This window comes from Parapedobacter tibetensis (assembly GCF_024704835.1).
GTDB lineage: Bacteria > Bacteroidota > Bacteroidia > Sphingobacteriales > Sphingobacteriaceae > Parapedobacter > Parapedobacter tibetensis.
In genome coordinates this window covers 1-57,671 of the sequence record NZ_JAMXBE010000004.1, presented here as the reverse complement: position 1 = coordinate 57,671, position 57,671 = coordinate 1, and the positions used below count along the sequence as shown (strand labels likewise).

Genomic DNA, 57,671 nt, shown 5'->3' with positions numbered 1-57,671 from the left:
TTGGTTTTTGCCCAGTATCTGGTTGGCAATGGTGAGGATTTCCTGCGGACGGTCCATTTGCAAGTATGGTGTGTAACGTTCACTACCAATGGCAAATAAAAGTGGATGAACTCCAGCGGCATCAACCGCGTGGACAGCATGGAGCCCGTTGATTTCCTGTGGGATGGCAGATCCGGTTATTTCATGTATCAATGCTCCAAAACTGGTGTCTTCCTGCGGGGGGCGCCCCACTACGGTAAACGACCAAACCGGATCCTTACGGTGGTAAACCTTATGCACACGCATCAAAGGGAATGGATGTACTAAGCTATAATATCCCAAATGGTCGCCAAAGGGCCCCTCGGGTTTGTTTTCGTTGGGATAGACCATTCCGGTGATGACAAAATCGGCATCCGCCGAGATGCAAAACCCTTCTTCATCGTAAAAATACCGAAAGCGCCGATTACCAAGGGCGCCTGCAAAGGTAAGTTCGGATAACCCTTCAGGTAGCGGCATCACCGCTGATAATGCATGGGCAGGGGGGCCACCCACAAAAATGCTCACTTTCAATGGTTGGCCCAAAGCATTGGCTTTGCTCTGGTGTACCCCGATACCACGGTGGAGTTGGTAATGGAGCCCCACCTCCGTGTCTTGTATATAATCGTTTCCAGCCATTTGTATACGGTACATTCCTAAGTTGGCCTGCATCACACCTGGTTTGGATATATCCTCGGTGTAGACCTGGGGCATGGTCACGAACGGGCCACCATCCATCGGCCAATTGACAATCTGCGGTAATTGGCTGATGCGGGTCGTACCATGCAAAATAGGTGCCCCTCCCCTTTTTTTCCACGGTAGTGCGGATAAGGCTGTGGTAGCCACATGGGTATATCGGAATGGATTCCTGAGGGCTTTCATCGGGTCTGATTTTACATCCACCAGCACCTTGATTTTCTCGAGCGTGTCCCTAAACATAAACTGTGACCGTTCCAGTGTACCAAATAAGTTGGATACTGCCGGAAACGGAGTGCCTTTGACGTTTTCGAAGAGGAGCGCTGGGCCTTGGGCATCATAAACCCGCATATGTACAGCTGCCATCTCCAAATAAGGGTCAACCTCTTCCTTGATACGGATGAGGTGCCCATGTCGCTCTAAATCGTTAATACATTCGGAAAGGCTTTTATATCCCATAGCTGAGTTTTGTTAAGATGCGATCGACAAAAATAAACCTATTTTTTTTAAGATAAATGCACACCAACTCGTAGTGCTTTCAATCCATTGACACCTTGCAACTCTTGCAATTCCAATTTTTCCAGATCATCCAATAGCATGCCTTGATGTTGGAGTGCCGCAATATGCTTGCGGTAGTCTTTGATGGAATCTTCATGAAAATAAACCAAAGCAATTTTCCCCGGCTGTGTGAGCCGTTCGAATGTATTCTTTACCAGCACCTTGTCAATCCGCTTTTTAATGACATGGTAGCGTACATTGTAAGACCCCTCTACATCAAATCTACGCTCATCCACCCGGAAACTAATGTCAATATCTGAGGTGTTTATGAAGATCAATTGGGTGGTTTCGAGTGGTAGGGCGATACTGGGCTTTAGCGTTGATGTTGCTTGCGTGATGCTAGCCATCGCAGACAGTTGCATATATTGTATCTGGGTTAAGTGCGCCTTCTCGAATTTTTTTCCCGGTGTGATGGATTGCCCCACGTATATGTCATGCTCCACGCCATCAGTCCGGAACCTCTCGAAATAACTGGGATAGCACTGCTGAACTTCCTCGTTTAAAACATCCAAATGCCGCGATATGGTATTGGTGATTGCCATCAATGACGACTCAAACGCCCGTCGACGAGCATAGCAGAAACCCGACTGCTGGTCCGTGTCTGCTTCATACCGTTCGATAATCGCTTGGATTTTTTGGTTTTTAGGCTTTAATTTTCGGAACAAAATAGATATCTCCTCACTCAAGAAGTCTGTAATACCAAATTGAAAATGGTCCAACACATCCAGAGAAAGCTCGCTTTTCCAATAATTACATTTGCTTATCAGGGTGTCCAGATCGGGAAAATGGTGTACCACGCCGATTGCTTCCAATGTTTCCATCAATACCTGTAATTGGTTTTCCAAGTCCCCTATTATGGCCAAATTGCGTTCGAGCGTACTGTTTCGTACATCCACAGCTCCATATAACGGATATACGTTATTGAAATAAATATTACTTACACTTGCCGGAGTTTTCCCGATATCACTTTGGAAGAGGTATTCCCAAGCAGCCTGGTTAAACTTCCAATGCACGGAAGGCTGCAATCCCGTGAAACGGTCTTTAATGATTGCGTCCAGCTTATTGTCAAAATCGCTGATAAGGTTATAAGATAGCTGTGCCAGCAATGGCGTGGTCGCTCTCAGTTTCGGAAGGTTACTTTTGTCGATTCGATGGTCTTGTATCGTATGGATTTCCAGCAAGCCGACTACTTCGTTATTGAAGTACAGCGGCGCACAAGTATAGCAGCATATCGCAAGTTTAGCAATTTCTGCAATCAAGGAGGAAGGTGTGTCTGATGGTCCAAACGTCAAATTATAGGTAATGGGATATGGGTTTTCCAGGTATTCGTTCACCAGGGAAACCACTGTCCCATTAGCGTGGCCACTATTCAGCAGTTGGTTGAACAGGATGCTATCCTTAGTCAATTGGGGTTCAATGACGGGAATACCATTTACGCGCAATAATGGGGTCAAGCCAATGTGCAGATGTGGATTGCCTGTCAATATGCGCAAAGACTGTTCAAGCTCGGCTTGATATGCATATCGGTCGTCTTTCGTTCTGTTAATGATGATCCTTTTGATGTTTTCCATCACTTGCTCCTGACAGTTGTCGGTCATGGTGATGATGGAAAACCCCTCGATTTGGAAATTTTTTAGCGGAAGGAACGTCAAAATGTCTCGCCAATCTATTTGCTTCTGTACGTTTACCCCCCTCAGTCGCTCATAATTGAGGGGCGGCAGCTCACCTTTTGGCTTTACGTCTACAAATGTATAGTCTACGGATATGCTGTAATATTTGGGCAACCCGGTTTGCTCATCCATCGACGTGTATACCAGCGGTTCCATATTGGGAAGATGCACGTCATATAATCGCTCTAGGATTAGGCTATAAATGACTTGAATGCTCATATCGGCTCTGTCATTGCTCACTAAACATCCCATGCAGTTGTTTTCAGCATATTCTTTCTTCAGGAAGTCATAAAATGTATCTGTTCCATAGATTATTTTGCCGTGTACAGGATGCCCCAAACCCCATATGGCGGTCTGTTCGTCGTTAAAGAGGGGCACCAATAGGCAATACACATAATAGAGCTCCTTATTGAATTTTTCGAGGTTATTTTCAGCGATAGGCCCATATTTCTCCTGGGCTTTTAGAAATCTATCCAGTATAAACGCAAACATCTCTCGCTTGCCTTCATCGGGCTGCGCACATAATGCTTTTAAGTGGCTGATGAATTTATCAAAGGATAATTTACTATCCAGCTCGGAAAGGTAATCAGCCTTTTCATCAAATATGTTAAATAAACGTGTTTGCATAATTCACTTTGACTTTTAAAATAATACCTGCTGGTTAGAAACGGAAACCCATGCTAAAATAAGGATACCACCCTTCCTTTGAGTGCCCAGCGACGAGTTGCAATACGGCGATGTTTGCCGGCGTATAATAAATGCCCCCTCCTTTACCTTGGTGGATACGATTACTGTTGTACCCATTTGCCCAAACTTTGCCCACGTCATAAAATGCGATCATGCCCAATTGACCGGGCATGATGTAATTACCTACTTGTGCCACCTTCATCCGCAATTCGAGGTTGTTGTAAAAAAGATGTTCGCCCGCATACCTGAATTGCCTGAATCCCCTCAGATTACCTTGCCCCCCTAAAAACAGGGATTGATAAAACGTCGTGTTTCCATACGTTGTACCACCTCCTATACGATTGGCCACCACAATGGCATCTTGTGCAATACTTCCGTATACCGATAGTTCAGCCGTTGCCTGTACGAATGACTTGGCATGCCCGTTCAAGCCCGTATACCCCTTGACATTGGTCTGAAAATGGCCTCCACGGGTAGGTATTATCTTGCTGTTACGGTTGTCTTTGATGAAACCAAGCAATAGGCCGGCAAAAGATTTATCTTGATGTACGGTGAGACTATCGTAAGTATGTAATTGACCGGCTTGATTGACGAACCGACCCGCGTTATCCGATTGCCTAAATTGATAGAACTGCAAAGCCGGGCCCATACGTAGCGTGGTGGTGCTGTTGGGATGCCATTGTAGGGCGGGTTGAAACTCATATAGGCTAAACCTGGCCCGATAATACGCAGCGTCATAGGTATCCCGATCGTACTCGGAAGCGTTGCCAAGTCCGAAATAATTCTGCGTGCTTGGAACAAAAGCACGCGCTTCCATCACGATATCGGCCTTGCCAATAGCTTCTTTCCATTGCCCGTTGTACCTCGCCTTTATGGCTCCTGTGGCAAAGGAACTTGAAATCACAAACTCCTGGACATGGGTAAACGGAGTTTTCCTGAATCCACGCTGGTGGGTGTATTTGAATCCGGCGCCGAGCAATACGCCGTCGTCAGCGTTGTAACCGGCAGCTATCAATGGCAACCAAATGTTGTATAGGTTTACCGGTACAAAGGCTGTATTAGCGCTGTCGGTACGCAAATGTTTGCGGATATGCTTGGTGTCACCGGTAAAGGAGGAACGGATACCACGGTCATATATGTGCACGCGCTTGCTGGATGACTGTACATCATAGTGCTTATCGCCGGTACCGCCAATGATCCGCAACTTAATGGGCGATTTGGATGTATTGACCATCACACTGTCATGACCAGCAGCTAGGTATATACGAATTTCCTTGGTTAACCCTGGATCATAAATTTTTTCCATCAGCTTCCCTTTCACCTCGCTTTCTTTATTAATCTTCCGGATAGTCACCCGCAAGGCATTGCCGGGTGCATCTTCCACGATTACTTTTTCATGCTTATTGCTTACCTTGATGTCGACAATGCGGTTAATGAACCGATAGTGCTTGTCCATTTCCTTTGGTAGGTTATCTCGCCTTTGCTTTAAAACATTAAGCAGCTGGGCACGTCTGGTTTCATAGGTCGATTCGGGCAGTCGCTTTATACCTTCTTCCAAGATGCTATCGGTCATATCAGCTACGAAATCGTTCACGATTTCCGTCCATTCTTCGTAATTGAATTGGGTTTTAGGGTGTGCATTGAGGAAATGAGACTTGAGCATCGAGTAATTCACCCGCTTGATTTCAGGCGCGAATCCCTCCATCATGGGTAACGCAAAAGGCTTGGAGGCGATTTTCGGGAAAACACCTTCTGTGAGGCGAAGTGCCTGATCCCTGTCACGGGGGACCACCAGATAATCCCTGTCTTCGCCTTTCTTCCCTTTATTCACATCGCGCCAACGCCATTGGTCTTCATGCCTGTCCCAGTCGTTGACAAGCACGTCGAGTATCCGCGCCCGCAGGAACGTTTTTGCTTTATAGATGTCGTCGTTGTCGTTATAGATGTTGTGCATCATTTTGAGGGTGTTGTCGGAATCGCCCAAGGGCTCCCGTTCTTCGAGTAAGCAAAGTGTGTTGGCAAAAACTGCATTATACGCACCTAGCGCGCTATCAGGGGCAATGATGCCAATGACAGGATTAGTAGCGGGCACATTTACCGCATTAGCCAAAGGAGGTATCATCAATGCGGAATACGGGTGTTGGGCACTGTTGGCATCATCAAGGAAATCATGTGCCAGCGTATGGTGCAGTGCTTCCGGGAGCAGCGCTTCCGACCTTTTGTTTACACTCCTGATCACCCATTGTTTCCCCGAAGGGTCCTCCAGTCTAAGTGTAACAGATTGCATACCTCCACCACGTTTCAAGGGAGTGAGCCCACCGTGTATTTCGGATATGCGGATGACAGGGACTTTGGCCTCCGCCGCCCACTCCTTACGATAGTTCTCTCCGAAAAACGTGCGGCGAAAACTCCCCGCTTGCTCAAATTTCTCGTTGGCCTGTACCCACATACTGTCGGACCCTATCGTTTCGCCGTACACCGAATCGAGCAGCGGTTGGGGGTCTGTATAGGGCACGGTATACGAGAAAGCTTCGGTTATGCTATCATGAGCGTATGTATAATAGGTGATCCGGCTACTCCTGTCATTGAGGTAATCTAACGTTACAAACCCTTGCTTTGGATATGCAAACAATGAGTTTCGCCCTTTTTTTGCGTAGGAATCTTTTGCGCCAGAACCACTGACCACCTGAATGAAATCTCCATCTTTAATGAGCTGTAGCCCATGATCATGCCCGGAGAAATGGATGATGTTGTCGAAACTTTCGAATACCTCGCTCACATCGGCTATCATTTTTTTATAAATAGGATGTGGCATATCTTCCGGATTGAGGAGTACCGTTCTCCGAAGTAGCGGATATAACGACCCGATGGCGGGCAATGGGATATATAAGTTTTTTTTGGCGGCAGTGAGCGGGAAGACATGATGTTTCCAGGAGTAATACCCACCATGCACACCATAGGAACGGAAAGGATGATGGGAAGTCAATAGTATAGTCTTGTCATGATGCTTATAGCGCATTTCCTCCAACCGTTCGATTACCTGCCCTTCGGTTTCACATTCGCATTCAACCTGGTCACTGCTGCGCTCATGGGGGAAAACCCACCATTCACTGTCATAGGCAATCAAGACAAGGCTATCAGAAAGCACAATGTCAACGGGATCCGGACAACCATTTGGTGGCACCATCTTTAATAAGGAATCCTGTTGGTCCTCCAGATATTGCCATTGCGCCCTTATTTTGGCATACCCCTGCTTACCCATCCGGTCCCAATCATGATTGCCTGGGATGAAATAAACGGGTGCATTCTTAGCTCGCATGGGTTCGAATTGCGCCCTTAGGATTTCTTTTGTCCGCTGTTCTTCAGGGCTGCCCGGCAACCCCATTCCCCGGGGATAGATGTTGTCGCCAAGGAACATAACCGTTGTTTTACCGGGAATAATCAGTTCCGCTGCACGGGGAATGATAGCTTCCTGTTTGTGGTTGATTTCACCGGCGTCACCGATATAAATGACCCGTGCCCTGATGCTGTCCTGGGCGTTGGCTTTCATTACTAAAGCCGACAACAGCGCTACTACTAAAATAAATAGTGTTTTATCCACCGCGTTAGTCAATAAAATCATAACCGATGATCGCTACAAGAAACGCCAATACAGACGAAATCAATCCAAACATGAAGATACTGTATGCGAGTCGAAGAAGCTTGTATTTCCGTCCTAACACAACACCCTGTGAATATACATCCCTCGTCAGGGTACCATAGAGAAATTCACGATCTTCCATCACTTTTTTCATCCCTTCGTAGTATTCATCTAGCCCCATTTTATAAAAATTGCCGAAGAAAAGCAGGTTTACCTTTTTGTTTGTTACATCTTCGTCGTTAAATTTCCCATCGGGTATTTTAGGTCGTGTAGCGAGGATGGCCACCACCATGGTTGACAAACTTACAATCAGCAACATGAACGTAGGAATAGTCAGGTATACATTATTGTCAAGTTTGCGGAGCAGCAAGGCAATAACCACCGATAGGATAATGGAATTCACGGTTAAAAGGATATTGGCTTTATTGTCAGCCATATCGCTTAGTCGCTGGTTGTTGGTCGATGTAACCCTAAACATGGTTTCGATGCCTCGATCGGGCCGATCATTAGCTTCCTTTTTTTTCTTGCTGCCTTTGGGTACGTGCGGCTCCCCTTCGTTGTTATTTGTTAAGTTGTTCTCGTTTTCCTGTTCACGCAAAGCTGCCATGTTCTCCGCTTTCTTGTCATTCAATAATTGTTGAGCATATGTGGTGTGATAATGATGCGTGTTCATAAGTGACAAGGTACCTCGGCACCAATCGTCGTTAGTGAGGATCACGCCTGAAGTCGCTTTCTTTTCCTTTCTCATCAATTTGTTGCGATCAACAAAATGATCGCTTCCCAAGTGAAATAAATCGGCATCACAGACAATCGACTCTAAGAGATTCCCAGGTGTTTGGGGCAAGTGTGTCGCCATGATGCACTTCTTGATGGAATCGATGACATCCTTATCGATATCTCGCTGTCTGAGGAAACTTTCAGCTAAGTCGGCACTGCGTAATTCATGGCCTACGGCTCCACCAGAAAAATACCCTAAGTCATGAAAATAGGTAGCGATTATGACGATGAACCTTTCTTTTTCACCAAGCTTATAATGCTCCGCCATCTGCTGTGCAGCAGCCACTACGTCAAGGGTATGGGTCAAATCATGGAAACAATAGATGCTCGTATTCTTTCCTTCAAAATATTGTTTAACCCAAGTTGCCGCGTCATCAATTATTTTGTTGTAATCCATCCTATTTATTTTACATGGTCTAGTTCATAAGCGCATAAAGATACGGAGTTCTTACGCATAAAAAAACAACCCTACATGATCACGTAAAAAACATCGAAAATTCATGTATCTTTGTAGTTTTAAGCAATCAAGTAACCCATGTTCACAGGCATTATCGAAACATTAGGCACGATTACCAATCTCCAAAAAGAAGGTGCAAATCTCCACATCCAAGTCATATCAGCAATTTCTGATGAACTAAAAATAGACCAAAGTGTATCCCATAACGGCGTATGCCTCACTGTGGTGGCTAGATCCCCCGGTTGTCATACCGTCACGGCCATTGCAGAAACGCTTCAAAAAAGCAACTTGGAATCACTGTCCGTTGGATATCCAGTCAACCTGGAGCGCTGTACACGGGTTGGCGATCGTTTTGATGGGCATATCGTGCAGGGGCATGTCGACCAAATTGCCACTTGCATCAGCGTGGAAGATCAACAGGGTAGCTGGCTATATACCTTCCAGTATGACACCAATGCGGGCAACATCACGGTTGAAAAAGGTTCCATCACGGTTAATGGCATCAGCCTCACGGTGGTAGATTCCCAACTCGACCACTTTTCCGTAGCCATCATTCCCTATAGCTTTGAAAATACCAACCTCAAGCATGTGAAACCAGGTGATACCGTCAACCTCGAATTTGACATTATTGGTAAGTACGTGTCGCGGATAATGGAGCTCAGGAGGTAAGCGAAATGTCATGGGTGTCAAGTGCTATCTTAATCTTTTCAAGATTATCGAAATAAACATCCCAATAAAGCTGCTTTTCTACCCAACATCTGATCAACAGATTTACTGAGCTTTCCGTCAATTCGGCAACACGCACCTCTGGTGCCGGAGCAACCAATAGCCGCTTATCAGCCGCGAGCGCCTGTAGAATCACTCCCCTGGCCCGTTTGATGTCTGAGCCATTGGAGATGCTTATTTTATATTCCGCCCTTCGGTTTGTGATATTTGAATAATTGGTGATAACGGAATTGGCAAGGGGGCCATTGGGAGCAAACACTGCAATACCGTCAGCAGTACGCATCGTGGTATACAGAATATCTATTCTCTCCACCATACCCGAAGCTCCCCCAGCACTATCGACAAAGTCTCCAACCCTGAAAGGCCGGAACAGTAAAATCAGTACGCCACCCGCAAAATTGGCTAGGCTACCTTGCAGGGCTAGGCCGATGGAAAGACTTGCCGCCCCCAATACGGCGATAAACGATGTCGTGCGTATGCCGATCATTGATGCAGCAGACAGGATAAGCATCGTATACAGGATGAATTTGATGATACTGCCTACGAAATCCCGGAGCGACAGATCTACATTACGTCGCTCGAACCTGCGGCGAATAATTTTCATAATCATCCGGATGGACCAGCTTCCCAACACCAAAATGATAATGGCCAATACGATGCTCGGTATACTTGACAATACCGAGTCGATGATGTGTTCCAATGCCAATTGTATCTTATCCATAAATAAGCAGGTTACAAAAAAACTAGCGCAAAAGTACAAGACTTTTAGCAAGGGCGATGTAAAAATAGCCATTTCAAATAAATGAATAGCAACCCTTATTACAGATATCCATTATATTTGTCGATATATATATGTATATCAAACACCCCGATGTAATGATGGACTGGGAAGCGACAATCACGGCGTTCAAACAATACCTTCAATTGGAGCGAGCCATGTCTACCAATACCGTGGATGCTTACCTGAATGATGTGAGCAAATTGCAGCGGTATGCAGAACCGGACCATATCCGACCCATGGAAATCACGCCTAAGCATATCCAGGCTTTCCTTACCTGGATCAATAGCTTCGGAATATCAGCATATAGCCAAGCACGCATCCTTTCAGGCGTCAAAACATTTTATCTTTTCCTTAGTATTGAACATGGACTGCTGGAAAACCCAACGGCGCTTATCCAAGCTCCCCGTTTAGGGCGGAAAATCCCCGACGTACTTAATATCACCGAAATCGATGGCCTCATAGCGGCCATTGATCTTTCAGCGCCTGAAGGTATGCGCAACAAGGCCATACTCGAAATATTATACGGCTGTGGCCTCCGGGTCAGTGAATTGGTCGGACTCAAGATTTCCAACCTCTTTCTCGATGTGGAATTTATAAAAGTAGAAGGTAAAGGAAGCAAGGAACGCTTGGTGCCCATCGGAACACAAGCAGCGAAATACCTCCACATATACTTGGAAGAAGTGCGTGTACACCAAAAAATTAAGCCGGGGTATGAGGATTTTGTGTTTCTCAACCGGCGAGGTTCTCCCCTATCCCGTGTCATGGTATTCCTGATCATCAAGGAACTGGCAAAAAAAATGGGATTAAAAAAGAAAATAAGCCCGCACACCTTCCGGCATTCCTTTGCTAGCCATTTGGTAGAAGGCGGCGCCGATTTACGTGCCGTGCAGGAAATGCTAGGCCATGAAAGCATCACTACCACGGAAATTTATACCCATATAGATCGTGACTACCTGCGTTCAGTCATTATCCAATACCACCCACGATCGTAAGCTAACGGCGTTGCACGTCGTACCCATGCTTATGCTTACGGAAATGAAATTTTGTTGCGTTTAATCAGCAGAATTCCTCGCAGCTCTGCTGCGGGGCAAAAGTGGCAAGCAGATTATCTTTGCTACATGGGGCGATCATATCCACAGGCGACACAACAAGAGTTTGCTGCTGTCTCACATTGTAGTTACTATAAAGTACAGGCGTTCGGTATTAAGTTCGGGAGTCTCTCATAGTATAGGTTTGATATGTGGAGAAATAGCGGCAATATGAGGATTTATTTTATTGAGATAGGGTGTTCCGATGTTATCTCCCAAGGTTATAGTCCAGCGGATAAAAAGTATAACAGCGTAAGAGTTGTTCAGGATGCATCAGGAGATAGAACAGCAATTATCGGGTGGCCAATTTTGGACGGATGGCTATTATATCAACACAGTTGCTCAATATGCGAATGAAGAAATAAATAATAAAGAGATATGTTTCCAATCAAGGAAAAGGGGAAAAGAATAAATAAGCCGTGGTACAAAGGTCAACTACGTTTGTTTTGACGCCACGGGACACCTCGCAGCTCTGCTACGGAGTGAAACATTAAGTTTAAATAAAAATAACTTGCGAAGCTAAAATCTTTTGCCTAACATTGTTTCGCAACTTAGTTGTATTTATCGCCCCTTATTCAATTAAAAATTTAATCTTATGAAAAAGTTAAAACAGTTTTTTATTTTATTTGCATCGGTTCTATTTATAAGCAATTCAGCAAGTGCGCAAATCCCTTGGAGCGATATACCTTATTACAATCCATTACCCGGTGACCAAGTTGTCTATAAGGGAATCAAAAAGGTACAGAGGGGAGCAGATAACAAGTACTATGCGCTTTTGGAATTTGATTTCTTCTTTGACACAAATAATGGCCCCCAAGGTCAGAAGAAGGATATCAACGTTGTTGGCCCTTCCTACGTGGCATGGGGGTACAGTATAAACCCGGGGCCATATGCCTACACTACGATAGGGGTTCCCAGCGACGATGGTATACCAGTGGCGTATAAAGTGTTTAATAATAACAACACTCCCAACAATCGCACCCAGTTCATTTGGTTGCCATCCAACTCGGAAGATAATGAGTATGTACATTTTTCATCGAGGCTTCATACAATATATACGATTTCCCAGAGAAGGAAAAAGGACTGGTTAGGCCTTTATTGGATTCTTGAAACATATAATGTCAGGGAATATTCCGGTTATATCTCTGAATCTGTATTGAAATCGGCATTTTAATTAATTAATTTTCAAATTTGTTTAAGGGGGGTGACCAGGGAATTACCAAAATCTATTGTGATCTTGGTAATTTCCCTTTTTTTAAATAGTTGATAACTGTGCTTAGGATAACACATTATGTCCCCCGCTTTCCGTCCACAGCGATTTCCGCGCTTGCCCTGGCATTGATATGTTCCTTTCCCAGTAGTGCGCAAACAAAGCGGGAGAGAATTTATTATGGACATGTATTGGATTCAACATCATTATTGCCTTTGGATAACATAAATATTTCGCTGTTCAACGATGGAGATAGTACCAAATACTTGGCAGCACGAACAATTAAGAACGGCAGGTTTGAATTCAGCGTTGATGTTGACAGCTTCACCGCCATATCATTTACGCATATCGGCTATAGACCGCGGACTTTCCCCATAAACGAACCCGCTAAATCCGGAATCAGAGTTTACCTTGAAGTCCTTCTGAGTATGGAAAACCATGTGCTTGACTCTGTTTCCGTTACTCTCCCTAGGGCTTCTATGGAGCGCCGTGGCGACACAGTTATCTACGATGTGTCAGAGTTTAAATACGGTAAATACGATGATGCGGATATCATCCTTTTCCAGATACCGGGTGTTTACTTAAACCACGAAGGGGAATTGATCGCGCAAGGAACGGAAATAACCAAGATCACTGTTGATGGCAGTGATTTCTTTTTAACCGATCCCTTGAAGCTCATGAAAATAATTCCGGCGGAAGCAATAGACAAAGTGAAAATCGTCAATGCCAGAAGCCCGGAATCAGATTTCGCCGGCTTCGATGATGGCCTTCGTTATAAACAGATCGATATCGTAACCAAACCGGACAAACGAACAGGTTATTTTGGACAGGCGCGTAGCCAACTCGGGACCGAGGAATTGAAGGAGCTTGACGTGGAAGCCAACGCATTCAGGGAGAAGGACAGATACGCCTCCAATATTTCGCTGAATAACATAAGTAGGGGCTGGGGTAGCATGGGCAGTAACGAGGTTGGTACGATTGCGGATGCTGCAAAAAAACCTTATTTCGCCAACCTTGATCTTAATTACTCCAATGAAAGGGACAGGGACCTCAAATTTCTGTTAAGACTTGAAGTTAACAACAATGCGATTTACAATAGGTCGAATTCGGATGATTTAATCAGTGTGGAGGAATCAGGTATAAGGGAATTAAGACGAAGCGTCGATGGCAAGGATAATCTGAAAGGTTTCAAACTTACAAGCAAGCTTGAATACCGAAGCAATAAGCATTCCTTGATGGTTATCCCTGGTTTTGAGTTAAATACCAACAAGATGCAGGACGTGACATCACAGAGCATAATTGGACAAGACAATCATGTAAGAAATCTGCTTCTCAGCAACAACGGCAACTATTCCGTTTCAAGCCCGGTCATAAATGGGATGTATAGTTACAAGATCGATTCAGCAGGACGTAGCCTTTCGCTCACCTTCACTGCCCTAAACAACTTCAACAACAGCCGTAACAACAGCCTGTCCACCGAAAGCCAAAGCTCAGATAATGGGATATTAAATAGCAACAACTATGAGACTACTAGCAGCGACTTTTCTCGCCAGTATACCATGAACGTGCAATACAATGAACCACTGAATCAAGATATTTCATTACAAACAGTAATGTCTATCTCCACTAATCGGAATACCAATGAATTCAAGAATAGCATCTTCAATGCGATGGAAGCCGACGGGGAAAACTTAGGGACAGGGGACAATGTCCTCCTTGCCCACAACTATAGGACGCAGAACAGCAATAGTTCATTTGGATTCAGACTGGCGTATTCAAAACCCAAGATGAGAAGCGTTGTTGGCATGTACTACCAAAGATATTTACAGGCAAATACTGACGGATTAAACCCTGACGCGAAAGAAAGATTTACAACCAGCAATTACCTTCCATTTTTAAATATCTCGTTTGCACCCCGGCCCAATAATAGCCTGTCGTTAAACTACACGAAAAGTGTGGTACCACCAAGTCTGTTTCAGCTCCAAGAGGCAACCAGTATTCAAGACCCGCAAAGGATAGCTCTGGGAAATTCCCATTTAAAAAACGAAGTAAACCACCAGGTCCAAATATCCAACAATTATATCCTAGCAAAAAGTCAAAGCGCATTAAACACCATCATCAACTTAAATATCAATGAGAACAAGATAACAGATAGGATATCATACCTTGAAAGGGATACAATAATTAATGAGGTATCGCTCCAAAGAGGAGCAAGGATTTCACAGCCAGTAAACGTAAATGGATACATGTTCTTGAACGCCAACACGTCCTATACCAAATCATTATTCAATAACCGGGTAAACACCAACTTTAATCTGAATTTTAGTTCTATGCGCAACAAGTATTACGTTAATGAACAACCCAATAGACTGAAATCCAATTCAGTATCAAGCCAGCTGATAATGAATTTCTTTAGCTTAACATATCAATGCAGCTTTTCTTACCAATTAGGCTATCAACACATTGACAACTCGCTCGCCTCAAAAAATCTAAATGTCATTAAACAGGTTATCACCAATACCATGAGGTTAAAGGGTATAACACTTTTTGATATAAGTTCAAACTTGAGCTACTACGGTAACAAGTCTTCCGATTTCGGCTCTCAGGATGTACTGACTTGGAACATATCATTGACCAAATCGTTTCTTAAAGATGGTAAAGGCCTATTATCCTTCAGCATATATGATCTGTTCGATAACAACAATCAATATTCATACAACGTAAACACCGAATTGTCTTCCCTGAGGCATAACAATGTACTTGGTCGATTCTATATGTTTTCCTTGGCATATCAATTTAGGAGATTCGGTTTGTAAGAAGTTAATCAAAGGTCACATCGAAAACTGGATGGAGCATCCACAGCCGAGCGGTTTGGTCACTTTGACAAGACAACCTGAACCTCCAACCGGCGGGGAAAGCATGAGCACCATCAAAAGCAAGTATGAAAGCGAATAACTAACGAGCTCGTGCGGCCTGAGCACGGAAAGCCCCGCCACGACTAGTAGCAAAAATTAACTAATCAAAACCTGGCTATTATGTTCGTCAGCATTCAATCATCGCTCGGTATTTTTGCAATTCCATCCGAGGTCATAATAAGCTAACAGTTATTAGGTATTAGCCATGAACTAACTACCAACAACGCCAATATAAATGAAATTTTGTTGCATTTAATTTACGTTATAACACAACATTGTTGTATTTTTGCGCACTGTAAAGATGGCATAAGCAGAGCAAAGTGAGGATTATAACTAACATGCGAATACAAAAAGGGATACTTTTAATCATACTCTTCGTATATGTTTCCTTGGCATTCGCCCAAGATGAATCATGTACATTGACGCTTCGGGGAAGAGTTATCGATAACGATACCCAACTACCATTATCTGGGGTAACGATCAAAGTTAGCCCCGGCATCCACCAAACGATTTCAGATGGCCATGGTTATTTTCAGTTTTCACAGCTTTGTGAGGGTACGTCCTATACGGTAATGGCTAGCAGCATCGGTTTTGATAGCATAACTACAACGCTTACACTTGCTGGAAATGAAACATTGAACATCACGCTTAGCCATGGCCACATTAAGCTGCATGATGTTGATGTCGTTGGCCATCAACAGTCTGTTGTGACCACCAATCCATCCAAGGCCGTATCCCGAGAGGCGATAGCCGAAGCGCGTGGAGGAACATTGGCCGGAATATTCGATGCATTACCGGGGGTTAGCATGTTGCAAACCGGCAGTACGATTGCCAAGCCTGTCATCAATGGAATGTATGGCAATCGTATCCTCATCCTCAATAATGGCGTACGCCAAGAGGGTCAGCAATGGGGAAGCGAGCATGCACCGGAAATCGACCCTTTCATGGCCAAGGATTTCAAACTGATCAAAGGCGCAGAAGGTGTACGGTATGGTGCAGATGCCATTGGGGGAGTTATCCTGGTATCATCGCCTCCACTGCCTGTCGACCCGCACCTCTCGGGCGAAATCCATACCTTGTATAGCACCAATGGACAGATAGGTGTATTGTCTGGCATGTTGCAATCGGGGATCAACCGCATCAAGGGACTGAGTTGGCGCGTACAGGGCACAGCAAAACGCGGTGGTAATATACGGGCCGCGGATTATTACTTAGGTAATACCGGAGTGGGCGAATATAACTTTTCAGCCGCCTTACAGTACTCTCGGGCGACCACTTCGCTGGACGCATATTATAGCCGTTTCTACACCTCCTTGGGCATATTGACCAGTGCCCATATCGGCGATATCGATGATATTCAGGCCAGGGTTGACGCTGGCAGGCCATTGGAAAATTACGGATTCTCTTACCAGATCCAACCCCCTCGCCAGCGTGCGGTACACGATTTGGGTAAAATCAAATGGCACCAAGACCTGGCAAGTGGTGCATCCTTGGATATCCAATACGGCCTCCAACGCAACCACAGGCAAGAGTATGACATCCGCCGTGGCGATCGCGATGCTTTGCCGATGCTTGACATGGTATTGACCACCCAAACGCTCGATGCGAGCTACCATACGCCATCTTATGCGGGATGGACAACCCAGGTGGGCAGCAACCTCATGCTCCAAGTCAACAACAATGTTCCCGGCACGCTAAATACGCCAATAATACCTAATTACGACAGCTTCACCGCCGGTTTATTCGCTATTCAACGGTTGGTAAAAGACACCCATGAATGGGAAGCGGGGCTACGTTATGATTTCAGGACGTTTGATGCTGCTGGTTATGATAGCCAATTGGAATACTATGGCGGCTACCGGCAATTTCACAACCTCAGCGGTACCGTTGGAGGCGTTTTACATCTACACCCGGACTGGCAATTGCGTAGCAACATCGGCTTGGCATGGCGTGCACCCAATGCCAATGAACTCTATAGCAGTGGCCTGCACCAAGGGGCCGCTCTCTATGAAATCGGCGATCCAGACATGGAGAGCGAGCAAAGCTACAAATGGATGGTGAGTCCCTCCTATTCCGGCGAACGGTTTTCGTTTGATCTGGATGTGTATGCCCAATACATCCATCACTATATCTATGCACAGCCCTCGGCAGGTGAGTTCCTACAAAGTATACGGGGTACATTTCCCATATTCCGGTATGTGCAGACTAATGCCAGCTTCTGGGGCATTGATTTTGCCGGCCAATACCGTATGCCCGTAGGGCTTTCCTATCACCTCAACGCCTCCATTATCCGGGCCAAAGACACCGAACACAGCAGCTATTTGCCCTATATCCCGGCAGACCGGGCAGACCACCACCTGCGTTGGGAAATACCGCTTATGTCCAATAGTTTGCAACATACGTATGCAAAATTGGAGCAACGCATCGTGCTTCGCCAGACGCGGTATGAACCGGAATCGGATTATGCCGCCCCGCCACCTGCATACCAATTGTATGCGGTATACGCCGGCACCCAGCTATCATGGGGCGACCGGACATTGGACATCACCCTATCGGCGACGAATCTATTCAACAAGCAATACAAAGAGTATATGAATCGATTCAGGTATTTCAGCCATGATATCGGGCGGAACATGAGCATAAAGCTCGCTTATTCATTTTAATAACAATTTGAAATTTAACTATTTACTTACAACAAATTAAATTAAAGCTAACATCATGGAAAAATTAGTAAAACAGGTAGCATGGATGTTCTTGGCAATTGGGATAATCACATTTGCCTCGTGCAGTAAAGATGATCCCACCCCTGAACCACCCCAGGAAGAAGTAGCGAAAGCCAAATTGACGTTCGTGGAAGTGGAATGGCACGGCAGTCACCCTCATGACGTTGATAATCCTGAAACGGTGGAGATTGAATTTGATCGACAAATGTCGCCCGTGGGGAATGGACATGTCGATCTCGATGAAGGCAAAACCTATCGATTGATATTGACAGCCTACGATAGTGACGGTAATGAAGTACAGGATGAGTTTGTCGACGATGCTGATATCCACCAGGCCTTCCTATTAGGCGCCCCTGACGGCGTATTAGATTATACTTATGTTGACGCACAGGTTGGAGTAACCGGATACCTGCATGTACTGGAGGCCACTGAAACGGGTTTTACATTCAATTACGTACTGCGGCACCTTAATGTAGGCGTAAAAAGCAACATCACAGCAGCCGATTGGAACAATCCCAATTACACACAGTTTGGCGGTGCCAATGACCTCAATTTGAAATTTGATCTGCATATAGTGGAAGGTGATGGTCATGGTGATCATTAAATTGGTTAGTATGTAGTATATATAGCATGTTTCTATGCGAACTATATCGCATAGAAACATGCTAATAAGGTACAGGAATACTCCTGTGTGTTAGCTATGGCTAATATATTGTTAATAACAGGAAATAACGCTATCTTTGCGGCGCTGTCATCTTTGTATCGATACATTGCCGCAGCATACGGATGTCGTTAATTTATTCTGCATCCTTAAATTTAAATAGATTGTCATTTTCAAATTTAATGCTTTCTGAACCACTATTACGGGTACTGAAAGCTTCGGGATATAACACCCCAACACCTATTCAAGAACAGGCCATTCCATTAATTTTAAAACACCGCGATATATTAGGATGTGCGCAAACCGGTACCGGTAAAACCGCAGCATTCGCGCTCCCCATCATTCAGCTGTTGCATGAGTCAGACAACACGCATAGGGATAACAGGACCAATATCCGCGCGCTTATCTTATCTCCCACTAGGGAGCTGGCCATACAGATCGGCGAAAACATCGGAAACTATTCCAGCAATACGAAAATCCGCCACTCCGTCATTTTCGGAGGCGTTTCTACGCACCAACAAGCCAATGACATCCGGAAGCACCCCCATATACTGGTCGCTACACCCGGCAGGTTGTTAGATATGGTACAACAAGGCATCGTTTCACTCAGGCACATCGAGTTTTTTGTGCTGGACGAGGCTGATCGGATGCTTGACATGGGTTTTATAAACGATATCAAGAAAGTCCTTAAACTCATACCCGAGAAACGCCAGACCTTGTTGTTTTCGGCCACCATGCCCAAAGAGATTGCCTCACTTGCTGATACCTTATTGGACAATCCTGCAAAAGTAGAGGTAACTCCAGCATCTTCCACGGCCGAAAAAGTTGTGCAATCCATCTATCCAGTTGCCAAAATCGACAAGATCAAGTTGCTCACACACCTGATTCTCCATGGAGGAGCAAACCATGTATTGGTCTTTAGCAGAACAAAACATGGCGCCGATAAAGTGGTGAGAAAGCTAAAGCAAGCTAATATCGCTGCGGAAGCCATCCACGGCAACAAATCGCAGCAAGCCAGGCAGAAGGCACTTAACGGGTTCAAATCAGGAAAGGTGAGTGTACTCATCGCGACAGATATAGCCGCAAGAGGTATTGATGTGGAAGATTTACCGTTGGTTATCAATTACGACCTTCCCAACGAACCCGAAACCTACGTACACCGTATCGGACGGACCGGAAGGGCTGGATCAAGTGGAGAAGCGTGGTCATTCTGTGACTCGGAAGAGCGCGAATACCTCTGGCAAATCAATAAGCTCATCGGGCAGCAACTTCCATTGGTAACAAAACATCCCTTTATTGTGGGAGACTTGGAGTCATATGAACGGCCACCGGCAAAGACCCAGAAGTCATCAACTCCCAACAAAAACAACAATCATAAGAAGAACAATAAGTGGAATAGGCGAATCGCCGTCTGACGATAGTTGTTGTAAAGGATCCAAAATTCTTATTAAAATAAAAAGGCTGCCCTAATTTAGGGCAGCCTTCTGACAATATCTGAATAGGTCTTAAATTACCTTAACATTTACTGCGTTTAATCCTTTTTGACCTTGTTCCACGTCGTATGAAACGTCGTCATTTTCACGGATACGGTCTTTCAACCCTGATGAATGAACAAAAATCTCACGTCCACCTTCATTGGGGGTGATGAATCCGAAACCCTTGGTTTCATTGAAAAACTTTACTACTCCTTCTGGCATTGTATTAAATTATTAAATATGAATAAAGTGTAAAGGTATGCATATATTCCTGAATATCAATTAATTTTTTTAAATTAATCATTTTTGCTAAATCGACTACCGGATTATGACCTGCTCAAGCTGTATATTAACCTTAAATGGGATGCCAATGCTTGCACCATACTGCGGTGCTCTAAATAGACGACATCGAATTCTGCACAGGTCTCTTTCACGAGCTTGTTGATGGCCGGATAGTGCACGTGGCTTATCCGGGGGAAAAGGTGATGCTCTACTTGAAAATTGAGTCCGCCAAGTAACCATGAAATCGTTTTGCTTTTTGTTGCAAAATTAGCGGTGGTACTCAGTTGATGTACCATCCACTCCTGCTCGATTTTATGCGTGTCAGCATCTGGTTTCGGAAAATTGGTAGACTCTACCACATGCGCTAATTGGAAAACCACAGCGAGGCAAAAGCCACAAGCTGTACCTACAATCAGCCAACCGATTAAGGCCGGTAACCAGCCCAGCATCATTACGGGGACAGCGATATAAATTCCAATATAGCTCAACTTGGTTAACCAAAAGATAAAATGCTCCCTTATAGGCATCGGTTTCCGGTCGGCCTTGACGCCCATCCTTCCGGAGAAATACTTCTCGAAATCTTGATAAAGCACCCACGCAATATACGAAATGCCATATAGTACAAACCAATAGGTAAATTGGAAACGGTGAAACCATTTCCGGGGTTGGTCCGCATGCATCCGCATGAATTTGACATCAATATCATGGTCAAGACCATCCACGTTGGTAAACGTATGATGGCTGATGTTGTGTTTTTGCTTCCAAAAATAGATGGTACCACCCATCATATTCAACGAATAGGCCGATACCTTATTGAGCCATGAGTGTCGGGAAAAACTTTGGTGGCCACCCTCATGCATCACATTGAAACCTACAGTGGCCAGGTTGATCCCTAATAAGATACACAGCATCACAGCAATCCACACCGGCGGTGTAAAGAAAACCAAGCATACATAATTGGCAATGGCAAGCCCTGCCAGCAAGGCACTTTTGATATATAGCCTCCTGTTCCCTGTATTGGAAATGTTATTTGCCTTAAAATATCCGTTGACACGCTGCCGCAATGTACTGGAAAACGCTGAACCGCTGTTGTTAAAACTGATTTTTGACACTTTCTTTTTCTTCGATTAAGATGGGAAAGATAATCAATTAAAATTAATAACCTCTTGGTTTAATTCCTTTTAACAACATTTAACATCTTTTTCACATAAAAAATACCGGAAAATAATCATAGAAAAAATATATTACTTATAAGGAAAGTGAAGCTCGCGGTCCCAGACCCTATTGATCACTTGCTTTCCAGAAAATCCAACACGTGGTTGTTGTGTTCGGTGGCGTTCATCATCGCGCGGTATTTGAAGGCTACCCGCCCGTCAATCCCGACAACAAATGTCTCCCGACCGGTGAAAAACAACACATTTTTTACCCCGAAAGCCTTCAATACCTTATTTCCCGGATCGCTGAGCAGCGTAAACGGTATCCGATGGTTTTGGGCAAAAGACTGATGACTTTTTACGTCACCGGAATTGATGCCAATGACCATCGCTCCGGCATCGGTATACGCCTCAAAATCATCCCTGAATGCACAGGCTTGTTTGGTACATCCTGGGCTTTCATCTTTCGGATAAAAGTAAATGACCAGTTTTTTCTTGCCGATGTAATCCTTGATATCGAATTCATTTCCATCTTGGTCTTTTAAGACAAAATGGGGTACTTCATCACCGATTTCCAATGTGTTCATGTTATCCCTTGTTTTGTTTTCTGATTCTTGTGCGCAAGCCATTGCACCACTTATGAGCACGGCCATCGCCAGTACCATACGTCCTGTCACGTTATTCATACCATCCTCCTTGATTTATCCAGTCTTATCATGGCGCCAAAATCGAGTTCTAATGCCATGGCTTCTATGGTCATCACGATGCGTTTTGTTCGCGTAGGCTCCGTTTTGGCCCCGTTGATGTAATTGATGAAATAGTTACGATGCGATTTGGCTAATGCCATGAAGCGCCCCATCAAGTCGGCTTCGTCATCCAATAGGCATATTTCCAAGTCTTCGGGCATTTCAATCGTGAAGTCTTTGTCTTCTTCCAAACTGAGGGACAACATATCCCCCTCCCCTTTCTTCAACAATTTCCGCATCCTCCCATTGATGGGCAAGCTATAGTCTCCATCACCCGCGGGTGTCAGCGCCATGCCCGAAAATAGCTGACCATCGATTTTCCCCCGCACCCGGTAAACCTGCTTGTAACCGGGTTTTAGCTGGTGGGCGATCGCTTGGGGCACTTCCACATATGACCACCCCTGTGTGGCCCCTTTTCGATGATCTTTTACTATTTCAGCGTCGAAGTTTACCATCATATCGTAGGTATCAGTGTATCAATTGATATAAAAAACGGCATAACTTGCGTCTAGCGCAGGGAGCTCCGTTTTATCCTTGAATATGCCATATACCGCTGATCCGCTACCGCTCATCGCCGCAAATAGTGCTCCGTTTTCATACAACAAAGATTTTATGGCGCTTATTTCAGGATATTTAGTAAAGATTCCCGCCTCGAAATCATTGAAAATCGAATCTCGCCATGCTTCCACCGGTAGGGTTATCGCTGAAGCCAGCCCCTTTCCCTTTGGATCGGGTTTTACGGTACCATATGCATCTGCAGTGGAAACATGCACCGCTGGTTTAACCACCACCACATGGTAAGATGATAAGTCAACTTGCACATCCTCAAACAAATCACCGATTCCTGTTGCCAATACCGGGGTGTTCTTGATAAAGAACGCACAATCGGCCCCCAGCTGACGCGCATAGGTTGTTAATCGTAGTTCATCTAGCCCCAATTGAAATTTATCGTTAAGTACCTTCAATAAAAAAGCGGCGTCTGCAGAACCGCCGCCGAGCCCGGCACCGATGGGGATTACCTTATGCAGGTAGATGTGTACAGGAGGCAGGTCAAACTCACCTTGCAGCAATCGGTAAGCCCTTAGGCAGAGATTAGCTTGCCCATCATCGGGGATGGGCAATCCTGAAGGGATAAACTGGGTTGCCGCTGCCTCCACCACCTCCAGTACATCATAGACCTTCAAGGGGTAGAAAACCGTTTCAAGGTTATGGTATCCGTCGTCCCGGCGGCCGAGCACTTGTAACCCGATATTAATCTTAGCGTTTACGAACGTAATCATTTTGCGGGATTATAGAAAACTACGGCGTTCAGGCCACGATCCAGTGAGTTTGCGAATGAGGATGATTTGCCCGGTATGGTAAGCGTCATGGGCAATAAGATCAAAAAACTGGGCACCTATCGCGGTCTCCGGCATGGGCTTATCCAAGTCTGATTCATCAAGCTCCTTTAGTAGCTGGTATAGTTCCCGGTGGATGTCGAATAGTTTGGCAACGGCTTCCTGCCAATCGGCTTCCTGTTGGCCCACGACCACAAATGTATCATCATTCCCTCCGGGAAGCGGTGAATCAGGTTTTCCTTGTAAACGGCGCAACAAACGTTCCTTGAAATAGCTAACATGAACAACTGTTTCCCATATCGTATTGGCTGCCACGCCTTCCGGCCGCCAATTAGCAAGTTCAGCATCCACATCCTTGAGCGCATCGCGATATGGTGGATACCAGCCTTCGGTTTCTAAAGCCGACTGCCAGTATTGCATGAGTATTGATTTTCTATCCATGGTCTACAATAGTATATGGATTACAAATATAGCTTTTCGAGATGTTTGATTTAACTAAATGTTGTATCTTGCACAAAAGATGGTTGCTTCAACCATCCATCAATTCGTATGTTGTAAATAAAACTCCAATTAATGAACATTCCTATGAATACAGTAACACGTTTAAGCATGATTTGCTTGGGTTTTCTGGTCTCCTGCAATAGCGGCGGCCAAAAAGAAGGGGAACAATCCAATGACACCCTTTCGCAAGCAGATCCGCTATTAACTGTCGATCAAGAACAGAAATATTGTTTCCTACGGACCGAAGGAACGGAGCAACAGGATTCTTCATTCCTTCAATTGACGATCCGGAATGAAACGGTCAACGGGATTTATAACGTCATTCCACATGAAAAAGACGCGAGGCGCGGCACCGTATTAGGCAAGGCAGCTGGAGAAGTACTGGATTTGGTGTGGACCTTCACCCAAGAAGGCATGCAAGATACGCTGCGTGTGGTATTTAAGTTGCAAAATGGGACGCTGGTACGGAAACCGTTCTCCGTCGATACGTCGAATGGTCGGCAAGTCACGTTGGATAGTAGCGGATTTTTGGAAGCCTATGAAGCGGTGGATTGCGTTGAGGAACCCTAACGAAGCAGGCTATGCTGGCTTGCCGTGAAGATGTCTCGCCAGATCCTGTTGATTTCGGCCGAACTAATTGTGGCGGCCATGCCGCAGTGCGGAAATAATAATACAACCTGTTGGTGGCAAATGGCCACCAATGACCGGCTCAGGGCACTCACCGTACTCAACGAGCGGTCTGAAACCTTTCCGTTGTGCAGCAATTCAGCCCATGATGCATCAAGTGCGTCATAAAATGATTGCTTAATTTCCTTCAACTGTGTGTTGGCCGAAGTCACCAATCCAAGTGACTTCGTTGCTTCGATGCCCTTCTGGTTTTGGCTGATTAGTACGTCAGCACAAGCTATAAAATGACGTGCCATGCCTAGGGTATTCGCCGCTAAGGTTGCTTCGGCGAATTGTAAAAAAGGATATCGGTAAATAGGATGGTCTAAGGTGGCATGTTGGGGTGTTATCAAAAAAGCATGGGACTCGTCTACCCAAAGATTGTCCACCGCAAACGAATGGCTCGCTGTAGCCTTTAACCCAAACGCATTCCAGTCCTCAATGACCCGGACATCCGCTTTGGCAAAGAAAAAAGACTTGGTCAGGGGGTTGCCTTCTTTGTCGATTACTGTTTTTCCATCTTGTTCAATAACGCAATTGGCCGTAAAAAAGGTGTTATGGGGTGCGCCTGTCGCATAGCGCCATTTCCCGGTCACGTTATACCCCCCGTTTTCAACTATTGCCTTGCCCGAGGCTTGTCCGCTCCCTCCCAAACATACGGTGGTGTCTGAAAACATTGCCGGGGCGATCGACTGGCTGATGTAGCCAACAAACAGATTGGCCCCACTACACAAGGTGATTGTCCATCCCAAGCTGCCATCTATCCATGCCAGCTCTTCTTCCAAGCGCACACCTTCTGGAACGGTTAATTCCAAGCCACCGAAAGACTTGGGAACGAATAGTTTAAACCATTTGTTATCATAGATGATGGCCAGCTGTTCGTCTGTCAGTTTTCCTGCTACTTCTGCCCGTTCCGACTGTGCACGTAGCTTCTCGATTAATTGATCTGCTAAGAAAGGTTTGTCATCCATGTCTTTTGTTTTGCTATCCAATTTTACCGCCGGCTTCGTCATCTTGTAAGGGTAAATGCATTTACATCCTTTTCGTCATTGTGAGGCTCTGTTGGGCGGTGTGAGCCGAAGCAATCTAGATTGCTTCGCTCTATTTCACTTCCAAACGCTCTTGCTCGCAATGACGCAAGACAGTAATTTTTTAAACGTGTTTGCCCAAATCATCTTGCCGTGCAATGATGCGCCTCCATTCCATATACCCGAAAATAGCCACAACAAACAAAAATAAGGTTAATAAGGCATAGAGGTGAAGCCCTTTATACGCCAAAAGCGGAATAGCAAAGGCGTTGCTGATGTTGAGCAATATCCAATTTTCGATTTTACGTTTGGCCAATAGCCACATCCCGGCCCATGCCGTGGCGCTCACCCAAGCATCCCATGCGGGTACGGAGGAGTCTGTAAAGTAAACCAGTGCATAATAAAGGAGCGGGAAACCTGCGCCGACAATAAGTATGGTGATCAACCAATCCCGCTTTTCCGAATAGGTCGCGTTTACGGGCTTGTCATCTTTGCGTTTCAACCAATAGGCCCACCCGTAGATGCTCATGACAAGGTAATACACGTTCAGCAGCAACTCGGCATACAGCCCAGCTTCATACAATACATAAAGCGTAATCAATATGCTGGCAATTCCAAAAGGATAAAGCAGCACTTTATTGGCTTTGGCGAGCAATACTTGGACAACACCGCAGGCCACCCCTATCCAATGCAATAATGGGGTGTTGATTAATTGTCCCCCCAGCTCATGTATCCATTCGGTAATTTTCATGGCTTTTCAAAACAACACGTCAATCCGCGCCAGGCGTGCTCGTTGTGTTTGCCACGTTAGACTTGCTCAACTTGCTTTTCCAATTGTAGGATGGCTGCTGAGCGTTCGCGTGTTTCCTTGCACAACTGCTCGTCCTTCGCAATAGATAGGCCGTAAGAAGGAATCATTTCTTGCAATTTACTCAGGTATTGCGCCGTTTTTGCCCTTTCGGGGAAACAACGGGCCAACAGGTCGATCATGATGGATACCGATGTGGAAGCTCCCGGTGAGGCACCCAGCAAGGCCGCGATGGAACCATCGGCACTACTCACCACTTCCGTACCGAATTCGAGTATCCCACCGTGTTTCCCGTCTTTTTTGATGACCTGCACACGTTGTCCAGCAACCTCCAGTGTCCAATCTTCCATCCGGGCTGTGGGCACATACTCCTTTAATGCAGCCAAGCGGTCATCCGGGCTCTGCCGGACTTGGTTAATGAGGTATTTGGTCAGTGGGATATTATCCATACCTGCCGCCAACATCGGGCGTATGTTATTAAATTTGATGGAGGCGGGCAGGTCCATCCAAGAGCCATTCTTAAGGAATTTAGTCGAGAATCCGGCATATGGACCAAATAACAAGGCTGATTTCCCATCGATGACCCGGGTGTCGAGATGGGGTACCGACATCGGTGGTGATCCCACAGCCGCTTTACCATATACCTTGGCATGGTGTTTAGCGATGACTTCAGGATTGGTACATTTCAGCCATTGTCCACTGACGGGGAACCCACCGAAGCCATTGGCCTCGGGGATACCGGATTTTTCAAGGAGCAGTAACGACCCTCCGCCAGCCCCGATAAACACAAATTTGGCTGAAACGGTACGTTTCCGATCGGTAGTAAGGTTTTTGGTGGTCACTTCCCAACGGCCGCTGCTTGCCCGCTCGATATCACGCACTTCATGTGCCAACCGGAGTTTCACCTTATCTTTGCGGACAAGATGAAGGAAAAGCGCGCGTGTCAATGCACCGAAATTGACATCCGTTCCAATATCGATTTTGGTGGCGGCCAACTCTTCATTGGCACTGCGTCCTTCCATGACCAGCGGAATCCATCGTTGCAGTACCTCATGGTTCTCTGCGTACTCCATTCCCTGAAAAAGGTGGTGTTCCTGCATGGTTTCGTATCGTTTACGAAGGAACGAGACATTCTGCTTCCCGAAGACAAAGCTCATGTGGGGAACACTCCGGATGAAACTTTCTGGATGATCCACCAAGTTATTGGCGACCAAATACGACCAAAATTCCTTGGAAACCTCAAATGCTTCCGCAATTTTGATGGCTTTGCTGATATCCACCGATCCATCAGGTAGTTGTGGGGTGTAGTTCAACTCACAAAGCGCAGAATGGCCCGTGCCTGCATTGTTCCAAGCATCTGAACTTTCGGCCGCTACCTCGTCCAGCCTTTCAAAAATCTCGATACTAGCGCTGGGATGCAGCTCATTGATCAATGTGCCCAGGGTGGCACTCATGATGCCGGCGCCTATAAGAACGACATCCACCTCTTCGGCGGTCTTTTTACTTCTTTTACCCATTTTTTTCCAATTGCTGCAAAAATAATGACTGGAATCGGTTATTTCCTAATTATCACAATTAATTACAGAATTTTAACAATTTTGCAAAAAGAACATCTTAAGATTCTATTTCTGCAAATTACCGTAACCTATTACCAATATTAATCATGGCTAAAATCACGATAAAATAGCTACGGGGAAACCAGGCGACGGGTATCTGAATAGTATGATTGTGTGACTAACAAGGAAAAAATAAAAAAAATAAAAAAAATCTTGCTAAAACGTTTTTTGTTTGTAATTTAGCCGTTGCAAAACCAAACAATGATTTTTGGTGCCATTATCCAGTGGTAAATTCAAATTAAACACCAATGTGATAAATGACCGCTAAATCGAACAAAGTGACCTGTTAAAACTTAACCAAAATTAATTATGAAGAATCTGTTTACTTTTATTACTTAACCGCTCGAAATTATAACGGATACCATGTATCGCGTTTGTAATTCCCATTAGTTTATTTAATGCAATTAGCTTGCCTATTGGCGCCTTGATATGGCGTATTCATACGGCTGCTAATTAGCTACCTGATGTTATATTGGGTTATTTCACCATCCATTTTGTGGCCACTGGTCGTGGCGGCTATCATCATGGTATGTATGAAGACTCTCCTACTCGTAAACTATAACGACAGTAAATGTCTACAAAATAAATAGATATGCGCAATAAAAGAATGTCGCTGTTTTGTACCCTTCTAATACTCGGCGCGTGCCCATCATTTGGCTGTCCCAACCTGATTGCCGACAGCAAAAAAGGACCGCTGGTTGACACCATCAATGCGACCATTGAAAAAGATAGCCTCACCAACGATTCAGCAGTGGTGCAATTTCTGCCTATAGATCGTGACCGCTCGCTTTTCACAGACCGCAACCCACAATCCATTTCCCTGCCTTCTGAAGACATTGCGCACTACCCCGCTGTCTCACTCCAACAATATTTAAAGGATCAAGCTGTAGGGCTGTATATACAGGAAAGTTCAGGTGAGCCGGGCACCATTCAACCCATGTTCATCCGAGGGCTTCCCATGCCCATTCTTTCCCAAAAAGAAGTCTATCAATCGCAACCCCTGGTGGTGCTGGATGGCATTCCGCTGATCAGCGAACATCCTTTTGCTTATGATATTCAACAATATGATTTCAATCGCATTGGGCCGGCTACCAACCTATTGAGCAACATCGATATGAACAACATCGCGTCGGTGCAGGTATTGAAAGATTTGGCGGGTACCGCCATCTATGGACCATTGGGGGCTAACGGCGTCATTGCCATTACCACCAAGCAGCCCTCCCCCACACGCAAGATCAGTTTCAATTCGTATGTGGGCATAGCGCAGCGGCCGACGGTGACGACCATCAATGGGGCATACGAAAATAATTTCCGTAGGCAGTTTTACGACCGCTACACCGCCTCGGGACAATATTCCGCCGATGATACTTACCCCCTGTACCTCAGCGACTCCCTGAATACAGCCTACTACGGCTCTTCGAACTGGACGGACAACTACTACCAAAACGGATTGGTTTATTCGGCCGATGCCGATATTTCCGGTGGAGGTGACCGAGCGAATTTCCGGTTCGCCGTCGGACACATGCAAAACCGGGGCGTGGCCGATGAAACCGGTCTTAAACGCTATAGCGCCCTGTTCAACATCAATATGAAACCACTGGAATGGCTGTTGTTTTCAGCCATGATCAATGGCAACCGGGTGCAACGCGACCGAAACCGTACCCTGCGCGACCGCTTTGCAACCATGTCTTACATCCCGGATCTGGCTTCGCCGTTGTCGCCAAACAACGATATTTACCGGGGGTACCTCCAGCAGTTTGACAACAGCTTCGATAATAACGCCACGAACATTGTGGAGGGGCATGCCAAACTGGTATTTGATTTCAACCGTTTGAAGGTGACTTCCCGCGTGGCCGTCGATTATAACGAAGGCTATCGCGACCTGTTTTACCCGCGTACACTCATGGAAGAAAATAGCTATGCCTCCAATTACTACGGGTACAACCAGCGGCTGCTGTTTGACAATCACCTGTCGTATGATGTCGACCTCGGCGCCCAGCATACGCTTTACCTCGAAGCAGGCAGCACGCTGCAATGGGATGCATTCAAGTACAACTATGCATACGCCTATAAGGGCATCAATGACTTCATCAAGATTAACTTGCTGGAATCCGACCCCGATAACTTAGACTACCTGGTGCCGCAGGCGTTCCCCAGCCAATTGGTTTATAAGTTTCTAGATTATACCAAACAAAACCTCGTGTCATTCTATGGTCGCGGTTCATACAACTTCAACGATAAATACACGGCATCGCTACTGCTGAGGTCGGATGGTTCTTCCAATGCACAGCCTACCAGTAGGTGGTTGTTCGCGCCGGTGCTTTCGCTGGGCTGGAATATCAAAAATGACCTCATGGGTGATGATGCCACATTTTCCACATTTAATCTACGGGCCAGTGCTGGCAGGATGGGCCGTCTGAATGTGTTCGACAATTTTTCGCAAGGCCCTTCCTATTCCGCCCAGTTGAGTTATACCGGCAATGTCGTCGCCCCAGGCTACAACGGCTTCGGTGTGCTTGCGCGCCCGTACGAGTTCGGATGGTCTGGATATGGCATCCCTTGGGCATATACCGATCAGTTGAATATCGGCTTGGACATGGGCCTGGCCGACGAGCGCATCCGCATCAACCTCGATTGGTATACCAAGCATGATAAGAATCAATTGTTGGGTATCCCTTCGTATGCCGAATATGGGTATAACCTATCGTACGAAGCCGGCATGGACGTTAATAATACCGGCGTGGAGCTGCAATTAAGCGCAGATGTCATCCAGCGATCGGAGGGCCGCTTTTCATGGACACCCACATTGGCCGTCAGTTACAACCAAAACAAGCTTACCGCATTGCCGGGCGGGCTTGATGAAATCGTCATCGGCAACCGCCTGTTTCGTGTGGGCGAGCGTATCGATCAGTTCTGGCTGCTCCAAAATGAAGGCATTTACCTCACCGACGCCGAGATTCCGATAATTGGCGGTATCCCGCAACACTTCAATGGCATTGCCCTGCGTGCTGGCGATCCGCGCTGGGTCGACACCAACGGCGACAATGCCATCACTGATGTGGACAAATCGTTGATAGGCAATATTTTTCCGAAGGTAGCCGGTGGCTTCATGAACCAGTTTAGCTATGGCAATTGGAGCCTGGATGCAAACTTCTATTTTAACATCGGCCGCAACGTGTTGAATGCCGATATGGCTAACCGGTTTGACTTCATCAACCGAGAGGGTACCACCAATATGAATTCCGTAAAGGAAATCACGTTCTGGGAAAAGCGGGGCGATTATAGTCAATATCCACTATATAATCCCTGGAGCAATGTCATCCCCTACCGGGCCGACCAGGATCTATTTCTCGAGAACGGCTCGTTCGTCAAGCTGCGTACGCTTTCAGTGGGCTACGATTTGAGCGATCTGCTAAAAGGCCGTTCATCCACTATCGAAAGGCTCTACATCTACTGCTCCGGGCACAACTTGTTTACGTTGTCGCCATATACCGGTCGCGATCCAGAACTGGTGGATTACATGGGATATGATACGGGTTATGGTATGCCTATTCCGCGTACCTACACATTGGGTATTCGAATGAATTTGTAACGAGAGAAATAAGCACGAGAAATGATCATGAATAAATACACAACGAACAGATTGGTTACCACCTCAACGCTATGCATAGGTGTATTGGTGGCCTTCACCTTACTGTTGAGCGGCTGCAAAAAGATGCTGGATGTCGATTCGTCGCGCATCGTGGGCGAGAAATACATGTGGAACTCGCTGGAAGATACCCGTGCAGCGCTCATGGGTACCTATGGCCTGATGCGTGCCGCACTGGCCGACCACAATGCCCATTGGTTATATGGGGATGTCCGTGCAGGTGAGTTCGCCAGCCCTAATCGGCAGGATCTGCGTGCCATCATCGCCAACGACCTTACGGCCTCCTATCCATCCCTTGAGGCCCTTTCCAACTGGCGGCGCTGGTATGCCGTAATCAACTCCGCCAACATCTTTCTGGAGCGTGTGCCGGAGGTGCGCGAAAAAGACCTGCGGTATTCGGTAAATAACATGACCGTAGATATCGCACAAATCCGCTTCCTGCGTGCATTTGCCTATTTCTATATGGTACGCATTTGGGGCGATGTGCCGTTGATCATTTCCTCCCATGATGGTAGTTTTGAAAACAAGCCCCGTGAAAACCAGGACAAAGTGCTAGCCTGGGCCGAACAGGAGATGCTGGCTGCAGCATTGGACCTTCCTTACCGATACAGTGCCAGCGATGAACAACAACAGGGCGATTACTACAATGAAGATAGCGGTCGCTGGGACGGCGCATTGGCCCGTAAGCTCACGGCATATGCCGTCTTAGCCCATCTGGCTGCCTGGCAGGGCAACTACCCCGATGCGGCCAATTACAGCAAGTTTGTATTGGATGATTATGCGCGAGCCGGCATGGGATATATATCTACGGGCCATCTCACCGATGCCAACGGCTTTTTCTTCAATAAGAAAACCAACCAGTTGTTCGGCTTTGCATTTGACTGGGGGCACGTGGATGCGTCATTTACTGGCCATATTGAGGAACTCACGTTAGCCGAACCAGTGGTCAACAAGCAAATCCCCGATATTTACCTGCCCAAGGATTCTATCATCACCATCTTCAATGAAGCCGGCGATGAGCGGTTTGCCCTGGATACACTGGGTACGCCGGTTTCGGAGCGCTACTTCTCCAACTACAACGGCAAGTACCCCATCTTCAGCAAGATCAAATGCATAATGGGTGGAGTGAATGATCCGTCATTCCGCATTTTCACCAGCGCGATTGTCTTCACACGTCTGGAAGACATCACCCTACTCAGGGCTGAGGCCTTGGCGGTGCTAGGTGAGCGGCAAGGTGCCATTAACCTATTGAATGAAATCCGAACCCGCCGTGGATTGGACCCCTATAATGAAGACATCAATGGCGACCTCATTAATACCATTTTCCTCGAACGGCAACGCGAGTTGATGGGCGAAGGGCACCGCTGGTATGATCTGGTGCGGTACAACCGCATCCGGCCCAGCCATCCCATGATTGGCCAGCTCATCACCAATGGCGGTATCTTATGGCCTGTTTCGCGTGCCCTGCTTACGCAAAACGATCAGTTGACACAAAACGCATATTGGCAATAACGATCCGAGTATCATGAAGAAATTGATAAATACATACGGCTACCTCCTATTCTTTGGATTACTACTAGTGGCATGTGCCAAAGACGGAGGCTATTACAACCCCGTGGCTGTCGAGAAACAGTTCGATGGCGATACCTACGCATACCTCAAAAGCAAGCCCGGGGTCTACGATTCGCTCATCCAGGTAATCGATCGGATGGAATTGGCCCCGACCTTACGTGATAGTAACATCACGTTATTTGCACTCACTAATGAAAACTTCCAACTAGCCATTACCAACCTCAACAATATCCGGCTATTGGCAGACCGCTCACCGGAATACCTCGCTACGATCAATCCGAGGCACCTGGATACGATGATTACACAGTATATCATCCGTGGGAAGTACCCCACAGACTCCATGCTGTTGCAAGATGGGGTTAACCTAGTGGCTATTCGCCATGGTTATCCAATGCATGCAAAATTGGCGCGCACCACCTCCTCAGGATTCCGCGATGGCGGACCGGAGACCATTGATTTTAGCGACACGAAGAAAAGCCAATTCCGACGCAACTGGATTACCACCAACACGGGTTCCATTAACATCGAAACCAATAACGCGTTTGTACACGTCATCAATAACGATCACGTATTCGGCTTTGGCGATTTTGTCAGCAGGTTAACCTACATCCCGCCACCGCCAAACTTGTTCCAAACCATCGGCGGTATCTGGAGCACCGAACGCGAAAACTCAGGTGGCCCCAATGCCATTGAAGCAGCCCAATTTGCGTTTGACGGTAACCGGGAAACCAAGTTTCTCCTGGGTGGTTTTAATGGCGCGTGGCTGCAATATAAGCTGAATACATCTGCTGTTGCCGGCGCCTACACGCTCACCTCGGCAAACGACTTTCCGGAACGTGATCCGATTGATTGGAACCTCCAGGGATCGCACGATGGGGAAAACTGGACCACACTGGATTCCCGATCGGGCGAAATATTCGAGGAGCGTTTCCAAATGAAGGTGTACCGTATCAACAATGAGGTGGCCTACACGTTCTACCGGCTCAATATCATGAGGAACCGGAGTGGCAACACTTTCCAGATGGCAGATTGGTCGGTCAATGCACCAGACGAAGTAGAAGAATAAAACTGTGGAACGATCATATTTTGAAAAAGCATATGAGAAGATACAACATAACGCGTAGCATAAACACTCCAAGAGGTGCCATGCACCACATAGCACTAATCGGCGCCTTGCTCTGTGCGATCTGCCTTGGGGGCTGTGAAAAAGCATTAGACCTGCCTGAGGAGAAAGAATTCATCAGTGAAAACATCAATTACGGTTCCAAGCTCCTTGAACCCATCATTGGCCGCACCAACCTCATGGGGCAGTTCAATTCGGATAACTCTTCGCTACCACTGACCTTCGAAATCGTTAATGCACGGTATGGTGATGGCCGTCCGGTTACCGATTTGTTCGAGGTACGGCCTACGTATGTGTGGATTGATGCCTACGATGGCGAGGAAGCATCCCTTGAAGAAATCGAAGCCAAAAGGCGCCTGGAAGACCGCCCACTATTCGAAGTACGCGAATCGGGGCAATTCATCCTTTGGGCATCTACTACCAACGAGCTTATCGGGCCCCGTCCCACCGACAGTAGCAACTTGGTGCAAGACATCAGGCATTTCGACCTCAAGGTAAGCAATTCCGGAGGGGAAGTGTACTTGGCTGATTTCCAGTTGGTCCCTTGGCGGGAGCGGCCGTACTTTCCGTATAATGACATTAACCCTTATACCGGCGAGCCGGCTCCTGATCCCATCGACCCGAGGAATCCCAATAAGCAGGATTACATTCGGCCACGCCTGAGCGGGGTTGTCGGTGCCAATTCAAACAATTTTTTAGTAAGTAATAACGAGAGGAAAGATGTGGTGGTGTATATCCGGCCTTTCGAAGGCGGAAACGGGCATAACCTCCGCTTTAAATTCATGGCGAACGATAGTACGTTTATAAACCCTGACGAATTCAACGAAACCAATTGGAATGAATTGGTGCACGGTTTCAATACCGAGAAAACCGAAGAATACGTGCAGTATGACGTAGCTTATCCCATCCCACTGGTCAATATCCAGACACCTTACACTAACGGCGGCAGTGCCAGCGTGAATATCGAGTATTCGCGGCGGGGCTTCGGCGGGGGACTTATCTATGCTTCGTTTGGCTTGGACTTCAACATCTACCGGCCCGGCGATTGGGAAATCGTATTCCATTTTAAAAATGAATTACCAAAGTTTGAAGATGAATAACCTGACAAACAATACCTTCAACATGAAGACGATACACGTTATATTCGCTTGTGTAGCATTCCTCGTCACTGGATATGTACAGGCACAGACCAATGTAACGGTCACCGGTAACGTAATCGACGAAAACAGGCAACCCCTTGGTGGGGTAACCGTGTTGGTGGGGAAACCGCCACGCGCGCTAGGCACCACCGATGAAAACGGCAATTTCCGGTTTACCGTACCAGCTAATGCCCCCTTGGTATTCCGGATCATCGGCTACCAGCAAGCCTCACAAAACACAGGTTCGGGCCGCACCAATCTGCGCGTGCAGATGGCGCCAGATGCCAGTGCTTTGGAGGAAGTAGTCATCCGAGGCTATCAAAAACGCTCCAAGGAACTGAGTACCGGCTCCTCTTTCAGTCTCACCGCCAAAGACCTCCCGGATGTGCCCACCGCAAACATCGAGAGCTTGCTTCAGGGCCGTGTACCCGGTATGAACATTCAATTGAATACGGGTGCACCCGGGTTCCGGGGCTCTACGCAGATACGTGGGTTATCCACCGTTTCGATGACGGGCTCAGGCGACCAGTCGTTCCTGCAACCCACCTCACCGCTATATGTCATCGATGGGATTCCGATGGACGCCGACCGGGCTACGGAATATGGCTTCCAGCAGCAAGGGCCGGGCATGAGCCCACTATCCCTCATTCCACAGGAAGATATTGCCAGCATCGAAATCCTGAAGGACGCGCAAGCAACTTCGCTCTACGGATCCATGGCGGCCTACGGCGTCATCATCATCACCACCAAACGTGGCAATTCGCCCATTCCACGTGTACGGTATACGCACAATTCCTTCGTCCGCACACCCCCGAAACTCAGGGAAACGTTGGGAGGCAACCTCGAACGCCAATTGAAATTGCAACAGATCTACGGAAACGCCTTGGACTATTTTGACATTTGGCGAATTTCCCAAACCGGCTTCTTGTCGGATAGCCTCAATGCGTATTGGAATAATTCGACCAACTGGCAAGATTATTACTACCGTTCGCGGTATAACCAAAGCCACAACCTCCACATCGATGGAGGCGACCAGCTGTTCAATTACAAAGCGAACCTGGGGTATTTTACCGATCAGGGCATCATCGAAAACACTGGATTCACCCGATACAATGCCAACCTCCGTATGGAGTACCAGCCGGCCGATCGCCGATTCCAGATCATAGGTGCTGCTTTTGCACAAATGGGTAAGCAAAGCATAGGTGATGGTGTTGGTATGCTCCAGACCGGTATCGCCGAAAACGGCTTATCCTCCACCCTGCTGCCCCCACCTTCCTTTTATCAGGCTGGCGGCAGCCATTCTTCCGCCTTAAGTACAGATAACGACAATGCCACACGGCTCATCCGATCCAACCTGGAGGCCAATTACATGTTTATCGAAGGGCTCCGGGCCAGTACCAGTTTGAGCTATGAATTTGAATCGAAAACGGAAGACACGTTTACCCCAGCCGTCGCCAACAACCAATTTGCAAGGGTGTATTCGTACAACGGGCGTACCACGCAATTGTACAACCGGAATAGCTTGAACTACTCCACCTCGCTAAACGACAGCCACAACCTATTTATCAACTTTTTCAATGAGTTCCGGATCGCAGGTCGGCAAAGCTCGGTATCCCGCCAGGAACGGAGCCCGAACGACCAGCTGCAAGGCCCCATCGGGTTTGACGGATATTACTCCCGCGGGGGTGGCTTGCTAGACGACTATACCGACGAGCGCTCGGCTTCGTTTGCGTTCGCCGCTTCGTATGACTTTCAAAAGAAATATGTCGTCGACCTTTCCTACCGACTTGACGGTTCATCGGCCAATGGGTTTGAAAACCTCTATGCACGCAATCCAGCCATTGGTCTACGTTGGAATTTTGACAAAGAGGCGTTCTTCGAAAATTCGGAATGGCTGGACTATGGCGCACTCCGCATGAGTTGGGGGGTAAATATCATCCCTACCGGTACGTTGGAGCGCATTTACGGCCGTTTTGACATCACAGGCAATTACAATGGTCAACAGGGGATTGGTTTAGATTTTGATCAGATCCCAAACCCGGATCTGAAACCCAAAACCAATACGCAGTATAACCTGGGGCTCGATTTCTCCCTCTTCAACGGGAAGATTGAAGTCATTTATGATACCTATTATAAAAAGGTAGAAAATGAACTGTTCGAACAGCTGTTGCCCAACACCACCGGGTTTAACAAGCTGTTTAGCAACGGTGCGGGTATCGCCAATTACGGGCACGAACTGTTCCTGATGATGCGCCCGCTTCCGTTGAGCAGCGATTTCAGCTTATCCTTTTCACTCACCGGTGCCTATAACAAGGATGTGCTACTCACACTACCAGAACACTACGGCGGACAATTTATACGGTGGGAGTTCGATCAAAACGAACACCTCCAACACGTCATCCTCCGTGTGGGCGGGTCTACCCTGGCCAACTACCTGCGCATCAATGATGGCGTATTTCCCACGGATGCCGATGTACCGGTCGACCCGGTGACTGGCCTACGCTACCAGACCAATGGTGTGGCGTTTGCAGGGGGCGACCCCATGCTGCGCGACCTCAATGGGGATTATATTTTGGATGGCAACGACTATCGGCGCACGGGCAACTCCCAGCCGCTGTTTACTGGTGGCGCATCCATTATGCTCACGTATAAAAACTTTAACTTCAACCTCAATGGTTCCATCACGGGTAAGCGAACCATCCTGAACAACGCTCTCGCCCAGCGCCTGGGTCTCATGGGCAACCCGTTTGGCAACAGGGCGGTAGTGCCCCTAAACGACGTTGATATGTGGCGGCAAGCGGGTGATGTGGCCACATACCCCTATGCCTACGATTACCGGCGATATGGATATATCCAGCCGTTTCGGTTTGACCAAAACCTGTGGGCGGAAGACGGCAGCTATTTCAAAATCAACAACATCGTAATTGGTTACATGTTCGATCGGGATTGGATAAGTCGCTGGGGATTGGCCAATCTACGGGTATATGTATCCGGTGAAAATCTACATACCTTCTCCCGTTATTCAGGACCAAATCCAGAAAACGTAACGAACATGGGACGCGACGTTTCATCCGGTTATCCAGTACCCCGTACGTACAACCTGGGGTTAAGTGTTGAATTTTAAGCACAATATGATCATGAATAGTGTAAAAATAATGAGAAACAAGAAAATAGCAGGCGCCATTGGTGTCCTTGCCCTGACATTGTGCTGCTTTTCCTGTAAGGAATTTTTAACCGTAGAGCCGGTTGACCGACTCACGGGCAACAACTTTTACCGCTCTATAGACGATGTAGAGAGCAATGTGGCCAACATGTACAGCATGTTTTTTGATAAAATCAACGAGGGGTGGATCATGGGCGGCATCGGCGAAGCCCGGTCTGGTGAAATCATCGCGTCGCCGGGTGCAAACGGCTACTCAGCCCGTCGTGTGGTGGAGGTGCTGGGTGAAAACGACCTATTGTATGCCATGGATCCCAGCGCGCCTTGGGAATGGTACCATTATGAGCGGGTAACCAATTGGACCCGCTACTATCAAGTGATTCAAACAGCCAATATCCTCGTCAACAAACTGGAAGAAGGTATTCCCGGCGTCAGTGATGTGGATAAGCAGCGTTATATCGCGGAAGCCACGTTCATGCGTTGTTTTGCATACTGGTGGATGGTACGCCTATACGGGGATGTCGTGTACTACACCACCCCCTATAACGCCGAATCGCTACCACGCGAAGGCATGGTATCTGTGCTGAATAAGTGCATAGCTGATTTGAAACCCCACAAGGACAATATGCCCTGGGCGCATGCCGATCCGGCGCTCAAAGGTGCACGGGCTTCGCGGGGCAGCATCATCGCGCTGCTGATGCACATGAACATGTGGAATGCCGGGTTTGACCGCAATAATCGCGAAGGCTACTTCCGGGAAGTTGCCAGCCTCGGTACCGAACTGATTCAGAGCAATACCTACCGCTTGTACCCGCTTACCGAAGAGGGCTGGAGTACCGTAATGAAAGGGCGCTCAGACGAGAGCTTGTTTGAGTTTTACCGGAGTATCAATTACCAGGATAATAACGCTGCCCTGTCCCCTTTTGGCGACCATTTCCTGCGTTGGCCCTACAAGTTCCCTCGCTTCAACAACCAGATCAGCCATTGCTATTATATCGATACCTACATGGCACGTCTATATCCATCAGCTGTGGCCGATAAACGGGCTGATTTCTGGTTTGAGGACATGCTCTCCAACAGTGGGCAGTTCATTGCGGTCAAATTTGCGTTCAACGTATATGCTTCCGGCAATGAAGACCGCAACCCCGACAATACATTCCTGATCTTTCGTTATCCAGACGCCATCTTATTGCACGCCGAAGCGCTGGCAGAACTTGCGCGCGACAATGAGGCTATCGCCTCGCTCAATATGATTCGCGAACGGGCGGAAGCAACACCCTACGGTGGTGGAGGCGGTCAGGAACTCAAGGATTTCATCTTTTGGGAGCGCTGCCGCGAACTGTTTGGCGAAGGGCACCGATACTTCGACCTGGTACGTACGCAGCGCATCATGAACCCCACTTTTGCCCGTAACCCATTGAACTCCGATCAATACAATAGGCGGGCGTGGACTTGGCCCATTGACCCATCGGCACGCAATAACAACCCACGTATGGTATTAAATGAATATTGGTTAACCAGATAACATTCGCTTTCAACGTATCATGAAGAGATTAGGAATTATAAACAATAAACAGCGATTTACCGCAGCTTACCGCGCATTAGGCTTGGTCTTGCTGCTCGGCTCGCTATGGCTTTCGTCGTGCAAACGAGACGATTATTATACGGATGGCGGATTGGCCAACCCGTATTTCAATGGCACGGTATTGGAATACCTAGAATCCCGCCCCATTGAGTTTGATACCATCGCACAGATCGTTCGCCTGGCTGGATTGGAAGAGGTATTCACCACACATGAGCTGACATTTTTCGCACCACGGGATGAAGACATCAAAGACCTCATCGGACAGGTCAATTACACAGGCGACGACCCCTTATTGATGGGCGGTGTAAACCAACGGCTTTACGATCTGGGCCTGGATACCATCCAAACACTCGCCGATGTCGATTCGGCCATCTGGCGAAAATATTTGGAGCGACACATGTTTCGCAACAAAAACCTCTTAGTGGATTACCCCCAGATCGATTTTGCTATCCTGGCAACCTATGGCGGACAGAACTACTATGCCTATAACAATACGGTGAGCAACATCGGGGTGGTCTTTCACGACGCAGTGACCGATGCGGGCAAGCCCACGGAAACCCGGCTGAAGTATCAGGGTTATCGGCAGCTACACATCTCATACATCCCCAATTTGTCTCAGCCCGACAACTGGGAAACTGTATCCGTAGCTTCTTCGGATATCCAACCGAACAACGGCGTGGTGCATGTATTGGATTATACGGTAGGCTTCTTTGGATTTATCGCTTACGACGTGTTTAATGATATTGTACAAAGCAAACGATAATGAACGGAACAATGGATATGAAACCTATATACCTATACACCTTACTAACTATTGGCATTCTCGGCGCGTGTTTGTGGTCGTGTTCCAAAGAAGAGGTATTGGAAGAGCCTTATGGAACCGGAAAAGTACCATTAGGCATCGAAGTGAATCAAAACCAAGCCCCGTCGCCGGCCAGTGGTTTACCCGGCACGGAAGTCACCATCAACGCTTACGGCTTGTTGCCATTCCGGGAGGAGCTTATATTCCGGTTTAACGGCGAACAAGCGGAGATTGTAGACGTAACAGACAGCCAAATCAAGGTTGTGGTACCCGATTACGCCAGCACCGGCGTCACCATCATCTCCATTGGCGACGTGGTGGTCTTTGGCCCCCAATTTTCCGTGACTGGAAAAATCAGCATCGATCCGACGTTCAACGTAACCCGGGGGACAAACGGCGGTGTGGAACAAGTAATCCATACCAACGACGGACGTATGCTTATCGTGGGCGCTTTTACCGACTACGACAATAAAGGCGTTATCCGTCCCATAAACCGCATTGCCCGGGCTTTTTCCGATGGTACCTACGACGCCAGCTTGCGTTCAGGACGTGGCGCTAACGGCACGATCGGCCACATCATCCCATTTAACAACGGCTACCTCATCGGTGGCGCGTTCAATGGATATGCACAGCGCGGGGCGGATATCAGCAACCTCACCCACCTCAATGGGAATGGCACCATAGATACGATGGGTGTACGCCCGTTCCGCCGGCCCGATCAGTTGGATACCATCAAGTATTACCCCACATTTAACGGCGGCTTTGATCAGTGGGTAGACCACTTGTATCCGCAAGACGATAAAGTGATTGTGAACGGCAACTTCCGGTATTACATCAGTCGGCAGTACGACAAGCCAAACAAACTCGAAACCCGCGATTCGGTGATTATGGATAGTGTGGAAATGCGCCAGTTTGCCCGCTTGCTTGCGGATGGCACACTGGATCGTAGCTATCGCTTTGACACGGCAACAGGTCGCAGTTGGGAGGGCGGCAATGGCGAAGCCCGGGCGATGCTGATCACCGGTGGACCGAACGAGGGCAAACTGATGGTCTATGGGACGTTCACCCGGTTCGACGGGCAGCAAAAGGGCTATATCCTCCGCCTGAATGCTGACGGCACCATTGATGATACGTTCAATCCCAGTGGCACCGGAGCCGACCAACCGATCCACAGATTGTTCTACAATCCAACCACGCAGAAATACATGATTTGCGGCAATTTCCGGAACTATAACGGCCAGCCGGCCAATCGGCTAGCCATGCTAAATGAAGATGGTTCGCTGGATGGGTCTTTTGTGGCCAAGGAGCTTGACGGTGGTGGTCCCAATTTCATTAAACAGCTCAGCGATGGAAAAATCATCGTGAGTGGCGATTTCCGTACCTATGCCGGTATTACCCGCAACGGTTTCATGGTATTGGACGAACAAGGGGACCTGATTCCCGGATATAACGCAACCGGTACGTTCAGTGGAGGGATTGAAGACATCATTGAAACCACCGCAGCCGACGATAAACGGGCGCTTTTGATTTATGGTATTTTTTGGCAATTTAACAGTGAAGAAGCCAATAATCTGATCCGGGTAATCATTGAATAGTCAGCTTTATAAACAAACGCAACCAATTACGCATGATGAATAAACGATCACATACAAAGACAAAGCCGATGTTACTCCTATTGGCGTCGGTACTGATTATTGGGGTATGGGCGTGTAAAGAAGAATTTGCACGCGTTATCCCGGATATCGAGCCCGATGACTCCGTAGATGTCGTATTCGGCAATCCGAGGGTGCTGTACATTATCGCCGATGGTGCGCGCGGCCGGTCCGTGCGCGATGCCGAACTTCCGGCGATCACTTCGCTGCTGCCAAACGCGATCTACTCCTGGGAATCGCTGGCCGATGAGGAAACAACGCCGGAAAACGGTACCAACTGGGGAGATATGCTCACTGGTGTGCAAAAAGACAAACACGGCATCAACGGAGACGATTTCACAAACGCAGACTTGGAAGATTTTCCCTTGCTTTTTGAACGTATTCAAACGGCCTTACCGAATAGCGATTTGCGGGCATACACGCCTTCGCAAACATTTTTTGACCACATGACAGCCGGCACCGATGAACGCGAATTGCTGGCTGATGATGAATCGGTAAAAACAGCGGCCATGGCGGCACTTGAGGTAGACACGATCACCATGGTGACGGCGCATTTCACGGGCATAGATGCGGTTGGCACACAATATGGATACGACCTCTCCGTGCCACAATATGCCGAAGCCCTACAGCAGTTTAACGGCCATGTAGCCGAGCTACTGGAAACAATACACAACCGACCAAACTACAGCCAGGAGAGCTGGTTGGTGGTGGTTACCTCCAGTAAAGGTGGGCAGTATACCATTCCGGACGAAGAAAATGACAATACCATTTTTAGCAATCCGGCGGTGAATACATTTACCATCCTTCACGCACCCCGGTACACCACCCGAATTATTAACAAACCCTTCCTGGGCATCCGCTACCAGGGCGATTTTGTCCGTTTTCAAGGACTGCTTCAAGGCGAAGTGACGGCGGGTGATAACGACTATTATAACCCGGACAGTACGGCGTTTACGATTGAGCTGAAGGTAAAGAAAAATCCGGGGCCCAATAATAACTATGAATACCGCTTCCCGGCATTGTTATCGAAACGCGCACATTGGAGTCACGACGATGTAGGCTGGACCATTTTTCTCGAAAACAACTTCTGGATGTTCAATGCGCGGGGTCTGGGTGGAAACGTGGGCCAGACGCGTGGCGGTACACTGGCGAACGCCACATGGAACAGCCTCGCGGTCGTGGGGGTATTGCGGGAGGACCGCCGGTACATCCGTACCTATACCAATGGCCAGTTCAATGAGGAGGTCGATATTACAGGTTATGGTAGCATCGAAAATGACCTGCCGTTGATTCTGGGTGGGCGGGAGCAGGAAGGACAGGCCGACTGTTTCATCAGTGATGTACGCTTCTGGAAAGTCGCGTTGCCTGACGATATCATCAGCCAATATTCATGTGAAACCAACATCCCACAGGACCACCCCTATTACGACTTCCTTGCCGGCCTGTGGCCGGTGGTTGGGTCTGAGGATGATATGATCATGGACGAGGGGCCTTTCGGTAGCCACATGACCTTGGGTGGTGGTGATTTGGTGCGTGAGCAACAAGCCGATTATGTGTGCGCTCCAGGATCGGAAGAACTCAGCAGGACCGTGCCCCGTAATGTAGATATCCCTACGCAGATCCTTACTTGGCTAAAGATCCCCCGGCAAGAAAACTGGGAACTGGACGGGCGTGTATGGTTAGATCGATAAAATTACAACAATGAGCATATTGAAACATATGAATCAAAAATCGCGGTGGATAGTACCCGCTATTGCACTAGTTGCGGTAGCCTGCTCCCCAAACGACCTGGAGGAATTCCGATTGGAGGGAACAAGCCCGAGCGTCGTTTCATTCGATGGCACGCCACTTGGTATAAAGAAGGAAGGTGAACATATCTTGGTTCCACTGCAAATCCAAACATCCAATCCGGCTGGCAAGTCCTTTCAGGTGGAGTTGCAACTGATTCCGGATACCGTGGAACAGCTGATCGCCAGCGGATCCCTGCAAAACACGGTGGGTATCCCCGTAAATCAAATAACGGCCCCAAGTGTCGTAGTGGTACCTTTCGGTGCCGATAGCAGTACATTTACCATCTCCATCAACCTGGGATTTGCCGAACGTAACTTCGGCAAGAATATGGCCTTCGCTTATCGCCTGCTCAACGCCAGTAAAGGCAACGAATTGGATCCTTCGGGTAGTAGCGGCGTCGTGATCTTAAACACGGTTGATATCCTGGATCCCAGCGATATCCGCTATCTCTCCATCACAAATGGTGGAGGCGAAATCCTTGACGTACGCAACCGCCAAAACTACCAGGTCCGCTCCGGCGGACTCAACGTACCGCTGGGTATTTCTTTAGCCGGTGTACCCGGCCACGCCTTTACGGTGGAGGCCAAAGTAAACCCAGACACCATTGCTGCACTGGTAGCCAATGGCACACTGCCCGACAACACAGTGGCTTTAGATATCTCGCAGGTGACCATGGACACCGTACGACGTATCGGATCCAATACCAGCTCAGCTCCGCTGGACGTATTTGTCCAATGGTCGGTCATCGAGGAGCACATGGATGATCTTCTTGCCATTGCCGTCACGTTGGGCAATCCCTCGACCCACGTGCTCGATGAATCGAAAAAATCAGTGATCATCCTTATCCATCCCCAGCACGTCTTAGAGGTAGACATCACGAACGAAGGCACATATAGTGTAAGTCGGGATAACGGTGGTGGCCCCGAGGGAGGTGAGGGATCGCTTAAGTTGATTGATAACGATACAGGCACCAAGTTCCTTGTGGGTGACTTCAGGCGCGATCTTTGGGCGCAACTTGTGTATGACGAACCGACAAAAGTAGGTGCCTATACCCTCACATCGGCGAATGATGCAGCAGACCGCGATCCAAAAAACTGGCAGTTGCTAGGTTCAAATGACGGGGAAAACTGGGTAGCCGTTGATACGCGGGAGGATGAGATTTTCACCAATCGCTTCCAGACCAAGCGCTACGAATTTGAACCCCCCGAAGCGTATACCCATTACCGCATCGATTTCGGCGAAAACAATGGTGGCTCATTATTCCAACTCGCGGAATGGCGGATAATCAGGATACCCTAACAAAAATAAGACAAGGAATCAAAAATAACGATATGAAGCTTAAAAAACGGATGGTTCGATTGCGCGACATAGCGCACCAAGCAAAACATATATGGCTGGTGCCGGCGTATTTGGTGCTGGTGGTTGCCTGCAAGGACGATCCTCTCCCGGTACCAGACCCTGAAGAACCGAAGCCCACCGCGCTATTTCAGCATGAACAAATTGCGGCTGATGACCCTTTTTCATACGCCTTTACGAACAACGGCACGAACTTTTCCCTTGTTCGGTGGGAGTTTGGTGACGATAGCGTATCACTGGATGATTCGCCTATGCACACCTTCCTGCGAACGGGCGATTACCGGGTAACCATGCGTACGGAAAACAGCGAAGGATTCTGGGCGGAGAGCGAAACGATGATTGAAATTCGTCCGGATAGCATCGTAGAGGTAGCTACCATACCAAAACCGGACGGAAGTCTTGATTTGTCCGTAAGTTCTGGCATGGCCATAGACAGTGTCTTTTGGTATAAAGGTGTAGGCATAGGTGGCGATTTCCTGGGCAATGACGAATTATTGAACATCGCTGTAGAATCCGGGCAATTTGAAGACTATACCCTGCGTGTGAAGACCCCAAATGGATCCATTGCTCAAATCTCACGCTTGTTAACAGATCTAGGCATCGTCCGCGACATGACCAATCAAGGTGTATTCCGCGTATCGCGTGATAACGATGGGGGCCAGTTTGCTGGAGAAGGTTCATTGAAACTGATTGACAATGATACGGGCACCAAATTCCTCCAATTCAACTTTGCTGGTGATCTATGGTTTGAGCTTGAATATTTCGAACCTATTGTGCTTGGTGGCTATACATTCACCTCGGCAAACGATGCATCGGGCCGCGATCCCAAAAACTGGAGGGTAGAAGGTTCTACGGACGGGGAAAACTGGGTATTGTTGGATGAACGTACGGATCAGGTGTTCGATGAGCGTTTTCAAACGAAGACATTCACGTATGAAAATAGCACGGCTTATAGTTTCTACCGCGTTTCGGTCACGGCTGTTGTTTCTGGAGGCCTGTTCCAAATGGCGGAATGGCAGGTGCTGCAGATGCCGCAGTAAGGATGCTATATAGATCGTTAGTGTCATGAAGTATCGCCTGATGCGTAGATAGATAACAACGCATAACAGTCCCACACCGATAACCACACCCATCCAACGGCTCCACGAGGCAGGTGTGCGCTGTATATCCTTGGATATATCGTGGTGCGCTTCCTCTTGGGATAAGCTGTCAACCGTGGTTGAGGCTGTTTTCCACTGCGTATGGGTTTCCCCTAGCTGTGTTTTCATCTGTGCGGCTTCAGCCCGTCTGTATACCAACACCTTTTCCGCATCGCCGATAAAGCCCGAATCGGGATGGAACCTAAAGGTCCCCGTTGGACTGATGGCTACCAGCGAGCTGATCGCTTCTGTAGCGAGTTGTAAATCTCCATACCGATGATCCATGCGGGTGCTATCTGTATACAGCTGTCTGCCTAATTGCACGTGGTGTAATGTGGTGCTTTCCTGCTTTCGAAGCTTGCTGGCGGTGCAAGCTACACTTAATATAGCAGTAAATAAGAGACACGTTTTCATTGCTTTATGTTTTATAATAAAAAGGAGGGTGTATTGGGCACCTTCCTACCATTCACTCTATCCAGCGTGCCACGGCATGGATACTGCTAATAGGCCTCCTTTTTCGTTGCACGGCATTATCGCTGTTGCCTTCCACAGTTACCATATAGGTGTCACCCCACTCGTCTACGAAGCCCACATGGGCGATGCGTTTGAGGTTGGCGTAGTAGACGCCGAAGATGTCGCCTGGCCGAACGTCACGAGGCAGGCGATGGGCAGTGCGAGCTGACCGCGAAGCAGCTCCGAAGGAAACCATCCGGTCCGTTGCGTAGACTGCCTCGCTCTTGTGCACATTCCCTGCGCGCTTGCTCGCAGTGACGGCAGAAGAACGCCACACCACCCGCTGATGCGGAAAAAGTGCCGGGCTCCAGGGGTTGCGAGGTTCCGCGTACCCTGCCTGCCCGAAACACCAGCTCACGAAAGCTGCACACCAGGAGTAACCCTCCCCTAGCCCGCAATAGCGGAGGTATTCGGCTACCCGATCGCCGTCGTTGTTGCCCGTAGCTTCGCGGACGCCGATTTCAGTCGTATATATTTTACGCAAAGCCAAGGTTGATGGTTCACGCAAAGTCCGCAAAGGATCTCCCGCAAAGGCCGCAAAGAATTTTTCTTCCATGTTTTCTTGGAAATGTTCAGGGGAGCCACACTGGGGAAAAACCTCGGCGGGCTCTGCGAGCGAGCGAAGCGACTTAGCGCTCTTTGCGTGAAACAAAACTAAAACACCGCCACCAAGCAGCACACAAACGCATACAGCAGCCCAAAGAAGATAACAAGGTAAAACGTGATTTTTTGCCATGGTTGTAAGGATTTGAAATTGGATTCGAAATGATATTTCTGATAATCGCGCAGCACTGGCCAGAGCAAACCCAGCAGCCAGCGGCTCACGGCGATGAAGCCGAGTGTAGCCAACAGCGCCAACAGGATCAAACTAAGCACGCCGATGTCTACGGCGGCAGCCGTGGAATCCATGAAACGGAGCAGATCGCCCGCCTGCATGAATAGTAGTAAGGCTACCAAAGTAGCGATGAATAATCGCGGGAAGCGATAGCGCGGTACATGCCGTGCTGGTCGCTCAATGGGAAATGATAAGGTATACATATTTTCAGAAGTTAAAAGTTAAACATCAAACATTAAAAGGTGGCGGGGGAACCACCATGGCTCCCCACCACCTTACCCACTAGGCGAGCACTACCGTGCCTGCATATTGACTGGTGGAAACCTCGACACCCTCACGGTGCCGGGCGAATACCCATATGTGGAACTCATGGCCGACAAATGCCGACGGAAGTTCCAGTTGAAGGGTTTCATCCTGCCGCACGGCACTCCGGTTAGAGGTGAAGATATCTTCCGTGCGGTTGTACAACACCACGATGAGCTGGTCATCCGCAAAAGCGGATTCAGACGCCGGGTCATGTAAGTTTGCCCAATGTATCGCCACCATGTTCGGGGTATCCGACACTGCCGACAACCCGATGAGCTTCTCAAGTGCGCCACGACTCAGAGACACCTGCGAATAATCGATCTGCAGGTCTGGATATTCGCCCACCACGGCTTGGTTGACGAAGCGTCGAAGGCCCTGGTTGAAACCCGTGTTGCGGCCCCGGGCGCGGTCGTTGAAGCCGATGCGCAACAGCGATTTCATGGGTTGCAAAAAGCTCACCGCCATGCCGAAACGCATGCGTTGCGCCGCCTGTTTGGGTGAATTTGATTTGTTTTTGAAGCGGGACAATCCGCGCAGATATCCGATGCTGCGCCAGTTGCTGCCCACTACACTGCCGGCTTTGCCGGAGAAGGCGCCATTTACGCCCTGTTTGTAAGTTGCCATAACATTAAAAAATTAAAATTCACTAATCTGTTAACTAACATGGATACGTTCATTCCACCGGTGGTTTGCTGTATCACAAGGGCAAACATAAGGCAGCCCACCTACGCCGAAAGATTAAGTGAAGGAATTAGTAGAAGAGCGTAGGAAGGCGAAGAAAAACGAACCCGCTCCGCGGAGTATCCGGAGCAATTCCGTTGTGCCTACGCATCCATGCCGTGCCTGCGGGGTACCCGTGCAGCACTCACGAAGCCATTTCTCCGCTTATTGTCCGGTTGTTCTCCGCTTGTTCTCCGTTCGTTTTCCGGTGCAGCAGCGGAGCCACACCGAAGGAGTACCGCAGATCACTCGGCGGAAACGTCCGCTGTTGGCCGTCGATCAGCCTGACCATTTCAATGTTTGCCCCATCCCTATTCAGCCGCTTCAGGTCATACCACCGTAGCCCGCGGAAGATCAGTTCCTTACGGCGTTCCTCCATTACCACCTGCAGGACTTCTTCCCATTGGCCCGAGGTGATGGGCATATGAAGTGATGTGCCCTCCCGGTTTTCATATCGTTTCGAAAGCAATCGGTTCAGATCTGCCAAAGCGTCCTGTACATTCCCCATCCTAGCACTGCATTCCGCACGTATCAAATAGATCTCGTCGGTGGCAATCCCTGCAAAAAGCGTAACCGTCATACCGGAATAACTGCCCCGGAACCCCATGATTCCATCTTGACCGAGGGTGAAAAAAATCCGTTGCCTCAAATCCCCACTTTCGTAGCTATTGATGATCTCCGGTTTGATCCGCGCCCTCGATATACTTAGAACTTGCTCGGCTACCATGGCATAATCAAGGATGACCTCCGGATTGTACTGTGGTATCGGGTTGGCCAGATCCGTGTCCAATTCGTTATAATCCATCAATGTATCCTTTATTCTCAAACAGGAGTCGGCATAGGAAAATGCCTTTTCATAATCCCCCATATAAAGATGTATACGGGCCAGCAGCCCATAAGCTGCCGGCTTTGACGGCCGGACAACATGGAGCGGGGTTTCGGGCAGCAAGGCTACCGATTCCTGTAAGTCGGCGAGAATAAAGTCATACGTTTCCTTGAGGCTGGCCCTTACCGACAGCTCATTGAAATCCGTGCTTTTCCGCAGGGGAAGACCCAACGTCGAACCCGCGGTGCGTTCATCATAGGCCAGTGTCCAGATAAGCGAAGCATGGAACAGCGTCCTCGCCCTGATAAGCTTGGCCGACCCTTTGATATTATCAAACAGTGCCTGGTTTTGCGTATTCCGCTCGATATTTTCGAGATGCTCCAGCATGGAGTTGCAATAATAAATAGGGGTTGCAAACATGACGTTCCAATCCCTGGACCGATTTTCGAAAAGAAAATCGCTCTCCCAGGCGTAAATCCTCCTGTGCCAATCGGATGATAGCGAAGCCAGATCTTCATCGGTCACGTGGAAGTCGTCCGAGCTGATTTCACCGGCATTGGACACCGTCAAATACACCCCCTGGTTGTCCAGCAATGATAGCAGATCGTCCAGACCCGATGGTACCGTGAGACTCTTATCGGGTTTCACATCAAGAAAACCCTGGCAGGCGCAGGCAACGCCCGCCATTGCAACAACTGTAAATATTGATTTGATACGTTTCATTTCCATCATTGTTTTTAGTGCTATAAATCTACCCGCAAGCCCACCGTCCAAGTCAATGGCGTGGGAGCCGATGTGGACTGCGCATTGGTAAAATCCGGATCCACGGGCGCCTTGGTCGATTTCCATAGTAAACCCAGATTAGCGAAATTCAAGGAAAAGACCATTTTTTTGAAGGGCATTGTTGGCAACACTGCTTTCGTCAACTCATATCCTATGTTTATGTATTGCAGCCGGATGTGATCGCCCCGCTCCATAAACGGTTCAGCCATCTGGAAGAAGGATTCAGATCGGGCGGGGATGGGATATTGCATTGCCGGGACATCCGTAAAGACTTCGTCTCCCGGCTCTTTCCAGCGTTTCATGAAATCGCCATGCCCATTGAAATTGCCGAAAAGAGCGGTATAGTTTATCGTCTCCCTCCTGAAATAGTAACCGAATTTGTAGGTTATCCCGGCTGTCAGGAAGAAATCCCTGTACGATAATGTATTGCCCAATGAGCCGAACACCGTAGGAAGGGTTGACCCATGGTAGACCAAGTCATCGAGGAGCACATCATTGCCCGTCAACCCCCTGTAGTTTTTGCTGATTTCAGTTCCATGATACCCCCTTGCCTCACCTGTTTCCGGATCCAGTCCAGCCCATTTGTACGAATAAATTGATCGTACGGGTTTTCCCTCAACACCCGATATCGGATTGGTCAAGCCGACGAAACGATTGGCACGCAGATCGGACAAATGATAATCAGTTACCCACTCTTTGTTTAAGCTTAGGTTGGCGCGGGACCGCCATTGAAATCCTGCATCCAGATTCAGCGTGTTCAACTCCACATCGACTCCTCGGGCTTTTATGCTCGCCACGTTTCGGGTGATGGTGTAACCCACTCCGGCGGTATAATCGACCGGCGCCGGACCATACAGGTCTTCCCCCCGCTTGGTATAAAACTCCAGGCTTCCATTTATCCGGTTGTTCTTCGTTCTGAAATCGATCCCCGCATTCATGGTCGCTACCGTCTCCCACCTCAACTCCGGATTCGCATAGTTATTGAACCTCGAATAGGGTGTCTGTGTAATCAATGAGAGGATGGGCATATACTGTATGGTCGTGAGCGCCACCATTTCGGGGTTCACGTTGCCGCTTTTGCCATATGTCCACCTGAATTTGAGGTATGGCAACCAATCAAGCCCATAGAATTCTTCCTTGGACAGATCCCAGCTGACACCCGTGGACCATAGCGGGTTCCATTTGTCGTTTATGTTCAGTCCAAACAGGTTTGAGGCATCCTGCCTACCGCTTAACGAGAAAAGGTACCGGCCCCTGAAGTTGTAAGACAGATTTGAGTACATTGCCACATAGCGGTTTGTTGTACTTGAAAGGGATCTGCCATCCGGGATGAATGATGTTCTTCCGGATATGTAATCCGGATATGCCTGGTTATGGTTTACGTTGCCATGGGTCAATATGTCACTGTTGTAACCGTACAGCCGGTTGCCGTTTCCCTCATTGACCACCGAGCGGATTTCCGAGCCGGCGATGAAGCTTATGCCATGGCTGCCCCAATCCCTGTTGAAATCAAGCTGGCCCCGCAGGTTGTGGGATTGCAGCAATCCCTGTGACAGATCCAGTACCCCTCCCTTCGGTACGATGTACACTAGCCCATTTTGCCCATCGATCTGGGTGTACCGGTTTACAAGGTCCCTTGCGAAGAAACTCTGCGCCCCGTTGAGGTTACGTCCAGTGGTCTGCTGGCGCTCATATTGGTAGTTTACGTTCAGGCCAAGGCCGGATGGCAGTGAATAATTCATTCCCCCATTCAGCAGTATACTGCTCAGCGACGTTGTACGATTGATATGCCGCGCATCTTCCAGCGGATAGTATTTCCAATCGAGCAGGCGTGGATCGGCTTCATTCTCCACGAACTCCCTCCGTATGGTCTTGGTCATCGGCAAAGGATTCCCTTCCCTATCCGCAAATTCCGCATAGGGGAACAGCCCGTTGTTCATTGATGCCAACTGCCCGTAGCCTTCCACCCCGCCCTGTGATCCGCTCTGCGTATAGTACATGGCCGTGTTGAGCGTCAGTCCTTTCACGGGCTTCATGGTATGCTGCACCCGGAGGTTAAGCCTCCGGAAGCGCGCATGGAGGTTGTCGACATTGCGGTCGTACCCAGCCGAAATGTTCCATCCCATACGGTCCGTTCCCGCCCGTAATCCAAGGTAGTATTGCTGGTCCACGGCTTGCCGGTAAACATACTTATTGAAATCATTTCTCACGTCCATCCCCCTCAAACGTGCGATTTCGGTGTCTATAGCAGCCTGTTCCCCTGGAGGCGCACCATGACACCGGATCAGTAGCTCCACTACCGGCGATAATGCAGGCTTGTTCCTATCGTCGATATCGCCATTATAGTAGCCGGCATCAAACAGCATCATCTCCACGTCGATGAAATCCGATGAAGGAACTTTCTGCACATAAAACAGATCCGGTCGGCTGCCCACGTGGATGTTGCTGTTGAACTCGACATGGAGCGGCTGCCGGGTCTGTCCCTTTTTGGTGGTCAGGATGATCACCCCGTTTCCTGCCCTGCCGCCCCAGATGGAAGCTGCGGCCGCGTCTTTCAGGATGGTGATATCCTGTATATCGTTGGGGTTGATATTGTCCAGGCTTCCTTCATACGGGAAGTTATCCAGGACAATGAGCGGTTCGGTCGGCCCCGCTATCGTATTCAACCCGCGTACCATCAGGCGTTCGGAACTTGGCCGGGATGTCCTGTCCACTTGTACGCTGTTGGCCACCGCTTCCAACCTGCTCATCACATCAGTACCGACCTGCTCGTTGAAAGCACGGTTGTCGATATACGAAAAGGATCCTGTAGCCCGTTCTTTCGGAAGCTGCTGGTATCCGGTGGAAACCACCACCTCTTCCAGGACATGGGCCTGCGGTGTGAGGGCAACAGTGATCGGCCCAGCCACCGGAAACCGGATCAGGGTATCCTTTGCGGCATACCCCACTGCCGTGATCCTGAATAAAACATCGTCTCTTTGTTTCAGGGCAGCGAGCAGCAGCGTCCCCTGCTCGTCCGACATCGTTTCATGGTCGACATATTTGACGGTTGCACCGGCAACCGGATCATTGGTTTGGCCGTCTACCACACGTATCCGTTGCGGCTGCTGCGCATGCGAAATGGAAAGGCCGGCAAATCCGATTAAAATGGAAAAGTAAACTTGTAAGGAATTCATGTGATAAAATGGTTTGATTGTTTTAATTCAGTGGCGTGTCATTGTCACGGATGGCGAACATGGCCATCCGGCGCTCCTCTTCAACGAGTTCAAGGCCAACGCTATCCAACTTCTCGTTGATTGCATTGAGCGGCAACCCCTTCACTTTTTCCAGCGCTATGGGGGATATCCCATTGAAATGGCTTTCGTCTATAACCGGCAAACGCGTCACATCCGGATGGTTCAGGGCCAGCATCAGCCTGCGGGACCCCGGTGTATCCGGGGCACCGGTGGAATCATTGTGTTCCGCCCGGAAACCGGCCCTTTCACGGAGCACATAGCACTTGGTATTTGTGTAAACCATGGTTCCATTATATCCCGAGCAGCCATTGAGCATGCGGAGGATCAGGCTGTCCAGTTGGCCGGCTGTTTGTAGGGGCACAACGATATCGTAGCTGTACAGGTTTGACCGATTCCAGGTTTCTTCTTCGACCTCCCCGTTGCTAAGTCCATAGGAAAGGTATTCCGGTCTGTCCGATTCGATCAGCAGCCGTTTTGTTGAGTAGCGCTCCCCTATCGACTTGAACAACCGCCGTGCTACGGTTTCGTACATTACGAGTAACGGGAAATTCGTGCACATCCGTCCATTGACAACCCCCCGCTTTTGCCGCGCAATATGGAATGTCGACAATCCCAAATGCTGGCCTTTCACCAGCAGTGCGTATTGCAGCAACTCCGTATCCAGCAAATCGCCATCCAGGAATAAAGGATCCGGGTTGTCCACGTTTATATTGAGTTTCTCGGCCAGCGCGACACGGTCCCCGGAGATGGCTTTGGCTATGTTATCGGGTGTGAGCTGGTCCGTACCGGTCACCGCGGACAAGGATGGACCGGCGTCCAGCCATGCATAGTGCGGGATGCTTCCATGCGGAAAGGATTTTTTCAGTGAGCCATTATCGACAACGGACAGCATCTTTAAACCTTTCATGTGCTTATTTTCCCGCAGGAATTGCTCAGCCTTTCCATGCGCATCGGAGGTCACCGGCAATATCACCAAGTTATTTCCGAATTGTTGCTGGAGCTGATGCAGCGTTGGCATCGCAGCAATGCAACTGTTGCATCACGTGGCCCAGAAATCCAGTATGATGAGCTTTCCTTTGTAGTCAGCAAGCGTAATGGTTTCCTTACCCTCGGGATGGTTCACCACCTGTAGTGGCAGGTTCAACAGCGCTTCAGGTATCGTATCCCCTATTTGCAGGGGCTTGATGCTATCTATGTGGATACCCAGAGGCACAGGCCCCGAGGGCTCGGGGCGCTGTGCATGGGCTTCTGCACACATGTTTATTGTTAGGATGGCTATCAATAGTCGGTTGTCGGCCATCAACCAGTACTTAAGACCGGCTCGTTTGTTATTCTGTTGTATTTTCATTTTGATTAGGTTCATTAAGTGGCAGGTTCTCTTGAAATAAGATCAAAAACGGCTTGAAGCTCATCAATGAAGCCCTTTCGTTTCGGGTAGACAGCTCCATGGAAACTTTTATTTATGGGTATATCCACTTCTTCTTCAGTAAATTCCCATTGGAAATAAAAGTAATGGGCTACAAGTACCGATACCGCCTCGCCAATAAAACCATCGAGGCCCGTCTTAAACAGGGGGTAGTCGTTTTCATAATCCTTCGCCTTTTGCAAGACTTGGTAGACATTAATCATCACTTCCTGCAGTGAGTATTTTTCCCAAAATTGGTTGATTATTTTGGAAGCATCGTATCCTTCATCAAAGGGTTCCAAAAATTTTGTGAAGAACTCCTTTGGAACTTGGGTTAATTTCAGTTTCTCCGTTATCATAAGGCGACCTCCATGTTTAGAATAGACATAGGTCTATGCACACTGACTTTTCTAAATTCGATTTTTACTAATGCATTGTTAGTTTTTATAAGGACATAGTATTCCCACAAGCATAATTTTTGCTTCATTTTGTATTGGTTATTAGTCGTTTAAGAATTTAGATTTCTTTTCCTTTAGGTAGTCATGGCTTTTAACAACTTCTCCTCTCCTATCTTGAAAGTGCCAAAGCCACTTCATTGAACGCCTTCAATCGGGACTTCTGATGATGTTTTGAAAAAGGTTTACGGTAGTAATTTTCCATGGTTTTGATACCAAACGACCATCATCTCTCCTATCTTGGATAGGCTGGATGAGTTTAAATTCGATGGTTTTTTTCTGTTGGTTCATTGGCCTGTTTATTCAACAAGCCTTGCAATATGGTATGCAGACAAAGAAGTGTGGGGCTGCATCCCGTAACCCCAGAAGATTCTCAGGCCTTTAGTCGCGACGGGTGAACAGCAGCCCCACACTTCAATGAAATGAAATGCAAAATTAGCACTTTTCCATTGAAAGCGTGAGGTATTTATTCTGCTGCCTTGCCACTTGGCCTGAGATTGGAGTTGCAAGACTTTTTAATACCTAAATTATATTTCTATCTTTTTTCACACAATTATTTGTATATCAACAATGCAAATATAGTAAATCATTTTAAAAACAATACTTTTTTAGTCAAAATATCACTATTTGTCTTACTCCATTTGCTTTATGGATACATCCAGTAAGACAATTAGTGAAAACGTAGTCGAATTAAGAGATGCGATTGGCCTATCGCAAAAGGATTTTGCGTTACTAGCAGGGATATCACGAGCAACTCTAGTTAATATCGAAAGTGGCATAAAGTCAATTAAAGTCAAGTCATTAGACGGTATTGTCGGCTTTACCAAAGTCGAACTAGAAAAGTTAAGCAAAAAGGGGTTCAAACCATCAGAAAACTTAAGAGAAAAATTACTCCAACGATACAAAGGTAATCCAGCCATTTACGTCATATTAAGCGGCCCTCCCTCGATACCACACTGCATTAAATACAAAGTTTTAAGGACAGGTTTCTTAGATACACCGAAAGAAAGAGGACAAATCGTAAAATTTATTTCTGACAATTATGGTTGGAAAATTAACGGCAATTCATTAACCAATGCTCTGAAAAATATGCCGAAATTTATCAAAATTGAACCACACCCTGACAAAGGGGGCACAAATTTGTATTCGAAGAAGAAATAAGAGGCCGGCCCCGCCCAGACTTATTATACAACGGATTCCGGGAAGAAGGTGTTGAGGTTGACGAGGGGTAAGCAAACATAAAAAGCCACCTCTAGGCTTTGCTATTCTATAGAAAAACTCATTTCTTTTTCTGCAAAAAAAAGCGAACTTTCTATACGAAATCAACAGAAAAGGCCTAAGATTTTTTCTTCTGCAGGGCAGAGCGGACTTTCTGAACGAAATCAATTGATACTTCTGCTGCTTTCG

At 47.8% G+C, this 57,671-nt stretch carries 43 protein-coding genes (1 of these 43 running past the window's edge); 20 read left to right on the top strand and 23 right to left on the bottom strand.

Annotation, left to right across the window (positions count from 1 at the left end; translation table 11 throughout):
• The 4 genes in view from NF543_RS07545 to NF543_RS07530 are tightly spaced (at most 47 nt apart) and all read right to left on the bottom strand, a layout consistent with a single transcriptional unit that may run on beyond the window.
• On the bottom strand, nt 1-1,170 hold the 5' portion of the coding sequence (locus NF543_RS07545; RefSeq protein WP_257667509.1) for a UbiD family decarboxylase. Its footprint begins 669 nt before the window's first position; only the first 1,170 of its 1,839 coding nucleotides appear in the window; it begins with the start codon at nt 1,168-1,170; the stop codon falls past the left edge of the window.
• Nucleotides 1,171-1,217: 47 nt separating this feature from the next.
• A complete protein-coding gene (locus tag NF543_RS07540; RefSeq protein WP_257667508.1) occupies nt 1,218-3,566 on the bottom strand; it encodes a hypothetical protein in 2,349 nt (782 codons plus the stop codon).
• Between the two features lie 34 nt (nt 3,567-3,600).
• The gene (locus tag NF543_RS07535) at nt 3,601-7,248 is read right to left on the bottom strand and encodes a BamA/TamA family outer membrane protein (protein ID WP_257957452.1); all 3,648 of its coding nucleotides are present in this window, start codon (nt 7,246-7,248) and stop codon (nt 3,601-3,603) included.
• Nucleotides 7,232-8,440, bottom strand: a complete 1,209-nt coding sequence (locus NF543_RS07530; protein WP_257667506.1) for a Pycsar system effector family protein — start codon at nt 8,438-8,440, stop codon at nt 7,232-7,234. Before NF543_RS07530 ends, NF543_RS07535 begins: the two co-directional genes overlap by 17 nt.
• 138 nt (nt 8,441-8,578) lie before the next feature.
• Here NF543_RS07530 and NF543_RS07525 point away from each other — a divergent pair, with 138 nt between their 5' ends.
• Nucleotides 8,579-9,169 (top strand): riboflavin synthase, encoded by a 591-nt coding sequence (locus tag NF543_RS07525; protein WP_257667505.1) that lies wholly within the window; start codon nt 8,579-8,581, stop codon nt 9,167-9,169.
• Here the strand turns inward: NF543_RS07525 and NF543_RS07520 are convergent.
• Nucleotides 9,159-9,947 carry a mechanosensitive ion channel family protein gene (locus NF543_RS07520; protein ID WP_257667504.1) on the bottom strand — a complete coding sequence of 263 codons (789 nt, stop codon included), beginning with the start codon at nt 9,945-9,947 and terminating at the stop codon, nt 9,159-9,161. The two genes, NF543_RS07525 and NF543_RS07520, sit on opposite strands and share 11 nt — an antisense overlap.
• A gap of 158 nt (nt 9,948-10,105) precedes the next feature.
• Between NF543_RS07520 and xerD the strand changes: the two genes are divergently transcribed.
• The 6 genes from xerD (at nt 10,106) to NF543_RS07490 (ending at nt 20,019) form a co-directional block, all read left to right on the top strand.
• Complete coding sequence (xerD, locus tag NF543_RS07515) at nt 10,106-10,999, top strand: site-specific tyrosine recombinase XerD (RefSeq protein ID WP_257667890.1); 894 nt, start codon at nt 10,106-10,108, stop codon at nt 10,997-10,999.
• Between the two features lie 691 nt (nt 11,000-11,690).
• Entirely contained in the window at nt 11,691-12,269 is a 579-nt protein-coding gene (locus tag NF543_RS07510) for a hypothetical protein (protein ID WP_257667503.1), read from the top strand.
• A gap of 98 nt (nt 12,270-12,367) precedes the next feature.
• Nucleotides 12,368-15,121, top strand: coding sequence for an outer membrane beta-barrel protein (locus NF543_RS07505; RefSeq protein WP_257667502.1), 2,754 nt, complete (start codon nt 12,368-12,370; stop codon nt 15,119-15,121).
• 437 nt (nt 15,122-15,558) lie between these two features.
• Nucleotides 15,559-17,883 carry a TonB-dependent receptor gene (locus NF543_RS07500; protein ID WP_257667501.1) on the top strand — a complete coding sequence of 775 codons (2,325 nt, stop codon included), beginning with the start codon at nt 15,559-15,561 and terminating at the stop codon, nt 17,881-17,883.
• Nucleotides 17,884-17,938: 55 nt separating this feature from the next.
• Complete coding sequence (locus NF543_RS07495) at nt 17,939-18,547, top strand: hypothetical protein (RefSeq protein ID WP_257667500.1); 609 nt, start codon at nt 17,939-17,941, stop codon at nt 18,545-18,547.
• A 239-nt stretch (nt 18,548-18,786) separates the two neighbouring features.
• Nucleotides 18,787-20,019, top strand: a complete 1,233-nt coding sequence (locus tag NF543_RS07490; protein ID WP_257667499.1) for a DEAD/DEAH box helicase — start codon at nt 18,787-18,789, stop codon at nt 20,017-20,019.
• Nucleotides 20,020-20,109: 90 nt separating this feature from the next.
• Here the strand turns inward: NF543_RS07490 and NF543_RS07485 are convergent, their stop codons facing one another.
• The 6 genes from NF543_RS07485 to NF543_RS07460 form a co-directional block, all read right to left on the bottom strand.
• The gene (locus NF543_RS07485) at nt 20,110-20,301 is read right to left on the bottom strand and encodes a cold-shock protein (protein WP_257667498.1); all 192 of its coding nucleotides are present in this window, start codon (nt 20,299-20,301) and stop codon (nt 20,110-20,112) included.
• A 104-nt stretch (nt 20,302-20,405) separates the two neighbouring features.
• Nucleotides 20,406-21,473 (bottom strand): fatty acid desaturase family protein, encoded by a 1,068-nt coding sequence (locus NF543_RS07480; RefSeq protein ID WP_257667497.1) that lies wholly within the window; start codon nt 21,471-21,473, stop codon nt 20,406-20,408.
• A 176-nt stretch (nt 21,474-21,649) separates the two neighbouring features.
• Entirely contained in the window at nt 21,650-22,201 is a 552-nt protein-coding gene (locus tag NF543_RS07475; protein WP_257667496.1) for a peroxiredoxin, read from the bottom strand.
• Nucleotides 22,198-22,719, bottom strand: a complete 522-nt coding sequence (locus NF543_RS07470) for a YdeI/OmpD-associated family protein (protein ID WP_257667495.1) — start codon at nt 22,717-22,719, stop codon at nt 22,198-22,200. Before NF543_RS07470 ends, NF543_RS07475 begins: the two co-directional genes overlap by 4 nt.
• An 18-nt stretch (nt 22,720-22,737) precedes the next feature.
• On the bottom strand, nt 22,738-23,541 hold the full coding sequence (gene ispE / locus NF543_RS07465) for a 4-(cytidine 5'-diphospho)-2-C-methyl-D-erythritol kinase (protein WP_257667494.1): 804 nt from the start codon (nt 23,539-23,541) through the stop codon (nt 22,738-22,740).
• Between the two features lie 9 nt (nt 23,542-23,550).
• On the bottom strand, nt 23,551-24,039 hold the full coding sequence (locus tag NF543_RS07460) for a DinB family protein (protein ID WP_257667493.1): 489 nt from the start codon (nt 24,037-24,039) through the stop codon (nt 23,551-23,553).
• 144 nt (nt 24,040-24,183) lie between these two features.
• On the opposite strand from NF543_RS07460, the gene NF543_RS07455 reads away from it, so the two are divergent.
• Entirely contained in the window at nt 24,184-24,669 is a 486-nt protein-coding gene (locus NF543_RS07455; RefSeq protein ID WP_257667492.1) for a hypothetical protein, read from the top strand.
• Here NF543_RS07455 and NF543_RS07450 read toward each other — a convergent pair.
• From NF543_RS07450 to NF543_RS07440, 3 genes are all read right to left on the bottom strand, one after another.
• The gene (locus NF543_RS07450; protein ID WP_257667491.1) at nt 24,666-25,736 is read right to left on the bottom strand and encodes an acyl-CoA dehydrogenase family protein; all 1,071 of its coding nucleotides are present in this window, start codon (nt 25,734-25,736) and stop codon (nt 24,666-24,668) included. The genes NF543_RS07455 and NF543_RS07450 overlap by 4 nt on opposite strands.
• 181 nt (nt 25,737-25,917) lie before the next feature.
• On the bottom strand, nt 25,918-26,544 hold the full coding sequence (gene pnuC, locus NF543_RS07445) for a nicotinamide riboside transporter PnuC (protein ID WP_257667490.1): 627 nt from the start codon (nt 26,542-26,544) through the stop codon (nt 25,918-25,920).
• Nucleotides 26,545-26,600: 56 nt separating this feature from the next.
• Complete coding sequence (locus tag NF543_RS07440) at nt 26,601-28,118, bottom strand: malate:quinone oxidoreductase (RefSeq protein ID WP_257667489.1); 1,518 nt, start codon at nt 28,116-28,118, stop codon at nt 26,601-26,603.
• 691 nt (nt 28,119-28,809) lie between these two features.
• On the opposite strand from NF543_RS07440, the gene NF543_RS07435 reads away from it, so the two are divergent.
• The 11 genes from NF543_RS07435 (at nt 28,810) to NF543_RS07385 (ending at nt 47,086) form a co-directional block, all read left to right on the top strand.
• Nucleotides 28,810-31,809, top strand: coding sequence for a SusC/RagA family TonB-linked outer membrane protein (locus NF543_RS07435; protein ID WP_257667488.1), 3,000 nt, complete (start codon nt 28,810-28,812; stop codon nt 31,807-31,809).
• A 27-nt stretch (nt 31,810-31,836) separates the two neighbouring features.
• Nucleotides 31,837-33,378: a RagB/SusD family nutrient uptake outer membrane protein gene (locus tag NF543_RS07430; RefSeq protein WP_257667487.1), complete on the top strand. Its 1,542-nt coding sequence runs from the start codon at nt 31,837-31,839 to the stop codon at nt 33,376-33,378.
• A gap of 13 nt (nt 33,379-33,391) precedes the next feature.
• Complete coding sequence (locus tag NF543_RS07425) at nt 33,392-34,504, top strand: discoidin domain-containing protein (protein WP_257667486.1); 1,113 nt, start codon at nt 33,392-33,394, stop codon at nt 34,502-34,504.
• 32 nt (nt 34,505-34,536) lie between these two features.
• A complete protein-coding gene (locus NF543_RS07420) occupies nt 34,537-35,661 on the top strand; it encodes a DUF5007 domain-containing protein (protein WP_257667485.1) in 1,125 nt (374 codons plus the stop codon).
• Complete coding sequence (locus NF543_RS07415; protein ID WP_257667484.1) at nt 35,654-38,824, top strand: SusC/RagA family TonB-linked outer membrane protein; 3,171 nt, start codon at nt 35,654-35,656, stop codon at nt 38,822-38,824. Before NF543_RS07420 ends, NF543_RS07415 begins: the two co-directional genes overlap by 8 nt.
• A 31-nt stretch (nt 38,825-38,855) precedes the next feature.
• Entirely contained in the window at nt 38,856-40,385 is a 1,530-nt protein-coding gene (locus NF543_RS07410) for a RagB/SusD family nutrient uptake outer membrane protein (RefSeq protein ID WP_257957451.1), read from the top strand.
• 19 nt (nt 40,386-40,404) lie between these two features.
• Nucleotides 40,405-41,208: a fasciclin domain-containing protein gene (locus NF543_RS07405; RefSeq protein WP_257667482.1), complete on the top strand. Its 804-nt coding sequence runs from the start codon at nt 40,405-40,407 to the stop codon at nt 41,206-41,208.
• 17 nt (nt 41,209-41,225) lie between these two features.
• On the top strand, nt 41,226-42,842 hold the full coding sequence (locus NF543_RS07400; RefSeq protein WP_257667481.1) for a DUF5008 domain-containing protein: 1,617 nt from the start codon (nt 41,226-41,228) through the stop codon (nt 42,840-42,842).
• Between the two features lie 68 nt (nt 42,843-42,910).
• Complete coding sequence (locus NF543_RS07395) at nt 42,911-44,590, top strand: DUF4983 domain-containing protein (RefSeq protein ID WP_257667480.1); 1,680 nt, start codon at nt 42,911-42,913, stop codon at nt 44,588-44,590.
• A 10-nt stretch (nt 44,591-44,600) separates the two neighbouring features.
• A complete protein-coding gene (locus NF543_RS07390; protein WP_257667479.1) occupies nt 44,601-45,989 on the top strand; it encodes a discoidin domain-containing protein in 1,389 nt (462 codons plus the stop codon).
• A gap of 32 nt (nt 45,990-46,021) precedes the next feature.
• A complete protein-coding gene (locus tag NF543_RS07385) occupies nt 46,022-47,086 on the top strand; it encodes a PKD domain-containing protein (protein WP_257667478.1) in 1,065 nt (354 codons plus the stop codon).
• 565 nt (nt 47,087-47,651) lie between these two features.
• Here NF543_RS07385 and NF543_RS07380 read toward each other — a convergent pair.
• The 9 genes from NF543_RS07380 to NF543_RS07340 form a co-directional block, all read right to left on the bottom strand.
• Nucleotides 47,652-48,182: a C40 family peptidase gene (locus tag NF543_RS07380; protein WP_257667477.1), complete on the bottom strand. Its 531-nt coding sequence runs from the start codon at nt 48,180-48,182 to the stop codon at nt 47,652-47,654.
• Between the two features lie 170 nt (nt 48,183-48,352).
• Nucleotides 48,353-48,736, bottom strand: a complete 384-nt coding sequence (locus NF543_RS07375) for a hypothetical protein (RefSeq protein WP_257667476.1) — start codon at nt 48,734-48,736, stop codon at nt 48,353-48,355.
• A gap of 79 nt (nt 48,737-48,815) precedes the next feature.
• The gene (locus tag NF543_RS07370) at nt 48,816-49,463 is read right to left on the bottom strand and encodes a DUF6266 family protein (RefSeq protein ID WP_257667475.1); all 648 of its coding nucleotides are present in this window, start codon (nt 49,461-49,463) and stop codon (nt 48,816-48,818) included.
• Between the two features lie 241 nt (nt 49,464-49,704).
• The gene (locus tag NF543_RS07365; RefSeq protein WP_257667474.1) at nt 49,705-51,108 is read right to left on the bottom strand and encodes a RagB/SusD family nutrient uptake outer membrane protein; all 1,404 of its coding nucleotides are present in this window, start codon (nt 51,106-51,108) and stop codon (nt 49,705-49,707) included.
• 20 nt (nt 51,109-51,128) lie between these two features.
• Nucleotides 51,129-54,344, bottom strand: coding sequence for a SusC/RagA family TonB-linked outer membrane protein (locus tag NF543_RS07360; protein WP_257667473.1), 3,216 nt, complete (start codon nt 54,342-54,344; stop codon nt 51,129-51,131).
• Nucleotides 54,345-54,366: 22 nt separating this feature from the next.
• A complete protein-coding gene (locus NF543_RS07355) occupies nt 54,367-55,422 on the bottom strand; it encodes a hypothetical protein (RefSeq protein ID WP_257667472.1) in 1,056 nt (351 codons plus the stop codon).
• A 21-nt stretch (nt 55,423-55,443) separates the two neighbouring features.
• Nucleotides 55,444-55,752: a hypothetical protein gene (locus NF543_RS07350; RefSeq protein WP_257667471.1), complete on the bottom strand. Its 309-nt coding sequence runs from the start codon at nt 55,750-55,752 to the stop codon at nt 55,444-55,446.
• A gap of 14 nt (nt 55,753-55,766) precedes the next feature.
• The gene (locus NF543_RS07345; protein WP_257667470.1) at nt 55,767-56,168 is read right to left on the bottom strand and encodes a hypothetical protein; all 402 of its coding nucleotides are present in this window, start codon (nt 56,166-56,168) and stop codon (nt 55,767-55,769) included.
• Nucleotides 56,169-56,414: 246 nt separating this feature from the next.
• Complete coding sequence (locus NF543_RS07340) at nt 56,415-56,555, bottom strand: hypothetical protein (RefSeq protein ID WP_257667469.1); 141 nt, start codon at nt 56,553-56,555, stop codon at nt 56,415-56,417.
• A gap of 357 nt (nt 56,556-56,912) precedes the next feature.
• Between NF543_RS07340 and NF543_RS07335 the strand changes: the two genes are divergently transcribed.
• Nucleotides 56,913-57,425, top strand: a complete 513-nt coding sequence (locus NF543_RS07335; RefSeq protein WP_257667468.1) for a helix-turn-helix domain-containing protein — start codon at nt 56,913-56,915, stop codon at nt 57,423-57,425.
• Nucleotides 57,426-57,671: the final 246 nt, after the last annotated feature.

Excerpts from the sequence above, each read along its gene's own strand:
- NF543_RS07540 (WP_257667508.1), bottom strand. The coding sequence starts at position 3,566 with ATGCAAACACGTTTATTTAACATATTTGATGAAAAGGCTGATTACCTT.
- NF543_RS07535 (WP_257957452.1), bottom strand. The coding sequence starts at position 7,248 with ATGATTTTATTGACTAACGCGGTGGATAAAACACTATTTATTTTAGTA.
- NF543_RS07530 (WP_257667506.1), bottom strand. The coding sequence starts at position 8,440 with ATGGATTACAACAAAATAATTGATGACGCGGCAACTTGGGTTAAACAA.
- NF543_RS07525 (WP_257667505.1), top strand. The coding sequence starts at position 8,579 with ATGTTCACAGGCATTATCGAAACATTAGGCACGATTACCAATCTCCAA.
- NF543_RS07520 (WP_257667504.1), bottom strand. The coding sequence starts at position 9,947 with ATGGATAAGATACAATTGGCATTGGAACACATCATCGACTCGGTATTG.
- xerD (WP_257667890.1), top strand. The coding sequence starts at position 10,106 with ATGGACTGGGAAGCGACAATCACGGCGTTCAAACAATACCTTCAATTG.
- NF543_RS07510 (WP_257667503.1), top strand. The coding sequence starts at position 11,691 with ATGAAAAAGTTAAAACAGTTTTTTATTTTATTTGCATCGGTTCTATTT.
- NF543_RS07500 (WP_257667501.1), top strand. The coding sequence starts at position 15,559 with ATGCGAATACAAAAAGGGATACTTTTAATCATACTCTTCGTATATGTT.
- NF543_RS07495 (WP_257667500.1), top strand. The coding sequence starts at position 17,939 with ATGGAAAAATTAGTAAAACAGGTAGCATGGATGTTCTTGGCAATTGGG.
- NF543_RS07490 (WP_257667499.1), top strand. The coding sequence starts at position 18,787 with ATGCTTTCTGAACCACTATTACGGGTACTGAAAGCTTCGGGATATAAC.
- NF543_RS07485 (WP_257667498.1), bottom strand. The coding sequence starts at position 20,301 with ATGCCAGAAGGAGTAGTAAAGTTTTTCAATGAAACCAAGGGTTTCGGA.
- NF543_RS07475 (WP_257667496.1), bottom strand. The coding sequence starts at position 22,201 with ATGAATAACGTGACAGGACGTATGGTACTGGCGATGGCCGTGCTCATA.
- NF543_RS07470 (WP_257667495.1), bottom strand. The coding sequence starts at position 22,719 with ATGATGGTAAACTTCGACGCTGAAATAGTAAAAGATCATCGAAAAGGG.
- ispE (WP_257667494.1), bottom strand. The coding sequence starts at position 23,541 with ATGATTACGTTCGTAAACGCTAAGATTAATATCGGGTTACAAGTGCTC.
- NF543_RS07460 (WP_257667493.1), bottom strand. The coding sequence starts at position 24,039 with ATGGATAGAAAATCAATACTCATGCAATACTGGCAGTCGGCTTTAGAA.
- NF543_RS07455 (WP_257667492.1), top strand. The coding sequence starts at position 24,184 with ATGAATACAGTAACACGTTTAAGCATGATTTGCTTGGGTTTTCTGGTC.
- NF543_RS07450 (WP_257667491.1), bottom strand. The coding sequence starts at position 25,736 with ATGGATGACAAACCTTTCTTAGCAGATCAATTAATCGAGAAGCTACGT.
- pnuC (WP_257667490.1), bottom strand. The coding sequence starts at position 26,544 with ATGAAAATTACCGAATGGATACATGAGCTGGGGGGACAATTAATCAAC.
- NF543_RS07440 (WP_257667489.1), bottom strand. The coding sequence starts at position 28,118 with ATGGGTAAAAGAAGTAAAAAGACCGCCGAAGAGGTGGATGTCGTTCTT.
- NF543_RS07435 (WP_257667488.1), top strand. The coding sequence starts at position 28,810 with ATGCGCAATAAAAGAATGTCGCTGTTTTGTACCCTTCTAATACTCGGC.
- NF543_RS07430 (WP_257667487.1), top strand. The coding sequence starts at position 31,837 with ATGAATAAATACACAACGAACAGATTGGTTACCACCTCAACGCTATGC.
- NF543_RS07425 (WP_257667486.1), top strand. The coding sequence starts at position 33,392 with ATGAAGAAATTGATAAATACATACGGCTACCTCCTATTCTTTGGATTA.
- NF543_RS07420 (WP_257667485.1), top strand. The coding sequence starts at position 34,537 with ATGAGAAGATACAACATAACGCGTAGCATAAACACTCCAAGAGGTGCC.
- NF543_RS07415 (WP_257667484.1), top strand. The coding sequence starts at position 35,654 with ATGAATAACCTGACAAACAATACCTTCAACATGAAGACGATACACGTT.
- NF543_RS07410 (WP_257957451.1), top strand. The coding sequence starts at position 38,856 with ATGAGAAACAAGAAAATAGCAGGCGCCATTGGTGTCCTTGCCCTGACA.
- NF543_RS07405 (WP_257667482.1), top strand. The coding sequence starts at position 40,405 with ATGAAGAGATTAGGAATTATAAACAATAAACAGCGATTTACCGCAGCT.
- NF543_RS07400 (WP_257667481.1), top strand. The coding sequence starts at position 41,226 with ATGAAACCTATATACCTATACACCTTACTAACTATTGGCATTCTCGGC.
- NF543_RS07395 (WP_257667480.1), top strand. The coding sequence starts at position 42,911 with ATGTTACTCCTATTGGCGTCGGTACTGATTATTGGGGTATGGGCGTGT.
- NF543_RS07390 (WP_257667479.1), top strand. The coding sequence starts at position 44,601 with ATGAGCATATTGAAACATATGAATCAAAAATCGCGGTGGATAGTACCC.
- NF543_RS07385 (WP_257667478.1), top strand. The coding sequence starts at position 46,022 with ATGAAGCTTAAAAAACGGATGGTTCGATTGCGCGACATAGCGCACCAA.
- NF543_RS07375 (WP_257667476.1), bottom strand. The coding sequence starts at position 48,736 with ATGTATACCTTATCATTTCCCATTGAGCGACCAGCACGGCATGTACCG.
- NF543_RS07370 (WP_257667475.1), bottom strand. The coding sequence starts at position 49,463 with ATGGCAACTTACAAACAGGGCGTAAATGGCGCCTTCTCCGGCAAAGCC.
- NF543_RS07365 (WP_257667474.1), bottom strand. The coding sequence starts at position 51,108 with ATGAAACGTATCAAATCAATATTTACAGTTGTTGCAATGGCGGGCGTT.
- NF543_RS07360 (WP_257667473.1), bottom strand. The coding sequence starts at position 54,344 with ATGAATTCCTTACAAGTTTACTTTTCCATTTTAATCGGATTTGCCGGC.
- NF543_RS07355 (WP_257667472.1), bottom strand. The coding sequence starts at position 55,422 with ATGCCAACGCTGCATCAGCTCCAGCAACAATTCGGAAATAACTTGGTG.
- NF543_RS07350 (WP_257667471.1), bottom strand. The coding sequence starts at position 55,752 with ATGAAAATACAACAGAATAACAAACGAGCCGGTCTTAAGTACTGGTTG.
- NF543_RS07345 (WP_257667470.1), bottom strand. The coding sequence starts at position 56,168 with ATGATAACGGAGAAACTGAAATTAACCCAAGTTCCAAAGGAGTTCTTC.
- NF543_RS07340 (WP_257667469.1), bottom strand. The coding sequence starts at position 56,555 with ATGAACCAACAGAAAAAAACCATCGAATTTAAACTCATCCAGCCTATC.
- NF543_RS07335 (WP_257667468.1), top strand. The coding sequence starts at position 56,913 with ATGGATACATCCAGTAAGACAATTAGTGAAAACGTAGTCGAATTAAGA.